Origin of the sequence: Desulfoscipio geothermicus DSM 3669 (assembly GCF_900115975.1) — a bacterium.
GTDB lineage: Bacteria > Bacillota > Desulfotomaculia > Desulfotomaculales > Desulfallaceae > Desulfoscipio > Desulfoscipio geothermicus.
Genome location: NZ_FOYM01000007.1, coordinates 1 through 57,671, shown reverse-complemented (window position 1 = coordinate 57,671; position 57,671 = coordinate 1). Strand labels below are relative to the sequence as shown.

57 protein-coding genes and 1 pseudogene (1 of these 58 running past the window's edge) are annotated in these 57,671 nt (G+C 50.8%); 4 read left to right on the top strand and 54 right to left on the bottom strand.

Features of this window, described 5'->3' with window-relative positions; translation table 11 throughout:
- From dut to BM299_RS05460, 51 genes are all read right to left on the bottom strand, one after another.
- Window positions 1–250, bottom strand: partial view of a dUTP diphosphatase gene (dut, locus tag BM299_RS05710; RefSeq protein ID WP_092482501.1) — the 5' portion only. It extends 209 nt beyond the left edge of the window; 250 of the gene's 459 nt are visible here — the first part of the coding sequence; it begins with the start codon at window positions 248–250; the stop codon falls past the left edge of the window.
- 9 nt (window positions 251–259) lie between these two features.
- Window positions 260–1,519 carry a M16 family metallopeptidase gene (locus BM299_RS05705; RefSeq protein WP_092482500.1) on the bottom strand — a complete coding sequence of 420 codons (1,260 nt, stop codon included), beginning with the start codon at window positions 1,517–1,519 and terminating at the stop codon, window positions 260–262.
- 463 nt (window positions 1,520–1,982) lie between these two features.
- Complete coding sequence (locus BM299_RS05700; RefSeq protein ID WP_245779665.1) at window positions 1,983–3,122, bottom strand: D-alanyl-D-alanine carboxypeptidase family protein; 1,140 nt, start codon at window positions 3,120–3,122, stop codon at window positions 1,983–1,985.
- A gap of 47 nt (window positions 3,123–3,169) precedes the next feature.
- A complete protein-coding gene (locus tag BM299_RS05695) occupies window positions 3,170–3,832 on the bottom strand; it encodes a polysaccharide deacetylase family protein (RefSeq protein WP_342741317.1) in 663 nt (220 codons plus the stop codon).
- A gap of 204 nt (window positions 3,833–4,036) precedes the next feature.
- A complete protein-coding gene (locus BM299_RS05690) occupies window positions 4,037–4,714 on the bottom strand; it encodes a class I SAM-dependent methyltransferase (RefSeq protein ID WP_092482499.1) in 678 nt (225 codons plus the stop codon).
- 54 nt (window positions 4,715–4,768) lie between these two features.
- Complete coding sequence (locus BM299_RS05685; RefSeq protein ID WP_245779663.1) at window positions 4,769–6,943, bottom strand: polyribonucleotide nucleotidyltransferase; 2,175 nt, start codon at window positions 6,941–6,943, stop codon at window positions 4,769–4,771.
- A gap of 291 nt (window positions 6,944–7,234) precedes the next feature.
- The gene (rpsO, locus tag BM299_RS05680; RefSeq protein ID WP_092482497.1) at window positions 7,235–7,504 is read right to left on the bottom strand and encodes a 30S ribosomal protein S15; all 270 of its coding nucleotides are present in this window, start codon (window positions 7,502–7,504) and stop codon (window positions 7,235–7,237) included.
- A 99-nt stretch (window positions 7,505–7,603) separates the two neighbouring features.
- Entirely contained in the window at window positions 7,604–7,825 is a 222-nt protein-coding gene (locus tag BM299_RS05675; protein WP_092482570.1) for a hypothetical protein, read from the bottom strand.
- Window positions 7,826–7,838: 13 nt separating this feature from the next.
- Window positions 7,839–8,066, bottom strand: coding sequence for a hypothetical protein (locus BM299_RS05670; protein WP_092482496.1), 228 nt, complete (start codon window positions 8,064–8,066; stop codon window positions 7,839–7,841).
- Window positions 8,067–8,355: 289 nt separating this feature from the next.
- Entirely contained in the window at window positions 8,356–9,294 is a 939-nt protein-coding gene (locus BM299_RS05665) for a bifunctional riboflavin kinase/FAD synthetase (protein ID WP_092482495.1), read from the bottom strand.
- A gap of 26 nt (window positions 9,295–9,320) precedes the next feature.
- Window positions 9,321–10,244 carry a tRNA pseudouridine(55) synthase TruB gene (gene truB, locus BM299_RS05660; RefSeq protein ID WP_092482494.1) on the bottom strand — a complete coding sequence of 308 codons (924 nt, stop codon included), beginning with the start codon at window positions 10,242–10,244 and terminating at the stop codon, window positions 9,321–9,323.
- Entirely contained in the window at window positions 10,241–11,227 is a 987-nt protein-coding gene (locus BM299_RS05655; RefSeq protein ID WP_092482493.1) for a DHH family phosphoesterase, read from the bottom strand. The genes truB and BM299_RS05655 overlap by 4 nt, the downstream gene beginning before the upstream one ends.
- The gene (gene rbfA, locus BM299_RS05650; RefSeq protein WP_092482492.1) at window positions 11,220–11,567 is read right to left on the bottom strand and encodes a 30S ribosome-binding factor RbfA; all 348 of its coding nucleotides are present in this window, start codon (window positions 11,565–11,567) and stop codon (window positions 11,220–11,222) included. The genes BM299_RS05655 and rbfA overlap by 8 nt, the downstream gene beginning before the upstream one ends.
- Before the next feature lie 33 nt (window positions 11,568–11,600).
- A complete protein-coding gene (gene infB, locus BM299_RS05645; RefSeq protein WP_092482491.1) occupies window positions 11,601–14,258 on the bottom strand; it encodes a translation initiation factor IF-2 in 2,658 nt (885 codons plus the stop codon).
- 18 nt (window positions 14,259–14,276) lie between these two features.
- Window positions 14,277–14,603: a L7Ae/L30e/S12e/Gadd45 family ribosomal protein gene (locus BM299_RS05640; protein WP_092482490.1), complete on the bottom strand. Its 327-nt coding sequence runs from the start codon at window positions 14,601–14,603 to the stop codon at window positions 14,277–14,279.
- Window positions 14,600–14,869 carry an RNase P modulator RnpM gene (rnpM, locus tag BM299_RS05635; RefSeq protein WP_092482489.1) on the bottom strand — a complete coding sequence of 90 codons (270 nt, stop codon included), beginning with the start codon at window positions 14,867–14,869 and terminating at the stop codon, window positions 14,600–14,602. Before rnpM ends, BM299_RS05640 begins: the two co-directional genes overlap by 4 nt.
- A gap of 11 nt (window positions 14,870–14,880) precedes the next feature.
- On the bottom strand, window positions 14,881–15,963 hold the full coding sequence (nusA, locus tag BM299_RS05630; protein ID WP_092482488.1) for a transcription termination factor NusA: 1,083 nt from the start codon (window positions 15,961–15,963) through the stop codon (window positions 14,881–14,883).
- Window positions 15,964–16,013: 50 nt separating this feature from the next.
- A complete protein-coding gene (gene rimP, locus BM299_RS05625) occupies window positions 16,014–16,475 on the bottom strand; it encodes a ribosome maturation factor RimP (protein ID WP_092482487.1) in 462 nt (153 codons plus the stop codon).
- A 260-nt stretch (window positions 16,476–16,735) separates the two neighbouring features.
- Complete coding sequence (locus tag BM299_RS05620) at window positions 16,736–18,454, bottom strand: proline--tRNA ligase (protein WP_092482486.1); 1,719 nt, start codon at window positions 18,452–18,454, stop codon at window positions 16,736–16,738.
- Between the two features lie 4 nt (window positions 18,455–18,458).
- Complete coding sequence (ispG, locus tag BM299_RS05615; RefSeq protein ID WP_092482485.1) at window positions 18,459–19,517, bottom strand: flavodoxin-dependent (E)-4-hydroxy-3-methylbut-2-enyl-diphosphate synthase; 1,059 nt, start codon at window positions 19,515–19,517, stop codon at window positions 18,459–18,461.
- A 218-nt stretch (window positions 19,518–19,735) separates the two neighbouring features.
- The gene (rseP, locus tag BM299_RS05610) at window positions 19,736–20,770 is read right to left on the bottom strand and encodes an RIP metalloprotease RseP (RefSeq protein WP_092482484.1); all 1,035 of its coding nucleotides are present in this window, start codon (window positions 20,768–20,770) and stop codon (window positions 19,736–19,738) included.
- Window positions 20,771–20,819: 49 nt separating this feature from the next.
- On the bottom strand, window positions 20,820–21,983 hold the full coding sequence (locus tag BM299_RS05605) for a 1-deoxy-D-xylulose-5-phosphate reductoisomerase (protein WP_092482483.1): 1,164 nt from the start codon (window positions 21,981–21,983) through the stop codon (window positions 20,820–20,822).
- Between the two features lie 32 nt (window positions 21,984–22,015).
- A complete protein-coding gene (gene ytvI, locus BM299_RS05600; protein WP_092482482.1) occupies window positions 22,016–23,098 on the bottom strand; it encodes a sporulation integral membrane protein YtvI in 1,083 nt (360 codons plus the stop codon).
- Window positions 23,099–23,108: 10 nt separating this feature from the next.
- Entirely contained in the window at window positions 23,109–23,897 is a 789-nt protein-coding gene (locus BM299_RS05595; protein WP_245779662.1) for a phosphatidate cytidylyltransferase, read from the bottom strand.
- A gap of 21 nt (window positions 23,898–23,918) precedes the next feature.
- A complete protein-coding gene (locus tag BM299_RS05590) occupies window positions 23,919–24,716 on the bottom strand; it encodes an undecaprenyl pyrophosphate synthase (RefSeq protein ID WP_425429470.1) in 798 nt (265 codons plus the stop codon).
- 57 nt (window positions 24,717–24,773) lie between these two features.
- Window positions 24,774–24,941: a 4Fe-4S ferredoxin gene (locus BM299_RS05585; protein WP_092482481.1), complete on the bottom strand. Its 168-nt coding sequence runs from the start codon at window positions 24,939–24,941 to the stop codon at window positions 24,774–24,776.
- A 4-nt stretch (window positions 24,942–24,945) separates the two neighbouring features.
- On the bottom strand, window positions 24,946–25,149 hold the full coding sequence (locus BM299_RS05580) for a hypothetical protein (RefSeq protein WP_092482480.1): 204 nt from the start codon (window positions 25,147–25,149) through the stop codon (window positions 24,946–24,948).
- Between the two features lie 2 nt (window positions 25,150–25,151).
- Window positions 25,152–25,673 carry a ribosome recycling factor gene (gene frr, locus BM299_RS05575; protein ID WP_425429472.1) on the bottom strand — a complete coding sequence of 174 codons (522 nt, stop codon included), beginning with the start codon at window positions 25,671–25,673 and terminating at the stop codon, window positions 25,152–25,154.
- Between the two features lie 13 nt (window positions 25,674–25,686).
- Complete coding sequence (gene pyrH, locus BM299_RS05570; protein WP_092482567.1) at window positions 25,687–26,430, bottom strand: UMP kinase; 744 nt, start codon at window positions 26,428–26,430, stop codon at window positions 25,687–25,689.
- Between the two features lie 97 nt (window positions 26,431–26,527).
- Window positions 26,528–27,184, bottom strand: a complete 657-nt coding sequence (tsf, locus tag BM299_RS05565) for a translation elongation factor Ts (RefSeq protein ID WP_092482478.1) — start codon at window positions 27,182–27,184, stop codon at window positions 26,528–26,530.
- Between the two features lie 117 nt (window positions 27,185–27,301).
- Window positions 27,302–28,000 carry a 30S ribosomal protein S2 gene (gene rpsB, locus BM299_RS05560; RefSeq protein ID WP_092482566.1) on the bottom strand — a complete coding sequence of 233 codons (699 nt, stop codon included), beginning with the start codon at window positions 27,998–28,000 and terminating at the stop codon, window positions 27,302–27,304.
- Between the two features lie 214 nt (window positions 28,001–28,214).
- Window positions 28,215–28,997 carry a GTP-sensing pleiotropic transcriptional regulator CodY gene (gene codY / locus BM299_RS05555; protein ID WP_092482477.1) on the bottom strand — a complete coding sequence of 261 codons (783 nt, stop codon included), beginning with the start codon at window positions 28,995–28,997 and terminating at the stop codon, window positions 28,215–28,217.
- Between the two features lie 160 nt (window positions 28,998–29,157).
- Window positions 29,158–30,558 (bottom strand): ATP-dependent protease ATPase subunit HslU, encoded by a 1,401-nt coding sequence (gene hslU / locus BM299_RS05550; RefSeq protein WP_092482565.1) that lies wholly within the window; start codon window positions 30,556–30,558, stop codon window positions 29,158–29,160.
- 20 nt (window positions 30,559–30,578) lie between these two features.
- Window positions 30,579–31,109: an ATP-dependent protease subunit HslV gene (gene hslV, locus BM299_RS05545; protein WP_092482476.1), complete on the bottom strand. Its 531-nt coding sequence runs from the start codon at window positions 31,107–31,109 to the stop codon at window positions 30,579–30,581.
- 28 nt (window positions 31,110–31,137) lie between these two features.
- On the bottom strand, window positions 31,138–32,046 hold the full coding sequence (xerC, locus tag BM299_RS05540; protein WP_092482475.1) for a tyrosine recombinase XerC: 909 nt from the start codon (window positions 32,044–32,046) through the stop codon (window positions 31,138–31,140).
- An 18-nt stretch (window positions 32,047–32,064) separates the two neighbouring features.
- Complete coding sequence (gene trmFO, locus BM299_RS05535; RefSeq protein WP_092482474.1) at window positions 32,065–33,375, bottom strand: methylenetetrahydrofolate--tRNA-(uracil(54)-C(5))-methyltransferase (FADH(2)-oxidizing) TrmFO; 1,311 nt, start codon at window positions 33,373–33,375, stop codon at window positions 32,065–32,067.
- A gap of 33 nt (window positions 33,376–33,408) precedes the next feature.
- Entirely contained in the window at window positions 33,409–35,547 is a 2,139-nt protein-coding gene (gene topA / locus BM299_RS05530; RefSeq protein ID WP_092482473.1) for a type I DNA topoisomerase, read from the bottom strand.
- Window positions 35,548–35,629: 82 nt separating this feature from the next.
- The gene (gene dprA / locus BM299_RS05525) at window positions 35,630–36,727 is read right to left on the bottom strand and encodes a DNA-processing protein DprA (protein ID WP_342741315.1); all 1,098 of its coding nucleotides are present in this window, start codon (window positions 36,725–36,727) and stop codon (window positions 35,630–35,632) included.
- 113 nt (window positions 36,728–36,840) lie between these two features.
- A complete protein-coding gene (ligD, locus tag BM299_RS05520) occupies window positions 36,841–37,791 on the bottom strand; it encodes a non-homologous end-joining DNA ligase (RefSeq protein WP_342741314.1) in 951 nt (316 codons plus the stop codon).
- 46 nt (window positions 37,792–37,837) lie between these two features.
- Window positions 37,838–38,830 carry a non-homologous end-joining DNA ligase gene (ligD, locus tag BM299_RS05515; protein WP_245779661.1) on the bottom strand — a complete coding sequence of 331 codons (993 nt, stop codon included), beginning with the start codon at window positions 38,828–38,830 and terminating at the stop codon, window positions 37,838–37,840.
- Between the two features lie 3 nt (window positions 38,831–38,833).
- Complete coding sequence (ku, locus tag BM299_RS05510) at window positions 38,834–39,670, bottom strand: non-homologous end joining protein Ku (RefSeq protein ID WP_092482471.1); 837 nt, start codon at window positions 39,668–39,670, stop codon at window positions 38,834–38,836.
- 190 nt (window positions 39,671–39,860) lie between these two features.
- Window positions 39,861–40,370 carry an NADH-quinone oxidoreductase subunit NuoE family protein gene (locus BM299_RS05505; protein WP_092482470.1) on the bottom strand — a complete coding sequence of 170 codons (510 nt, stop codon included), beginning with the start codon at window positions 40,368–40,370 and terminating at the stop codon, window positions 39,861–39,863.
- A 25-nt stretch (window positions 40,371–40,395) separates the two neighbouring features.
- Window positions 40,396–41,535, bottom strand: coding sequence for a SpoIIE family protein phosphatase (locus tag BM299_RS05500; RefSeq protein ID WP_092482469.1), 1,140 nt, complete (start codon window positions 41,533–41,535; stop codon window positions 40,396–40,398).
- A 23-nt stretch (window positions 41,536–41,558) separates the two neighbouring features.
- A complete protein-coding gene (locus BM299_RS05495) occupies window positions 41,559–43,289 on the bottom strand; it encodes a [Fe-Fe] hydrogenase large subunit C-terminal domain-containing protein (RefSeq protein WP_092482562.1) in 1,731 nt (576 codons plus the stop codon).
- Window positions 43,290–43,443: 154 nt separating this feature from the next.
- Window positions 43,444–45,468 (bottom strand): [FeFe] hydrogenase, group A, encoded by a 2,025-nt coding sequence (locus BM299_RS05490; protein WP_092482468.1) that lies wholly within the window; start codon window positions 45,466–45,468, stop codon window positions 43,444–43,446.
- A 42-nt stretch (window positions 45,469–45,510) separates the two neighbouring features.
- Window positions 45,511–47,394, bottom strand: a complete 1,884-nt coding sequence (gene nuoF / locus BM299_RS05485; protein WP_092482467.1) for an NADH-quinone oxidoreductase subunit NuoF — start codon at window positions 47,392–47,394, stop codon at window positions 45,511–45,513.
- Window positions 47,395–47,416: 22 nt separating this feature from the next.
- Complete coding sequence (locus BM299_RS05480) at window positions 47,417–47,914, bottom strand: NADH-quinone oxidoreductase subunit NuoE family protein (protein ID WP_092482466.1); 498 nt, start codon at window positions 47,912–47,914, stop codon at window positions 47,417–47,419.
- Window positions 47,915–47,989: 75 nt separating this feature from the next.
- Entirely contained in the window at window positions 47,990–48,541 is a 552-nt protein-coding gene (locus tag BM299_RS05475; RefSeq protein WP_092482465.1) for a helix-turn-helix domain-containing protein, read from the bottom strand.
- A gap of 301 nt (window positions 48,542–48,842) precedes the next feature.
- Entirely contained in the window at window positions 48,843–49,598 is a 756-nt protein-coding gene (locus BM299_RS05470) for an amino acid ABC transporter ATP-binding protein (protein ID WP_092482464.1), read from the bottom strand.
- Window positions 49,599–49,614: 16 nt separating this feature from the next.
- Window positions 49,615–50,286, bottom strand: a complete 672-nt coding sequence (locus BM299_RS05465; protein ID WP_092482463.1) for an amino acid ABC transporter permease — start codon at window positions 50,284–50,286, stop codon at window positions 49,615–49,617.
- A 61-nt stretch (window positions 50,287–50,347) separates the two neighbouring features.
- Window positions 50,348–51,205 (bottom strand): amino acid ABC transporter substrate-binding protein, encoded by an 858-nt coding sequence (locus BM299_RS05460; protein ID WP_092482462.1) that lies wholly within the window; start codon window positions 51,203–51,205, stop codon window positions 50,348–50,350.
- 184 nt (window positions 51,206–51,389) lie between these two features.
- On the opposite strand from BM299_RS05460, the gene BM299_RS05455 reads away from it, so the two are divergent.
- Window positions 51,390–51,962 carry a nitroreductase family protein gene (locus tag BM299_RS05455; protein ID WP_092482461.1) on the top strand — a complete coding sequence of 191 codons (573 nt, stop codon included), beginning with the start codon at window positions 51,390–51,392 and terminating at the stop codon, window positions 51,960–51,962.
- Window positions 51,963–52,178: 216 nt separating this feature from the next.
- Here the strand turns inward: BM299_RS05455 and BM299_RS05450 are convergent, their stop codons facing one another.
- The 3 genes and pseudogenes from BM299_RS05450 to BM299_RS05440 all read right to left on the bottom strand — a co-directional run bounded on the left by BM299_RS05450 (window position 52,179) and on the right by BM299_RS05440 (window position 56,273).
- The gene (locus BM299_RS05450) at window positions 52,179–53,696 is read right to left on the bottom strand and encodes a SpoVR family protein (protein ID WP_092482460.1); all 1,518 of its coding nucleotides are present in this window, start codon (window positions 53,694–53,696) and stop codon (window positions 52,179–52,181) included.
- Window positions 53,693–54,727: pseudogene (yhbH, locus tag BM299_RS05445) on the bottom strand (sporulation protein YhbH); the annotation flags it as partial. The gene BM299_RS05450 and the pseudogene yhbH, both read right to left, overlap by 4 nt.
- Window positions 54,720–56,273 carry a recombinase family protein gene (locus BM299_RS05440; RefSeq protein WP_165608201.1) on the bottom strand — a complete coding sequence of 518 codons (1,554 nt, stop codon included), beginning with the start codon at window positions 56,271–56,273 and terminating at the stop codon, window positions 54,720–54,722. The pseudogene yhbH and the gene BM299_RS05440, both read right to left, overlap by 8 nt.
- Window positions 56,274–56,565: 292 nt before the next feature.
- Here BM299_RS05440 and BM299_RS05435 point away from each other — a divergent pair, with 292 nt between their 5' ends.
- The 3 genes from BM299_RS05435 to BM299_RS05425 form a co-directional block, all read left to right on the top strand.
- Window positions 56,566–56,949: a HEPN domain-containing protein gene (locus BM299_RS05435; RefSeq protein WP_092482457.1), complete on the top strand. Its 384-nt coding sequence runs from the start codon at window positions 56,566–56,568 to the stop codon at window positions 56,947–56,949.
- The gene (locus tag BM299_RS05430; protein WP_092482456.1) at window positions 56,925–57,266 is read left to right on the top strand and encodes a nucleotidyltransferase domain-containing protein; all 342 of its coding nucleotides are present in this window, start codon (window positions 56,925–56,927) and stop codon (window positions 57,264–57,266) included. The genes BM299_RS05435 and BM299_RS05430 overlap by 25 nt, the downstream gene beginning before the upstream one ends.
- A gap of 116 nt (window positions 57,267–57,382) precedes the next feature.
- On the top strand, window positions 57,383–57,671 hold a 289-nt coding region (locus BM299_RS05425; RefSeq protein ID WP_207545131.1), incomplete at its 3' end, for a transposase.

Here is a 57,671-nt window from a genome sequence, read left to right as displayed (position 1 = left end):
CCAGGGTGATGCCATGTTTGGCCGCCAGGCCGCTGCGGGGGAAAATCAGACCCACCACGCCACGATCAGGAATATCCAGCGCCAGCCCGGTGGGTACCAGCGCCCTCTCTCGCGGGAGCACCACCAGCGGCTCTTGCAATGAAGCCGCCAGATCAATCCCGGCCGCGCCGGGGGTGGCGTAACCCGGTTCGGGTATTTTGAGGCCAATATCAGGGTTGATTTTCTTAAATTTAATAGCTACTTTCGTCATACCGGATCCCTACGCCTGGTTGAGTATTTCCCGCAAAATATCGCCGTCATCCCACGGGCCCACGCTGGCCAGGCAGAAGTTTTCAGGATTCAGCATGGTTCTAGCCAATTCCCTTATATCACTGTCCGACACAGCCATGATGCGGCGTACGATTTCATCCGGCGAAACAACTTTGCCCAAATAAAGTTGTGATTTACCCAAACGACTCATCCGGGTACTCACATTCTCCAGGCTGAGCAGCAAATTACCTTTCAACTGGTCTTTGGCCCGTTGCAATTCCCTGGCCTGAACCCCGTTGGTCCGGATGTCATAAATCTCTTTAATGACCAGTTCCAGGGCGGCGCGCACGTTTTGCTTGCTCAGCCCGGTATAAATGCAAAAAAGGCCGGAATCATGATAAGAACTATGATAGGAGAACACCGAATAAACCAGGCCACGCTGTTCCCTGATCTCCTGAAACAGCCTGGAACTCAATCCCCCGCCCAGGATGGTGTTTATGATTTGAAAAACATAAATCTTTTCATTATCCAGGGCCAAACCGGGCGTGCCAATACATAAATGAACCTGCTCGGTATCCTTATACCGGCAGACCACCTGGCGGGCCGGTTCAGGCGCGGTCAGCAACCGTTCATTTCCCTGACCGGTCAACTTGCCGAACGTTGCAGTCAATGCCTCCATAACCTGTTCCCGGTCAAAGCTACCGGCCACAGCGACCACTATATTGCCCGGGGTGTAATATTTATTGTAAAAGTCCAGTAAATCCTCCCGGGTCAGTTCCTGGACAGTTTTTTCATCACCGATTATCGGCCTGCCCAGCGGGTGGCCACTCCAGATGGTGCCGGCAAACACATCATGCACCAGCTCGTCCGGCGCGTCTTCATACATTTTTAACTCTTCTAAAATAACATTACGCTCCCGGTCTATATCCTTTTTATCAAAAAGGGAATTAAACAACATGTCGCTGAGTAAATCCACAGCCAGCCCAAAATGTTCGTCCAACACCTTGGCGTAGTAACAAGTATATTCCTTGGTGGTGAAAGCGTTCAAATGCCCGCCTACCGCGTCCAGTTCTTCGGCGATGTCTTTCGCGCTGCGCTTCTCGGTTCCTTTAAACATCAGGTGTTCAATAAAATGTGAAATACCGGCCAGGCGCTGGCTTTCATCCCGAGAGCCAACATTCACCCAAACCCCTACGGCAACTGAACGCACATGCGGAATGTGCTCGGTAAGTATTCTGACCCCGTTAGCCAGTTCGGCTACATTTATCACACATTTACCCCCTGTACCATTTATAATAAACAACCCGTAAAATGAATTTAAATGTTTTCCGTTGTATATATGTTCTTGCCAATAACCAAAATTCCTTGTTTTTGTGTCAAAGAACTAACGAACAACACATTTCTATTAACAACCGGTAACTATTCAGCAAGCCCGCTGTAGTATTGCTAGAGCGCTCACTCCAGTGCTCCGCGCGTGATGCGCACCACGCCTTGCTTCGGACCGAATTAGCGGCGCTGCAAAGGCGGCGCGATATGTTTTCTATTTCTGACACATCGACTTTAAAGCTCATCTGTTTAATCGCACACTGTTGGTGAGCCACTGGTTTCGCGCCGCTATCCGGTTACCTAAAAGCTTTTCCCGGGTGCTGATACCGGCGCTACGCAAGTCGTTCGCTTATGAGCAATACCACAGCAGTCAAATGTTTTGGCGAATAGTTATAACAATCGATTTACTACCTTATTACTGTATTTATGACTTTATTTGTCAGTTTGCGCACCGGACTCAAGTTGCCAACCGCGCTTTCCGCTACGATTAAGCTCGAATCCACTGCAGCACCGTTTACAATCACCGTTATTTTACCCAGTAATTGGCCTTCCCGTACCGGCGCCTGCACACTGCGCAGCATGGTTACTTTTTTTTCCACCTCATCTACCCCATCGCTATGTATATTGATTGTTATATCATTCGCTATCCTGGCCGGCACCGATTCACTTAAGCCATTTAAAACCTGAACACGCCCGTAAATTTCTCCCGCATAAGCCGCCCTTACCGCTTTGAATTCATTAAACCCGTAGTCCAGCAAGTTCTCAGCGTCCCTGAACCGGTCGGGGCCGTTTAATATTACGGCCAATAAACGCCTGTCATCAACGGTGGCCGAAGCTATCAAACATTTTCCCGCTTCCATGGTGGTTCCGGTCTTGACACCGTCAGCCCCCGGGTACTGCCAGAGTAATTTATTGGTATTTTTCAAGTAATGCGTTACCCCTCCCAACCCTTTAACAGTTTTAAAACGCGTTTTGACAATCCGACAGAACAACGGGTCGTGCAAGGCGTTACGCGCAATAAGCGCCAGGTCCTGGGCAGTTGAATAATGACCCGGCGCTGGTAGGCCGTTGGTATTGCAAAAATGGGTGCTGTCGGCACCGATCAGCGCAGCCTTTTCATTCATCAGTAAAACAAACGCTTCCTCCGACCCGGCCGCGTGTTCCGCTATGGCCACACAGGCATCGTTGCCGGAGCGTAAGAGCGCGCCGTACAAGACATGTTTCAGCGCAAGGGCTTCCCCCTCCCGTAGGTACATGGACGACTCACCCACCGCCGCAGCCCGGGGGCTTATCTTGATAATGCCGTCCGTATCCGCGGCCGCCAGGGCTATCAGCGCCGTCATGACCTTGGTGGTACTGGCCATGGGTCTTTGCTGCAGGTGGTTCTTGCTGTATAATATCTGACCGGTATCAACATCCATCAATACGGCGGATTCAGCGCTGATGACCGGCAGGAAAGCGCGGTTCCCCCACCCTGCCCGGGGCCCCAAAAACACAAGGGACAGGCAAAAAAATAAACCCCACGCGACGGCAGTTTTAAAACGCAATATTATCTCACCCCATACTATGATTGATGTTGTCTTTAGATTTACCCCTAACCTTCATTTTTATGAGGTGACTCTTTTAACAATTCTCCTACCGGCACCAGCCGGTACCCCCGCCCCTGCAAACCGGCAATGATGTCCGGTAGGGCGTGCGCCGTGGGAGCGGTGGGGTGCATGAGCACGATTGCGCCATTGTGGATTCTACCCATTACCCGGTCCCTGATTACTTCCGGGGCAGGTCGCTGCCAGTCAATGGTGTCGATACTCCACAGTATGGTGCGATAACCCATATCTCTAGCAGCCTGCAGCACTGCGGTTCCCCTTTCCCCGTAAGGCGGAGCGTATAAAACCGGTTTTTCGCCGGTGATATCCTGAATAACCTTCTCTGCCTTGGCAATGTCACGTTTATTGGCTTCGCGGGATATTTGGTCCGGGTGCGGGTGAGCATAACCATGGCTGCCAATCTCGTGGTCCCCGGCGTGAATCTTGCGCACCAAATCAGGAAACTTCTCTGCCCAGGTGCCCCCGATAAAAAAAGTCATCCGCACATTTTTTTCTTCCAAAATTTCCAGCATACGGCCGATATATTCTTCACCCCAGAACACATTACAGGTTAAAGCAACGGCCTTGACCTCTTCATTGCCCTGGTACACCGGCTCAGCGACCATAGCCGAAACTTTGCCCTGGCGAATGCAGGTCCACCCGAGCAGCACCGCCAAAAAGATCGCACCGACGATAATTAAATTTTTTAATAACCGAAAGCGATCAATTAAAATAAAAATTGTTTATTCCCCCCTTGAATAATGTTCGCTTTAAATTTATTCAACCCGACACCCGCCAATGCACAAAAAACAAAAACCCGTCTCACCAAAGACAGGTTTTCATCACAGATTGTTTTTAATTTTTTAAATCCCCATTCACTCTATCCGCTCGTATAGTATAATTTTGGAGTGCCTCCACCAGAGTTCCGGCTTGTCAAAATCCACTCCGTGGTCAAGTCTGCAGAGGGACCATTTATTTGGCCCCTTGAGAATTCTACTGCGCCAACCCGTAAATTCAAACCAAATATTTTTTTCTTCCTCACCGATTAATATATACGCCTTGACAGATTCGGCCTCCCTAAAATCCCGGGTCCAATCCTGCCCTTCGGGCATCCAGCTGCATAATACCAGACGGGGCTGGTATTGTTCCAGCGCTTCCCGGAAATCCATGTTTAACGGCCGGCAATCATTACTGCCCCCGGCGCCGGCCGAAAACTCTGAGTAATTATCCACGGCCGTCACTTCAATTCCCCGAGCGCGCAATGCAGCCGCCAGATCGCCGCGGCCGGCCCCGACCTCCAGCACCGGCGATAATGCCAGTTGTTTTATTTCCCACGCCAAAGCGTCATTAAATTCCTTATTCAGTATCTGGTAGATTCCAAACGTATCACAATACTGTTTTAACAACGATAGCCGGCAAATAACCGCGTTGTCCCGCCAGGCAGCCTCCGGGTGATACTGCACCGGACAATCGGCGAAATTATTCTTCATCCATTGTTTTTCCCGGTCAATCTTTTCGCGCACGCTTTTATATCCAAACAATTCCAGTGACATGCTTCCCGACCTCCAAAAAATAAACCCCTAATTTAGTTTAAGGGGTTATCAAACTTAGTTGCTCTTGTGGTGCTGGCGACGCTGGTTGCGGTGCGGCCGGCGTAGCTCCCGGGGCTTATCTTGATTCTCCTTGGCGCCTTCGGGGGCCGGGGTGACGTCCTTGCGGGACAGCTTTAACCGCCCCTGGTTATCGTAGCCGATTACTTTAACTTCAATCATATCTCCTTCTTTAACTACGTCCTCCACCTTGTTTACCCGTTCATGGGCCAATTGTGAAATATGCACCAGACCTTCTTTGCCCGGCAAACCGAGTACTCCGGGTATGATCTCGACAAAACAGCCGAAGTCGGTTACTTTTACCACTTTGCCCAGGTAAATCTGCCCGCTTTCTACTTCCTTGGTCAACTTTTCGATAATAGATAAAGCACTTTGACCGGCTGCGGGGTCAACTGCTGCAATGAATACCCTGCCGTCATCTTCAATGTCGATATCTACGCCGGTTTCCTCAATAATTTTTCTAATAATTTTCCCTCCGGGCCCGATAACGTCTCTGATTTTATCCGGATGGATGGAGGTCTGGATAATCCTGGGCGCATAAGGCGACATTTCCACCCTGGGCTTGGCTATTACCTCGGTCATTTTACCCAGAATGTGCATACGCCCTTCATGGGCCTGCCCCAGGGCCACCTGCAGAATGTTCCGGTTGATGCCGGCAATTTTGATGTCCATTTGCAGCGCCGTGACACCTTTTGCCGTACCGGCTACCTTGAAGTCCATATCCCCCAGATGGTCCTCCAGTCCCTGAATGTCCGTCAGCACGGCAAATTCATCGCCCTCTTTAATTAAACCCATGGCCACGCCGGCTACGGGAGCCTTGATGGGTACGCCGGCATCCATCAGGGCCAAGCAACTGGCACAAACGCTCCCCATGGAAGTGGAGCCGTTGCTTTCCACTACCTCCGAAACAATCCGAAGAGTATAGGGAAATTTTTCTTCCGGTGGAATCAGCGGCTCCAGGGCCCGCTCGGCCAGCGCGCCGTGACCGATTTCCCGCCTGCCCGGGGAACGCATCGGTTTAGTCTCTCCGGTACTGAAAGGCGGAAAATTATAATGGTGCATAAAGCGTTTTCTTTCTTCTATACCAAGACCGTCCAGGATTTGTTCATCGGATATGGCACCCAGCGTAACTATGGAAAGAACCTGGGTTTGTCCGCGGGTGAACAGGCCCGACCCGTGAGTACGCGGCAATAGTCCCACTTCCACGTTGATAGGCCTTATCTCATTAAGGGCCCGGCCATCCACGCGCACCCGGTCTACCAGTATATAGCGGCGTACTATTTTCTTTTCTACGTTTTCTATAACCTTGGCGATGGCTTGTTCCTGTTCCGGGTATTCTTCCAGCAATTCCGTCGCCAGTTTTTCTTTAACCTCGTCCAGTAAGGCCTCCCGTTCTTTCTTGGCTAGCTGTTTGACGATGCATTCTTGAACAGCCGACTTGATATCTTCGGTAATTCTGGCCGTAATGGCGTTTTCCATCTCTTCTTCAATTTCCACCAGAGCCGGTTCATATTTTTCCTTGGCCAGTCCCATTTCCAGCGCTTCCCGGCGGAAATCTTCGATAAACTGTACAATTTCCTTGATTTTTTCGTGGCCGTGTATGATGCCTTCCAACATCGTTTCTTCCGGCACTTCTTTGGCGCCGGCCTCTACCATCATCACCGCATCCCTGGTACCGGCTACAACCAGATGCATATCACTCTTTTCCATATCTTGCACATTTGGGTTGATGATAAAATTACCACCCACCCGCCCGACAATAACACCGCCGATGGGGCCGTTAAAGGGAATTTCGGAAATGTGCAGAGCCGCCGAAGCACCCACCATGGCTGCCATTTCCGGCGGGTTATCCTGGTCCACAGATAATACCAGGGCGATTACCTGCACTTCATTGCGCATATTTTTGGGGAACAGAGGGCGGATGGGCCTGTCGATCAGCCTTGACGTAAGGGTGGCCTTTTCACTGGGGCGCCCTTCCCTTTTAATAAACCCCCCCGGTATTTTACCCACTGCATAAAGGCGTTCCTCGTAATCAACGGTCAGCGGAAAAAAATCTATGCCTTCCCTGATCCGCCTGGCCATAGTGGCGGTGACGAGAACGACAGTATCTCCATAACGCACCAGTACGGCGCCCCCGGCCTGCTTGGCCACCCGGCCCGTTTCCACTGTCATTATCCTGCCACCAATTTCAATATCTTTACTTAATATTTGCTGCTGCATATTTTGCTTATATTTCGGCCTTACATTCGGTCATCTGTTGATTTTCCGAAAATAAAACCGAATAACCTCCTTTCTTCGTCCAATTAAGATTAAAAACTGGTTATAGTATTTTTTTACAATAAAATAAGATCATTCTACATATTCAGTATTATATCCTGCCTGGAATATAAAAAAACATCTGACATCAGTCCCCGACACAAAATTCCTGGCATAAAATGTAAAAAGCGGGGACTAGCCCGCTTTTTATTTGCGCAAACCCAATTTGTCGATTAACTCACGGTAACGATTAAAATCGCAGTCCTTAAGATAATTCAACAGGGCCCGGCGCTGACCGACCATTTTAAGCAGCCCGCGCCGTGAATGGTGATCCTTTTTATGAATCTTAAGATGCTCCGTCAGGTGGTTTATGCGTTTGGTCAATATCGCCACTTGCACCTCAGGGGACCCGGTATCGTTTTCATGCAGCTTGAAGCTGTCAATAACGGACTGTTTATCAGTCGTTGACAAAGCCACGGTGCTCACCTCCTTGCATTTTGTAATCGCTGCTAGCCAAGTAAAATCGCCGGAGATAAGCGTATCCCCTAGCTAACAGTTCATATATAAAAATTTGTATTACTTGCCTATAATAGTTATAACCAACCGGCCAACCTCAATATCCTTGGCTACAATATCAAACATACGCCCTGACTTAGCGAAGAACCCCCTGAACCGCGTCGCCGTAGGTATCCGGCCCGGTATGCTGTTGGCGGCCGTTATAATATCCGCGGTGGTAATTTTATCCTGCCGAAAATCACGCAACCGCTTGCGCGCATGTTCCGTTATAATCACTTTAATTTCCATGGTAAAATCAGTTTGCTCCCGTTTGGCAGGCAAGTTCATCTTCTTCTTGCGCCAAAAAAGCATAAAGGGCATCCTGAAAGGCTGCTACTTGTACGTTTTCTACATCTGACTGCATGTATATTTTTTCTAATTCTTTCTTCAAATCCTGAAAATCTTCGCTTAAACAAATAAGGGCAATGTGATTCAGCCATTTTTTGATTTCTTCTTCCGGCGAATCGAATTTGGGTACCCCCATTAACCTAACGTCTCCCTTCTTTCATTTCGGGACGTTATTATGAAAAAAAAGCACTATTTTTACCGGAAACCTAGTATATTTTAGCACATTACATCTTACAAGTAAACTTGTTCGTAATAGAATTCAGAAGTCAGAATAATAAAAATATATTCTTATACTGAATTCTGATTTCTGATTTCTTAGTTCTGTATTCTAAAATATACTACTAAATTCTGACTTCTGACTTCTGTATTCTGAAATAACCACTGCATAACCTTACTTAATAATATATATTACCTTTACAAACGCTTTATACTTGCCCGGCGGCATCCACCCGGGCTTCGTTGATATCCCTTTGAATTTGCTTTACCAGTTCTCCAACCGAGTGGAACCTTTTTTCTTCCCGCAAGCGGCGAATAAAATATACCCTCATTTTTCTTCCGTATAAATTACCGCAAAAGTCCAGTAAATGCACCTCGATGGTCCGTGCATACGCATTACCGTGAAACGTGGGTTTGATGCCGATATTGGTCACACCCCAGTAGATTTCCCGACCCACCCTGACTTTGACCGAGTAAACCCCGTTGGCCGGAACCAACAAGTTGCTTTCTACTTCCAAGTTGGCCGTGGGAAAACCAAGGGTATTGCCGCGTCTTTCACCGTAAACCACTTCGCCCTCAACAATCGGACAATAGCCAAGGTATTTTCTGGCCTGGGCAATTTCACCGTCAGCCAGCAGGCTCCTGATTAAAGTGCTGCTCACCGGCTTGCCGTCCACGGTAACGGGCTTGATCACTTCCACGGCAAAACCCAGTTCATCGCCGTATTGCTTTAACAGTTCCGGCGTACCCCGGCCCATGTGGCCAAATGTATAATTGTACCCCACGTATACGGCCCGAGCCGCCAAGTGCCGGTGCAATACCGTGGTAATAAAGTCTTCGGGGTACATACGGGCAAATTCGCGGGTGAACGGAATGACAACAAGCACTTCTACGCCCAGTCCGGCAAACATCTCCTGTTTCAGATCCTGTGGCAAAAGCATCGGCGGCGCGCCTTCGGGATTCAACACCGTCAAGGGGTGGGGAACAAAGGTGAAAACGGCCGGTGTCGCCCCGGCCGCCCGCGCCCTGGACACAAGATCACCAATCAGTTTCTGGTGTCCCAGGTGTATGCCATCAAAATTGCCCAGTCCAACAACCAAATTATCATGTTTTTTATGTAAGTTTATCCAGTTACTGTAAACTTGCACCGCTGAATAACCTCCACAATTTATGCTTACACTAACACCTTCACTGGTTGAAACAGATAATAGTCCGGCGCTTCGGGATCGTGCCGGGTAACAGCCAGGGCCAGTAAACCGTTCGGGTCTTCCAGGCGCACCAGCTGGTCTGCGGCAATCTTTTGCCCCACCGCAATTGTAGGTAATCTCAGGCGATTTCCGCAGCTGGCCGCTTGCACCGCCGCTCCCTGGATTTCAACGCGGGGCAGGTTTTCCAAGGCTTTATGCATGGGTACCAGGGCGGACGACCGCAGGGCCCCCTGCTCCTGCATACCGCGCAACTGCTCCAGGGTTATTGTATTATCCAGACTAAACAGCCCGGCCCGGGTGCGCAATAAAAATGACATGTAGGCGCCGCAACCCAGCCTCTCCCCCAGTTCATGGCATATAGTGCGGATATATGTCCCGGCGGAACAGTGAATATCCAGCACCGCCCGCGGCGTACCGGCGCCATCATGATAAAAGTCAACCAGTAATATGTCATATATATAAACAGAGCGGGATTTTCTTTCCACTTCCATGCCGGCCCTGGCCAGCTCATATAACTTTTTCCCTTGGTATTTGACGGCTGAGGTCATGGGCGGCACCTGTTCAATTTGGCCGGCAAAATGCACCAGGTGCCTTGCTACGTCGCCCGCCGCAAGCCCGTTCGCACCGGTGCGCCGAACAACGTCGCCAAATGCGTCCTGGGTGGTGGTGGACAGGCCGAAAGTTACCTCCACCCTGTATTTTTTATCATCGGGCAGGTACTGGATGATACGCGTGGCTTTGCCCACACATACGGGCAACACCCCGGCGGCCCCCGGGTCCAGTGTTCCGGTATGACCGGCCTTTTTTACGCTGATAGTATTCCTGACAAAATTCACCACATCGTGGCTGGTCATCCCCGGCGGCTTGAGGATATTTAAAATACCGTTCATGTGTGTTCATCCTTTAAAGCAGTAAGCGCCGCCTCCAACATACGCCGCTGGATTTCGGCCAGATCGCCCTCCATGATGCACCCGGCAGCGCGCTGATGACCGCCCCCCCCGAACTGCGCCGCCAGTTTATTGACGTCCAGAAAGTACTTGGAACGCAAGCTGACTTTATATTTATTTGCTTCTATTTCGCGATAAAACAGGGCCAGTTCCACACCCTTGATCGCCCGGGGGTAATTGATAACCCCATCCACGTGTTCATTACGGGCGTTCAACTCACGCAGCGTATCTTGTCTGACGGACATCCACGCCACCCTGCCGCAATCACTGATACGCAATGATTGCAGCACCCGACCGAGCACTTTCATGCTGACCAGGGATTTTTCCTCGTATAATAATTTATTGATCCGGGCAGCATCAATCCCCAACTTGATCAGTTCCGCCACCCTGATATGCGTTTGCGGCCCTGTATTGTCATAGCGAAAAGATCCCGTGTCGGTAATAATGGCCACGTAAAGGCACGCGGCCATCTCGGGGTCCAAGGAAACGGGCAGTAACCGCAGCAGTTCGTAAACCATCTCACCTGCCGCCGCGTAACCTGGCTCATTAAGGTAAATGTGCCCAAAAACGGTGGCGCCGGCATGATGGTCCAGGACAATTACCCGGCCCGCCCGTTCCAGAAAACTATGATGGCACCCCAACCGGTCGGGAACCGAGCAGTCCACGGAAACAAACACATCAACAGCCTTGTACCCGTTGCCGGTCACCGTGATTTCACTCGCCCCGGGCAAAAAGGCATACATCTCCGGCACCGGGTCGGGGCTCAACATCAATACCTCTTTCCCCATTATCTTGAGTGCCCGGCCAAGGGCAAGCACAGACCCCAGGCAATCGCCGTCGGGCATAACATGCCCGCACAATGCTATGTTCCTGGCCCGGCGCAGGGTTTCCGCCACAGTGAAATACAGCTTCGACCGTTCAGGCATCGTTACTACTTACCTCGTCCAATAATTTAAGCACCTTATCTCCGTGATCCAGAGATTCATCAAGTTTAAAGGATATTTCGGGTACATGCCGCAGCCTGATGCGACGACCCAGTTCGGTACGGATAAAGCCCGTCGCTTTTTTTAAGGCGGTCATTGCTTGCCCCCGCACGTCAGCATTGCCCAAAATACTGACATGGATTTTGGCATACTTTAAATCACTGGATACGTCTACCCCGGTAATGGTTGCAAAGCCAATGCGCGGATCTTTTATTTCATCTCTGAGCAAATCGGATACTTCCTGCTTGATTGCCTCGGCCAACCTTTCGGGCCGGTGGGACATATAAATCCCCCCTTTGACATTATTATACCAAAATCAAGCCAATTCACGCTTAACTGCCTCCACAGTATAAGCCTCGATCTGGTCTCCTTCCCTTATATCGTTAAACTTTTCCACGGTCATGCCGCATTCATAGCCCTGGGCCACTTCGCGCACGTCATCTTTAAAGCGTTTCAGGGAATCCAGTGTTCCTTCATGTATAACAATGCCGTCCCTGATGACCCGAACACCGGCATCCCTGGTTATCTTTCCTTCAGTTACATAGCTACCGGCAATGGTGCCCACCTTGGACACTTTGAAAGTTTTACGCACTTCGGCCCGGCCAATAACCACCTCTTTGTACTCGGGGTCCAAAAGACCGCTCATGGCCGCCTTAATATCTTCAATGGCATCGTAAATAACCCGGTATAACCGGATATCCACTTTTTCCGTTTCCACGGCCTTCCTGGCGTTAACATCCGGGCGCACGTTAAATCCTATGACTATGGCGTTGGATGCCGAAGCCAGCATGATGTCCGTTTCGGTAATCGCGCCGACGCCGCCGTGGATAACGTTTACCCGCACCTCTTCGGTACCGATTTGCTCCAGCGCCTGGCGCACGGCCTCTACCGAACCCTGCACATCAGCCTTGATAATTATGCTGAGTTCCTTGACCTGTCCATCCTGGATCTGGCTAAACAAATCGTCCAGCGAAACCCTGGGCGCAGTGGCCTTCAATTCCAGTTCACGCTTTTTATTGTGCCGTTCATCGATTATTTGCTTGCCCAGTTTCTCGTCCTCCACGGCGAAGAAAAGCTCACCCGCCGGTGGGACTTCCGAAAAACCAAGCACCTCCACCGGCATGGACGGCCCGGCCTTTTTCACCCTGCGTCCGGCATGGTCCATCATGGCCCGCACTTTTCCGTAAGCCACCCCGGCAATTATGAAATTTCCCACCCGAAGGGTGCCGTTTTGCACCAGTACTGTTGCCACCGGCCCCCGGCCCTTATCCAGCTCCGCCTCAATAACAGTGCCCCGGGCAGGCCGGTTGGGATTGGCCTTATATTCACCGATTTCCGCCACCAGCAAGATCATTTCCAGAAGTTCGGTAAGATTTTCCCTGTTTTTAGCGGAAACCTCGACAAATATGGTATCGCCGCCCCATTCCTCGGCGACGAGATTGTGTTCCGTCAACTCGCGCTTTACCTTTGCCGGGTCGGCTTCGGGTTTATCTATCTTATTAATGGCCACAATAATCGGGACCTCCGCCGCACGGGCGTGGTTGATCGCTTCCACGGTCTGGGGCATAACCCCGTCGTCGGCGGCCACCACCAGGATGGCGATATCGGTAACCTTGGCTCCCCGGGCCCGCATGGCCGTGAAAGCCGCGTGGCCGGGCGTATCCACAAAGGTAATCTTTTTCCCGTTGTGTTCCACCTGGTACGCGCCAATGTGCTGGGTAATGCCTCCCGCTTCTGACGCGGTGACGTTGGTATGCCGGATGGCGTCCAGCAGGGAGGTTTTACCGTGGTCCACATGCCCCATGATAGTGACCACGCACGGACGGGGCTCCAGGTCGGCCGGGGTGTCTTCATGGTCCTGCATCAGCAGAGCTTCCTTATCCTCCTCAACCTTGACATTGACTTCGTAACCCAGTTCGTTGGCCACTATCGTCGCCGTGTCAGAGTCGATTTCCTGATTTATCGTGGCCATGGTCCCCAGTTCCATCAGCTTTTTAATCACTTCGGCAGCATTAATGGCCATCTTTTCCGCCAGTGATTTTATAGTGATATTTTCTCCAATGGTAATCGGTTTTCGTTCGCGGACAAGCACCGGCTGGGTTTTCTTCTTGACCGGTTTGCCGCCCTTTTTGTTAAACACCATTTTTTCCGGGCGGTTACCCCGGTAGGTCTCTTTTTGGAACCTGTCTTTTTTATCCTTATCGCCTTTGCCCTTGAAGGCGTGCTTTTCAACCTGTTTGACCCGTTCCTGCGCCTTGGTTTTTTCCATGGCCTTAACTTGGTCGGGCTTGCCTTTTTGGGCAAATTTTAGCTTACTGTTATCATCTTTATGCAGTATCTGCCGGGCATCTTTTCCGCCGCGTGCCGCGGGCCTGGGGGGCCTTTGCTGCTTGTTGCCGCCGGTGTTGGATTTGGCAGGCTGATAACGGTCGGCCGGCCTGGTCTGTTGGCCGCGCTGGGCAGTGTAATCGATATTACCCGCCGGCCTGGCGGCAGGCTGTTTCTCCACCTGCTGGCCCTGGCGAGCGGGCGGCGCCGGCGTTTGCTGTCCCCGCCCGGCTGCCCTGGGCTGATCGTTCCGGTGCGGGGGATTTTGCTTTTTATGGCGCTGCGCGCCGCCCCGTCCCCCGCCGCCGGCACCGCGCAGCGGTTTTTCAGTAAACCGGCGATCGGGCGGCCTGTCGGGAACCCGGTCGACCAATCCCGGCCCGCGATCGTGATGATTATCCCTTTTGCGCTGGCCGGCACCCCGTTTGCCTGTTTCCTTCGCGCCGTGGGCAGCTCCGTTTTTTTCCGCCTGTTCGGCCCGGGTTTTGCGCCCCAGGTAATGCTCCCTGATGCGCACAATGTCTTTTTCATCCAGCGTGCTCATGTGGGATTTGACGTTGATGCCCATATTATGCAGCTTATTTACCATTTCCTTACTTTCTATGTTAAGCTCCTTGGCAAGTTCATGGACCCGTTTTTTCACCATACAATCACCTCCGAAAAATTAACGCGTAGACAAGTCGGCCTCTCCCCTTTCCATAGCTCCGGCGACACCCCGGGCCAGCTGTTCATCCGTTATCGCAGCCACGGTACGTGGCGCTTTTCCCAGCAAAATACCCAGTTCGTTCTTGGAAGCATAGTAGAAAACAGGGACATTCTTTTCCTTAGCCAAATGTACAAAGTCATCCTTGCTGCGCTCGCTTGCGTCTCGTGCCAGTATCAACAACTTAACTTCGTCTTTTAAAAAACCGTTGCGCACAGCGGTATCGCCGCTGATCACTTTCCCGGCGCGCCTGCACAACCCCAGCATCTGGGCAACCACACCGGTCATATTTGTTTCATCCTTTCCAGTAGCTCATCCTTGATTTCCCGGGCAATGGGCTGTTTTAACGCCTTTTCCAGCCTTTTGCCCTTGATGGCTTTTTCCAAACATGCCTCACTGGGGCAGATGTAGGCGCCGCGGCCCGAACGCTTGCCGGTGCTGTCTATTTCAATGTATTCCTCCGGTGTTCGCACCACCCTGATCAATTCTTTCTTGGCTTTCATTTCCTGACAGCCGATACACATGCGCTGTGGTATCTTTCTTACTCTGGGCAAGTCGATACCCCCTATTCAACAAACTCTTCGTCAAACAAGTCCTGATAATCCGGGTATAGTTCAGCCATCTGGCTTTCGCTCTTGATATCTATCTTCCAGCCCGTCAATTTGGCCGCCAAACGAGCGTTTTGTCCTTCCTTGCCGATAGCCAGCGAAAGCTGGTAATCGGGCACAATAACCCGGGCCACTTTTTCATCCTCCCATATCTCCACCGCCACAACTTTGGCCGGGCTGAGCGAACTGGCCACATATTTGGAAGAATCTGCATCCCATTTAATGATATCAATTTTTTCCCCACGCAGTTCGTTAACTATGGTTTGTACGCGCATGCCCTTCGGGCCCACACAGGCGCCTACGGGGTCGACATTTTCATCCCGTGAATAAACGGCGATTTTGGACCGGTACCCGGCCTCCCGGGCCACGGATTTAAGTTCCACCACGCCTTCCTGCAATTCCGGCACTTCCAGCTCAAAAAGCCTTTTTAACAAACCGGGGTGCGTTCTGGAAACAAAAATTTGCGGTCCTTTGGTGGTCTTTTTAACCTCGACTATATAAGCCTTGATCCGTTCCCCCTGGTGGTAAGTTTCCCCGGGCATCTGTTCCGACGGGGTAAGGATGGCCTCGGTTTTACCCAGTTCAATAAATACGTTTTTATTCTCTATCCGCTGCACTACCCCGTTGATAATATCTCCTTCCCGGTTGGCGAACTCTTCGTAAATAATATTGCGTTCGGCCTCGCGGATGCGTTGTACCACCACTTGCTTGGCGGTCTGGGCGGCAATCCGGCCGAAATTGCGCGGTGTGACCTCGGTTTCCACCACATCGCCTATTTCATAACGGGGATCGACGGCCTGGGCTTCCGCCAGAGATATTTCCAGGCGCGGGTCCTCCATAGTTTCAACAACGTTTCGCTGCGCATAAACCTTGCAATCACCAGTTTCCCGGTCTATGTGCACCTTGGCGTTTTGCAGCGACCCGAAATTCCTTTTATATGCCGAAAGCAGCGCGGCTTCTATCGCCTCCAGTAATACATCTACGGTAATTCCTTTTTCCTTTTCGAGGTCCCTCAGGGCCTCCAAAAATTCGGTATTCATTTACCGTGTCCCTCCACAAATCACTATTCCCTTGAACATATTTACCGGTGTCATAACTCGGCCGCCAGGCGGGCAAAAGCCACCTGTTCCATGGGGATGACGACGCTGTTCCCGTCCACGTCCAGCGTAACGGCATGATTGCTTGCCGCGATAAGCTTGCCCTTGAACTTGCGCCGGTTTTCCACCGGCACATAGGTGGTAAGGCTGATTTTCTCCCCGGTAAACCGTTCAAAGTCGGCCAACTTTTTTAGTGGTCTATTTAAACCCGGTGATGAAACCTCCAAGGTGTACGAGTGGGGAATCGGGTCCGTTGCGTCCAGCAACGGGTCAATGCTTTCCGATACGCGCTGGCAGTCCTCCAATCCGACACCGCCGGGCTTATCTATAAAAACCCTTAAAAACCATCTCCCTCCTTCTTTCACATACTCTATATCAACCAGTTCCATGCCCAATTCCGCTATCGGGGAAGCGACTATTTTTTCCACCGTGCTCACGACTTTTCCTTTGTTCATCAGGTCTTATCCTCCTGCATATTTAAAGCTTCATTGATATTTCCTTTAGTATAAGACGAAAGAGTGGGTATTACCCACTCCTTTAAAAACAGTTCGCAAATAGTCGCCGGCAATGGAGCCCTCGGCGAGCCGCCCTGCAGCGGCTGTAGGCAAAAGTCACGCCATCGCAATCGAGCACAAACGCAAATTAATAGTAACATAAAAGGCATCGTTTGACAAGGCGCAGCCCGCCGCCCGGGACATTTTACACTGCAATCCGTTTAATGCCCCATTACCTGCAACTTTGCTTTTACCGTCTCAACCACTTCGTCCAGCGGCACCATAATCGTTTCCCCTTGGCGCCGCAGGTAGAGTTCCACTTTCCCGGCGGCCAATCCCTTTGCTCCCACGGTAATGCGGATAGGATAACCCACCAGGTCGGCATCATTGAATTTTACCCCGGCGCGGTCCGGACGGTCGTCGACAACGGATTCCACTCCGGCCCGGTTCAGGGCATGATATATTTTTTCCGCCGTCTCCATCAGGTTCTGGTCCTTATGGCTTACCGGCACCACAATCACATGGAAAGGCGCTATCTGCACCGGCCAGATTATACCTCGTTCATCATGGTTCTGCTCAACTGCGGCGGCCATGGTCCTGGTCACGCCGATCCCGTAGCAACCCATGATGAAAGGCCGGGCCTTGCCGTTTTCATCCAGGAAGGTAGCCCCCAGCGCCTTGCTGTACTTGTCGCCCAGCTTGAATATCTGGCCCACTTCAATGCCCCGGGCCCCCTGCAAAGCAGTGCCGCAAACCGGACAAGGTTCACCGGCTTTGACCAGGCGAATGTCCGTGACTAGATCCGGTGTGAAATCCCTCCCGGGGTTGATATTGACCAGGTGGTGATCGTTTTCATTGGCTCCGCAAACGGCATTTGCCAGAGCCATCACCTCGGGGTCGGCCACCAGGCGTACGCCGGTCAAGTTAACCGGTCCGGCGTAACCGGCGGATGCGCCGGTTGCTTTGCGCACCGTTTCTTCGCCCGCCATCTCCAGCCTTATGCAGTCCAAAGCGTTATACAGTTTAATTTCATTAATCTCCCGGTCACCCCTGACCATGGCAGCCACGGTTTCTTTTTCGGTGGTATAAATAATGGTTTTAATCATCCTGGCGGGTGAAATCTTGAAAAATGTGGCCACTTCCGCCATGGTACGGCAGTCGGGCGTGTGCACCTTTTTCGGTTCCAGCGCGGCTGCGTCATCCTTTTCAGCGGGCGGTACCGCCTCGGCCCGCTCCTCATTGGCGGCGTAGCCGCACTGTTCATCGGTGCAATATACAATAGTAGCTTCACCCGATTCGGCCAGCACCATGAATTCGTGCGTGTCACTGCCGCCGATGGCCCCGGAGTCGGCCACCACGGGCCGGAACTGTAAACCGCAGCGTCGGAAAACATTGGTGTAGGCTTCAAACATTTTATTATAGCTTACGTCCAAACCCGCCTCATCGCGGTCAAAGGAATACAAGTCCTTCATGATAAATTCCCGGCCGCGCATCAAGCCAAACCGCGGGCGCCGCTCGTCCCGGTACTTGTTTTGAATCTGATATAGCAAGAGCGGCAACTGCTTGTATGAATTAACCTCTCCCCGAACCAGGGCGGTGATTATTTCCTCGTGCGTGGGTCCCAGACAAAAGTCCCGTCCGTGCCTGTCCTTGAGCCTGAACAACTCGGGCCCGTAAACATCCCAGCGCCCGGACTCCTGCCACAATTCGGCCGGTTGCATGATCGGCATCATGATCTCCTGCCCGCCCTGCCTGTCCAATTCTTCTCTGATAATGCGTTCAATTTTGAGAATCACCCGCCAGGCCAGGGGCAGCAGGGTATAAATACCGGCCGCCGCCTTGCGCATAAAGCCGGCCCGCAATAACAACCGGTGACTGATCACCTCTGCTTCCGCGGGCACCTCCCGCAATGTCGGCAGCAGTAGTTGCGAAACTCTCATTCAGCTAGTTCCCTCCATTGACCAAATTATCAATTTCTTTCATCAGTTCCTCCACCAGCAAATTCTCCGGTACTTTCCGGATAACCTGACCTTTGCGGAAGATCAAGCCCTCTCCCTTGCCCCCGGCAATACCGACATCGGCATGTCTGGCTTCCCCGGGGCCGTTGACCACACAGCCCATAACCGCCACTTTGAGCGGCCGGTCCAGTTCGGCTAGACGCTCCTCCACCTCGCCGGCAATTTTGATTAAGTCAATTTGCGTCCGGCCGCAAGTGGGGCAGGAGATCAATTCCGCGCCCCGCCGCCTGAGCCCCAACGTTTTCAATATTTCGTAGGCCACCCGTACCTCCTGGACGGGGTCGCCGGTCAGGGAGACCCGCACGGTATCCCCAATACCTTCCCAGAGCAGTATGCCGATACCCACCGCTGACTTAACGCTCCCGGCAAATGCCGTACCGGCTTCGGTAACGCCGATATGCAGGGGGTAGTCCACTTTGTCTGCCAGCATGCGGTAAGCGGCGGCCATCAACGGTACATCCGAGGCTTTAAGGGATATTTTAATGTCGAAAAAGCCCATCTCTTCCAGCATTGCCACGTGCCGCAGAGCGCTTTCCACCATGGCTTCCGGCGTTATGCCGTCCCGCAGCAAATCTTTCTCCAGGGAGCCGGCATTCACGCCGATACGGATCGGTACTCGTTTCTGCGCGGCCGCCTCGACCACCGCCGCCACCTTGTCCCGACCTCCGATGTTGCCGGGGTTGATGCGCAAGCCGTCCACACCGGCCTCAATGGCCGCCAGGGCCAGGCGGTAGTTGAAGTGGACATCCGCCACCAGTGGGACGGAGAGGCCTTTTTTAATTTCCGGCAGCGCGCGGGCAGCTTCCCAGTCCGGTACCGCCACCCGCACAATTTCGCATCCGGCCTTTACGAGCCGCTTAATTTGCGCCCTGGTGGCCGCAACATCCCTGGTGTCGGTATTGGTCATGGATTGAACCGAGACCGGGGCGCCGCCACCTACCGTGACGCTGCCCAAACGCACCGGCCTGCTTTTCCTGCGCTGCACAATTGTCGCCTCCAGTATAACCCGGTATTTTAATGATTGGCTCGAATAAAGCTAAATCAGGGTAATTATAACACTGTCATAAAAATTTTGCCAATCCTTTGGTGGGTAAGTGTTTATTTCAGGATCGGCAGTTCCCACTATAATTCCTTACCGGCGTGTCTGGTGCTTACCCGGTAAATCCAAAATTATACCCCGGCAAACTTTGCCGGGGCAAGTACCTATGGACTGCTTTGCGGGCTTTGCACAAACAGCTGCAATATATCGTTATAGGTGATAAACACTATCAGAAGCAGCAAAAACCCGAAGCCCACCAAATGAATCAAGTTTTCCTTGGTGGGATCCACCGGTCGTCCCCGGAAACCCTCGAAGCCCAGAAACATGATTCTGCTACCGTCCAGGGCCGGGATGGGGAACAGGTTGAACAACCCCAGGTTAATACTCAGGAAAGCTGCCAGCTGCAGCAGGTAAAAGAATCCCGTCTGCACGGCCTTGTCGATTTCCCAGATAACCCGCACCGGCCCGCCCAGGTCAGCCGGCGCCTGGCCGGCAACCATTTTACCGATGAACTGCAATATCAAAACCGTGACCCGGAAAGTATATTCAAAACCGCTTATCAGGGCCGCCAGCGGGTTGAGTTTTTTAACCCAGTAAATACCGATCATTCCCCGGCCGCCTTCCGCGGCTGCGGGCGTGATTTCAAACGCCATCTCACGACCGTCCCTGATCACCACCAGGGTGGTCGGTTGTCCCGTGCGGGCGCTTACCAGCCTGGTTATCTCTTCCTTACTGTCAACTTTCCGGCCGTCAATGGAATAAATGACGTCCCCAGGCTTTAACCCCGCCTTCTCCGCCGGCTGTCCCGGCACAATATCCCCAATGGTGGTGCCGGGCGTGGGCAGTCCCTGCAGCATGAATATCAAAGCCAGCAATAGCGCCGCCAGTAAAAAGTTCATCAAGGGCCCGGCCATAATTACGGCCACCCGCTGCAGGATTGTTTTATCACCAAACCCCTTGCCGGCCTCGACATCCTCTTCCTCGGGGTCCATGCCGGCCATGCGCACGAAACCGCCCAGGGGAAGCAGGCGCAGGTTATAGTTGGTTCCACCCCGGGACAAGCCCAACAATTTGGGTCCAAAGCCCATGCTGAATTCGTAGACCTTTATCCCCACCGCTTTAGCCACGGTAAAATGGCCAAGTTCGTGAAAGAATATCAATATGCCGAAAACGAATATCGATGCCCAAAATGTAGCCATAAACTCCATCCTTTTCGGATAATTAGAAAATTTCTTCGGCTGCGGCGTTTTACCTGGCACGCCACAAGTCCACCAACCCCGCCGCTTTCCGGCGCGCCCGGCTGTCCACGTCCAGTATTTCCTCCAGAGAACAGTATTGTTGCGGGCTGTGCCCGTGCATCACCGTCGCCACTATCTCCGGTATGGCGGTAAAGCATATTTTTCCCGCCAAAAAGGCCGCCACCGCCACTTCGTTGGCGGCGTTCATAACCGCCGGCATGGTGCCGCCGGCACGCCCCGCCTCATAAGCCAGGGCCAGAGACGGAAAACGTTCCCGGTCAGGTTCCTCAAAGGTTAAATCCCGGACGGGCCATTGCAACCCTGGCACGCTTCCGTCAACGCGCCGGGGATGCAAAAGCGCGTATTGAATAGGCAGCGCCATGTCGGGCACTCCCATCTGCGCCAGTACTGAACCGTCAACAAACTCCACCATGGAATGAATGATGCTCTGCGGGTGAATTACCACATCAATTTTATCATAATCCACATCAAACAACCACCTGGCCTCAATAACCTCAAGCCCTTTATTCATTAAAGTGGCCGAATCAACGGTAATTTTCGCGCCCATTTGCCAGTTGGGGTGCTTGAGCGCCATAGCCGGTGATATACCGGCCATCTGTCCAGGAGAAAAATTTCGAAAGGGTCCTCCCGAAGCAGTAAGGATAATGCGGGCCACGCTGGCGATGTCTTCCCCGTTGAGGCACTGCCAGACCGCCGAATGCTCGCTGTCGACGGGGATGATACTGACGCCGTATTGCCGCGCCAAGCCGGTAACCAATTCACCGGCCGCCACCAGGGTTTCCTTGTTGGCCAGGGCAATATGCTTCCCCGCCCGGATGGCGTTTATGGTGGGCTCCAGTCCCGCCGCGCCGGATATGGCGGTCAAAACAGTGTCCGTGCCGGGAAAAATGGCTACAGCCAGCAAACCCTCCCGACCGCTGAGGACCTCAACCTCCCGGTATTCGCCCAGCTTATCACGCAGCCAACGGGCATCTTCTTCCCGGTGGACGGAAATTAATCGCGGCTTATACCTTTTCACCTGCTCCAGCAGTAATTCCCTGTTCCGGCCGGCCGCCAGGGCCAGCACCTGTATCTCCGCCGGAAAATTGTCGGCGACTTGCAATGTTTTACGCCCAATAGAACCTGTACTGCCCAAAATAGCAATTTTTTTCATGATAATCCCTATAATACTATGGTTAAATTTAATTATTTATGTATGTAATTTCCAGATCTTATAGTGGCTTGAATAGCAATCACCAAAATGGGGCCGATAATCAGGCCCAACACGCCCAGCGTCTTGAGCCCCACATACATGGCAATCAATACCGCCAGGGGATGTAGCCCTAAATTGGCCGCCACTACCTTGGCCTCCAGCACCGCCCTGACCACCATGACCAGTAGATATAACGCCGTTAACTTTAATCCAAGCATAACATTGGAGGTGACAAAGGACCAGGCGGCCCAGGGAATATAAATAGTACCCGGACCCAAAACCGGTATCATATCAAAAAAGCCTATGATCAACCCCAGAGTCAGCGCATATTCCGTGCCGATAAAGTATAAACCGATAATGCTGATGGTAGTGGTAATGGTAATTAAAATAAATTGCGCACGTACGTAAGATTGAAAGGCACCGGCAACCTGCCTGCTGACCGCCAGCACCCGCTCTCCCCACGGCGGGGGGACCAGTCTCAACCACATTTCGATTATTTTTTCCCTGTCCTTGCTGAAAAAATAAGTGGCAATCAAACTAATAATAATGATCATAATGGCGCCCGGTATCCCACTCAGAACATACAGCAGGGAATTTACCAGGTCCCGGGCCCAGTGTTGAATATTAACGGTTACGCTGTATATGGCTTCATGCAGGTTGCTGGTCACACTCTTGGGTAAAGTGCCGTAAAACAGCACCCCTTTTTTTACCCAAATATCAATTAAATACTGGGCCTCCTCCACCTTTTGGGGTAGCATTGCTGAAAGATCGTTTAATTCCTTAACCAGTCTTAAAATAATCAAGGTTAAAGCAGTGCCGATCACGCCGAAAAACACAATCATGGCCGCGGGAACCGCTATGATTCTGGATATCTTGCCTTTATTGCTGAAAAGGATAACCACCGGTTCCATAAAAATGCTGAATATAGCGGCCAGCAGAAATGGAAACAATACAGCCAGCAAACTGCCCAGCCAGGAAAACGCTTCGGGCACCACGTATTTCATGGCCAGATAGATGGCCAGCAGCGTTACCGCTCCCGCCAGAACATACAAAATATTCTTTACCGCTTGCGGCACGGCATTCACCTCAGCTTATTTTAATCAAACCCACATAGTAGTATACCAGGGGAGCCGTAAACAGCATACTGTCGAACCGGTCAAGGATACCCCCATGCCCGGGGATCAGTCTGCCGGCATCTTTAATACAGGCCTGGCGTTTTATGGCCGATTCCACCAAATCGCCGACCTGCGCCGCCAAACCCGCCAGCGCGCCTAAAACCAGCAGATCCCCCACCGGCAGAGCGGGGTAAAACAACGTCACCAAAAATGCTGCCATAATACTGCCTGAAACCCCGCCAACCGCTCCCTCGACAGTTTTCCCCGGACTGACGGCCGGGGCCAGCCGCCGCCTGCCCCACTGCCGGCCGACCAGATAGGCCGCAGTATCATTGGCCCAGGTGCATACCAGCATCACTATGAGCCATATCCACCCGTTATCCAGCGTGCTGAGTAGAAAAAAATAAAGAAAAAGCCCCAGATACATGATACTCAGGAAAGTAACCGAAGCGTCCAGCGGCGTAAACCGCGGGTAATACAATATCACCGACAGGAAACAGGCGAATAATACAATAATCACGGCGGCGCCATGATATCCTTCTTTAAATAAATATGCCGTCAATAATAAAATAAAACAACCGGGAATAACCAGAAACAAAGGAACCTGCAAATTCAGCCGGGAAAAAATATGATTGATTTCCCGGGCCGCCAGCAGCATTAATGCCGCGGTAACGGCAAGCAACAGAACACCTCCGTACCGAACGGCAACAATTAGCAGGGGAATCCCGACCAACGCGCTCAAAAACCTATGCCAGAACACCTAATCACCAACCTGCGACAACTAATCATGCACCAACCCGCCAAAACGCCTTTCCCTGTGCTGAAAATCCAGCAGGGCTTTTAAAAAATTCTTTCGGCCAAAATCCGGCCACATGGTGTTGGTGAGCCAAAATTCCGTATAAGCCAACTGCCAGAGTAAAAAATTGCTTACCCGGTAATCGCCCGAAGGTCTAATCAACAAGTCAGGATCAGGCTGGCCTGCGGTAAATAAATGGTCTGCGATAACTTGTTCGGTGATTTGCTCCACCTCTAACTCGCCGCGCTCTATTTTACGCCCGATCAAATGCACCGCCCTGAGCAATTCCGCTCGGCCGCCGTAATTTAGCGCTATATTAAATACCAGGCCGGTATTGTTTTTGCTTCGGTCAATGGCCAGGGCCACCGCCTCCTGCGCCCTGGCCGGCAATTCGGATAACAAGCCCATCGGGTGTATTCTTACGTTATTGGCGCATAACTCATCTATTTCCTTATATATGTATTCTACCAGCAAATCCATCAGGGTATTGACTTCCTCGCGCGGCCTTTTCCAATTTTCCGTGGAAAAGGCGTATACCGTCAAATATTTTAACTTGATTTCTACGCCTAATTTGACTACTTCACGCAAAGCTTTTACGCCGGCCCTATGTCCAAGCGACCTAAGCGCTCCCCTTTGGGTCGCCCAGCGCCCGTTGCCGTCCATGATAATGGCCACATGCTGCGGCATCCTGGCAGGGTCCAACTGCTGCAGCATTTCCTGTTCACTCAACTCGTTACACCCGGAAACAGCATTACGGCGGTTACCCATCAGACGTTTAAACAAATTACGGCCCCCTTTCCTATAAAACAACCCCCTCCGGAAACGAGGGGGTTCAATCCATTATTCTTCGATAATGGCACCGGTGGGGCATTCCTCGATACATGTTCCACAATCTTCACATTTATCCGCGTCGATCTTGTAAATATCACCTTCGATAATTGCTTCGTTGGGGCAGGATTCAAGACAGGTTCCGCATGCCAGACATTCGTCAGTAATTTTAAAGGCCACTTGTTTACACCTCCTTCCCTGGAACTTCTCTTGCTACCGTTAGGACAAGCTTGTTATCAGCCAGCCGGCGGCAACGAATAACCCTTTGTTTGCCCTGTGCGGCATCGCGGGGCGGCGAGGTGTATTCCACTTCCGCTTTCCATCCCCTGGACCGGCACAAATCCAGCGCCGCATCCAGTTCTTTCACCAAAAGTTCATTTTTATGCATAATTATACGGTCATTATTTCCTTTTCTTTGGCCGCCAGTAAATTATCAATTTCCTTTATGTATTTATCCGTAAGTTTTTGCACTTCATCTTGCAGGCGCCGCTGTTCATCTTCGGAAATTTCACCGTTCTTTTGTTGAGTTTTCAAGGCGTCATTGGCATCGCGTCTTAAATTGCGTACCGCCACCCGGCCTTCTTCAGCTTTCTTTTTCACTACCTTTACCAGTTCAGCCCTTCTTTCCTGGGTCAGTTGCGGTATGGCCAACCTGATTACATTACCGTCACTGGCCGGGGTTATCCCCAAATCTGATTTCAAGATGGCCTTTTCAATTTCCGGCAGCACGGTCTTATCCCAGGGCTGAATGACCAAAAGCCTGGCTTCCGGGGCGCTGACATTGGCCAATTGGTTTATCGGAGTCGGTGTACCATAATACTGGACCATAATTTTATCCAGCAGGGAAGGAGTGGCTCTTCCGGCGCGCAAAGAGGCAAACTCCTTGTTGACCACTTCCACCGTCTTCTTCATGTTCTTTTCCGTCTCAGACAGAAGAGGGTTTGCCAATCAAATCACCTCCAACATATGTTCCCACACTTTCACCCTGAACAGCTCGCTTAATGTTGCCCGGTTCATTAAGCCCAAATACCAGTAAAGGGATACGGTTATCCATGCACAGGGAGGTAGCCGTGGAATCCATCACACCCAGCCCTTTGTTTAAAAGGTCGATATAACTCAGTTTACCAAATTTTTTCGCATCTTCATTTTTCAAGGGGTCGGAATCATAAACACCGTCCACCCGCTTGGCCATTAAAATGACTTCGGCCTCTATCTCAGCAGCCCGCAACGCAGCGGTGGTATCAGTGGAAAAGTAAGGATTGCCGGTACCCGCCGCAAAAATTACCACCCGGCCCTTTTCCAGGTGCCTGATAGCCCGCCGGCGAATATATGGCTCAGCCACTTCCCGCATTTCTATCGCCGTCTGCACCCTGGTATCAACATCGTGTTTGGCCAGGGCATCCTGCAGGGCCAAGGAATTTATTACCGTGGCCAACATGCCCATGTAATCAGCGGTGGCCCTGTCCATACCCTTGGTACTGCCGGCCACGCCGCGCCAAATATTGCCGCCGCCGACCACCACGGCCACTTCCACCCCAAGTTGCACCACTTCTTTTATTTGCACCGCAATGGAATAAACCACCTCGGGGTCAATGCCGTAACCTTTGGACCCGGCCAGAGCCTCCCCGCTGAGTTTTAATACGACCCTCTTATATTTGGGCATATCCATTTGGGGCATATAACCTCCCGTCAAACAAAGTAATTTCTACACAAGTCTGTTAATTCCTTTTTTTAGGTTGATTGCATATCAAATTTATTCCTAAAACCTACTTTTTCCCTGCCTGAGCCATAACCTCGGCGGCAAAGTCATCTTTTCTTTTCTCCAGACCTTCGCCTAATTCGTAACGTACGAACCTGCGAATGGAAATGTTCTCCCCTATTTTAGCGATCTTTTCCGTGACCAATTGTTTGACGGTTTTATCGGTATCCTTGATAAAAGGCTGTTCCAGCAAACAAATTTCTTTATAAAATTTCTCCAGGCGGCCTTCAACCATTTTCTGGATAATCTTTTCCGGTTTTCCTTCATTAGCCGCCTGGGCGGCCAAAATATCCCTTTCTTTAGCCACCACATGTTCCGGAACCTCTTCCCGGCTTACATATTCCGGGCGGGCGGCGGCGACCTGCATGGCAATATCTCTTACCAGTTCCTTAAATTCACCGGTTTTAGCCACAAAGTCGGTTTCACAGTTAACTTCTATCAGCACGCCGATTTTACCACCGGCATGGATGTAGGAATCCACCAGTCCCTCGGCGGTAACCCGACCCGCTTTTTTGGCTGCCGCCGACAACCCCTTTTCACGCAGGTAATCAACGGCTTTTTCCATATCCCCTTCGGTTTCCTTAAGCGCCTTTTTACAATCCATCATTCCGGCGCCGGTTTTTTCCCGCAGTTCTTTAACCATTGCTGCAGTTACTTCAGCCATAAGACATCCTCCTCATTTTTCCCTGGTAATTTAATATTATAACCGTTTTTAATATATCCAAAAACATAGAAAAAAGGCAGGGGTTACCCATATTCAGGTTAATCCCCCACCGGCATTTTATTCGGCAACTTGTTCTCCCTGTTTGCCTTCCAACACAGCATCAGCCATCTTACTGGTCAACAGCCTGACCGCTCTAATGGCGTCATCATTGCCCGGGATCACGTAATCCACTTCATCGGGATCGCAGTTGGTATCGACAATCGCGATAATAGGGATGCCCAACTTGCGCCCCTCGGCTACGGCGATCCTTTCTTTGCGCGGGTCAATGACAAACATTGCCTGCGGCAACCGGCGCATATCCTTAATGCCGCCCAGGAACTTATTCAGCCTTTCCTTTTCATGCAGCAGTTCGGCAACTTCCTTTTTGGGTAACATTGCCATGGTGCCGTCCTGTTCCATTCTTTCCAGTTCATGCAGCCTGTCAATGCGTTTGCGGATAGTCTGGAAGTTGGTCAACATTCCCCCCAGCCAACGCTGATTGACATAGAACATACCGCACCGTTCACATTCTTCGCGGACTGATTCCTGCGCCTGCTTCTTGGTGCCCACGAACAGGACGGAACCGCCTTCCTGGACAACGGACTTCACGAAATTATAGGCTTCTTCCACCTTTTTGACGGTTTTTTGCAGATCGATAATGTAAATGCCGTTACGATCGGTAAAAATGTAAGGAGCCATTTTCGGATTCCATCTCCGGGTCTGGTGACCGAAATGGACACCCGCCTCCAGTAATTGCTTCATGGAAATAACCGCCACTGGTTCCACCTCCTCCCTCGGTTTTTTCCCTCCGCCACCATCATCATTCCGCAGGACCCCCACAGGGGAACCACCTGCTGAAATCCGGCAACGTGTGTATTTCGCACCAGCAAGTATTCTAACATAAAGTTTAACCAGTGGCAAGGATAAATAAAATATACCTCACAAAAAAGCAGCCACTTTTAACTGTGGCTGCTTGGGGCCGGTTTTGTTTTTAATGCTGTCTGAGACGTTCCAATTCTTCCAGTAACCGGTCGTTCAAAACTTTAATGAAGGTGCCTTTCATGCCCAGGGATTTGGACTCGATAACCCCGGCGCTTTCAAATTTACGCAGAGCGTTAACAATGACGGACCTGGTGATACCCACCCGGTCGGCAATTTTGCTTGCCACCAACAGACCTTCATCGCCGTCAAGCTGCTTGAATATGTGATGCACCGCATCCAATTCCGAATAAGACAGAGTACCCAGGGCGATTTGCACAGCGGCCCGCTTACGGGCTTCTTCTTCCATCCGGTCTTGACGCGCCCGCAGTATTTCCATGCCCACCACGGTGGCGCCCAACTCGGCCAAAATCAAGTCTTCGTTCATAAAATTATTATCAAATTTGGCCAGCACCAGGGTACCCAACCTGGTCCCCGCACCCACTATAGGCACAACAGTAGTAATTTTGTTAAATTTGCAACGCTTTTCGTGATGGAAAGCGCAATCCTTAGCAGTTTGACATATATTGGCGTGGGTCTCATTGATCCGCAGCAGGTTTTCGTTATATTCTTCGGGGAAACCGGCCGGCGACTCCACTATGCCTTCCATAATTTCACAGACAAAGCCCCTCAAGTAGCTATATCCCAATACCTTTCCCCGGCGGTCCAAGATGTATACGCTGCATTCAATATTTTCACTTAAAATGGCGGCTATTTCTTTAAAATCAACCGGGTAGCCAGCGGATTTTTGCAGCACCTTGTTAATTGAACGCACCTTTTCCAGCAAATTACGCATGCTACATCGCCTCTTTCTTATACTAGTTCCATCAAAATTAATAAATGTAGAACAACTTTAATAAATATATATTTACATAATATTTTTAATTAAATCAACAACCAATTTATAGCTTTATATTGAAAATATTGATAAATTAACACATATACTGATAAAAACTTTATAAGATATACCTGCTCAAATCCTGGTTTTTAACTACTCCATCAAGCTTTTCCGCCACGTAATGTTCATCAATTTCATATGAAGCGCCGCTTAAATCGCTGGCTTCAAAAGAAATATCCTCCAAAAGTTTCTCCATAATGGTATGCAGTCTTCTGGCCCCGATGTTTTCTGTTTGCTCATTAACAGTATACGCTATTTCGGCAATTTTCTCAAGTGAGTTTTGTGAAAATTTGACCTTAAGCCCCTCTGTACGTAATAATTCGACGTATTGTCTGATTAAAGAATTTTTCGGTTCCGTTAATATTTGCAAAAAATCTTCCCGGTTTAGACTGGCCAGTTCGACCCTGATGGGAAAACGCCCCTGCAGCTCTGGTATCAGGTCTGAAGGTTTGGACATGTGGAAAGCTCCGGCGGCAATAAACAATATGTGATCCGTCTTGACCGGCCCGTATTTAGTCATCACGGTGGACCCTTCAACAACAGGCAGGATGTCTCTTTGCACCCCGCCCCGGGAAACATCAGGTCCGGAGCCGCCTTCCCGCACCGCGATTTTATCTATTTCATCCAAAAAGATAATGCCGTCATTTTCCGCCCGTTGCACCGCGGTGGCCGTGACTTCATCCATATCAATCAACTTTTGGGCTTCCTGTTGGGTTAAAATTTTACGCGCTTCGCCGACGGTAACCCGGCGTAGATGTTTTTTCTTGGGCAAAATATTACCCAGCATATCGCTGATATTTATACCCATCTCCTCGACGCCGGAACCGGTAAAAACCTCCATGACCGGGGGTTTATTGTCTTCCACTTCTATTTCCACGTACTCTTTCTCCAGTTCTCCCCGGGCCATTTTTTCCCGCAACGTCTCCCGTTCAAATTTAACCCGGCTGGCCATTTGCTGGTATTGCGTATTATCCGCCTGGTCCGCCTGACGGTTGGCGCCGAAAAGCATTTCCAGCGGGTTACGCGCCGCCTTATCTTCTTTGGGCATGGGCGCTAGTAATTCTATAATACGTTCTTCAGCCATTGTTTTGGCTTTTTCTTCCACCCGTGTAATTTTTTCCTGGCGCACCATCCTAATGGAGGTTTCCACCAGGTCACGCACCATGGACTCCACATCACGCCCCACGTAACCAACCTCGGTGAATTTAGTGGCTTCCACCTTGATAAAGGGGGCGTTCACCAGCCTGGCCAGGCGCCGGGCAATTTCCGTTTTACCCACGCCGGTAGGCCCGATCATCAAAATATTTTTCGGCATTACCTCGTCCCGCAAATCTTCGGGTAGTTTGCTTCTCCGGTACCGGTTGCGCAGGGCAACGGCCACCGCTTTTTTGGCCTGGGCCTGACCCACAACATATTTATCCAATTCAGCCACGATTTGTTTTGGCGTTAGGGAACTCACCCGATCCACCTCCGGCGATTTCATAATGTTTCCACGGTAATCTGGTTATTAGTATAAACACAAATGTCGGCAGCTATGGCCAAGGCTTCTCTGGCTATTTCGCCGGCGCTTAGAGGCGTATGTTTGAGCATTGCCCGGGCTGCCGCCAGAGCGTAAGGCCCTCCTGAACCTATGGCGGTTACGCCGTCGTCCGGTTCAATTACTTCCCCGCTGCCGCTGACCACCAGCAAGCACTCTTTATCAGCCACTACCAGCAGGGCTTCCAGGCGGCGTAAAAATTTGTCGGTCCGCCACTCCTTGGCCAGTTCAACCGCCGCCCGTTTCATGTTGCCCTGATAGGCATCCAGCTTGCCCTCAAATTTTTCAAACAGGGTGATGGCGTCGGCCACTGAACCGGCAAACCCGGCCAGTACGGCCCCTCCGTGCAGGTGCCGCAATTTGCGGGCGTTGTGTTTTAGCACGGTGTTCTGCCCGAAGGTGACCTGGCCGTCCCCGGCCATGGCCACTTCTTTGCCTTTTTTTACGGCAACGATGGTAGTTGCGTGAAACATAATCTTATTCTCCTTTGCCAAAATCCGATCAAGCCCGCGGGTGGGATTTGTCGTAAACCCGCTTCACCCGTTCCTTGCTCAAGTGCGTGTATATCTGAGTGGTGGACAGCCGCGCGTGGCCCAGCAGTTCCTGCACCGCCCGCAGGTCCGCCCCGTTGTCCAGCATATGCGTGGCGTATGAATGGCGGAATGTATGCGGACACGTTTGCGCGTTTAAGCCCAACATTTTGGTATACCGCTTTACCAGCCAGCGCACGCCCCGGTCTGTTAGACGCCCGCCCCGGTTATTGAGGAACAGGGCGTCGATGCGCCCCGGTTTCTTTTCCATTAACTGCGGTCTAATTCGGTGCATATAAAAACGCAGCGCCTCAACAGCGTAATCACCCAGGGGCAGAATACGCTCCCGGTTTCCTTTGGCCGTAACCTTTATCAATGCCCGGTTCAGGTCGACATCTGTGATATCCAGCCCCACCAGTTCGCTAACCCGGATACCGGCGCCGTACAGCGTTTCCAGCACGGCCCGGTCCCGGGCGCCCAGAATTTTTTTCCGGTCGGGATGCTTGATTACGGCCTCCATTTCCTGCAGCGTTAAAAAACGGGGTAATTTCCTGTCCCGTTTCGGAATGCCGACTCTTAAAAGGGGATTGACCTCCACCACCCCTTCCCGGCATAAAAACCGGTAAAAAGACCGCCAGGCGGACATGCGCCTGGATATGGTGGCGCCTGATTTTTTCCGTTGCCTGAGAAAGGCCAGATAGCTTCTAAAAAGAGCGGCGTTTGCTTCAACGGGATGCAAGGCAAAGTCTTGCTTGCCCAGTTCCCGGGCAAAATAAGCAAGGCCGTCAAATAAATCATTGCTATAATTCTTTATAGTATGTTGGGATGCATTTTTTTCTGTTTGTAAATAAACAATGAAACTGTCAATGTAACCGTACATAAACTACCTCGTATTCTGTTAGACCAGGGACATCTGCCACCGGTCCAGTTTTTCCAGGGCCCTCTGAGCGTACATGGCATTCCGCCTTTTTTTGTCCCGTATTTTTTCCGGCAGCGGCGGAAACAGCCCGAAGGTCACGTTCATGGGCTGGAAATTGCGGGGATCCGCCGCAGTGATGTAATGGGCCAGGGCGCCATGGGCGGTTTCCGGCGGCGGCACTTTGGGCTCGTGCCCCTGTACCAGCAATGCGGCGTTTATGCCCGCCACCAAGCCCGAGGCGGCGGATTCCACATAACCTTCCACCCCGGTTATTTGACCGGCGAAGAAAAGATTCTGACTGATTTTGCACTGGTATGTAGGTCGTAAAAGAACCGGGGAGTTAATATATGTATTCCGGTGCATAACCCCGTAACGCACAAATTCAGCCCGCTCCAAACCAGGAATCATTTGGAAAACCCGCTTCTGCTCGCTCCATTTCAGGTGCGTTTGAAAACCCACCATGTTAAACAGCGTGCCGGCGGCGTTATCCCGGCGCAATTGCACCACGGCGTAAGGTCTTTTACCCGTACGCGGGTCAATCAAGCCCACCGGCTTTAACGGCCCGAAACGCATGGTGTCCCGCCCCCGGCGGGCCAGTATTTCTATGGGCATGCACCCCTCAAAATTCTTCTCTTGCTCAAATTTTTTGCGCGGCGCCCGCTCGGCCCCGGTCAGGGCCTGCCAGAAAGCTTCATATTCCACCTCATTCATGGGGCAATTTAAATAATCGTCCTCACCCTTACCGTAGCGGGAAGACCAAAAAACTTTTTGCATATTAATGGATTCCAGGGTTACTATCGGAGCCACGGCATCGTAAAAATACATATATTCCCGGCCGGTAAATTCCTTTATTTTTTCTGCCAACCGGTCCGAAGTCAACGGCCCCGAGGCTATTATAATAAAACCATCGCCTATATCAGTATATTCACGCCGGCACACTTCAATCAATGGATGGCGCTCCAGGAGATCGGTAACGGCTCCGGCAAACCCTTCCCGGTCCACGGCCAGCGCGCCGCCGGCCGGTACGCTGTATTCATCCGCGCAGCGCATGATGATGGAATTCAGCCTGCGCATCTCTTCCTTCAAAAGCCCTACAGCGTTTTCCAGAGCCCTGGCCCGCAATGAATTGCTACAAACCAGTTCGGCAAAAAAGCTCGTTTGGTGGGCGGGAGTGCTTTTTTCCGGTCGCATTTCATAAAGCCGCACCGACACCCCTCTGCGGGCCGCCTGCCAGGCCGCCTCGGAACCGGCCAGCCCCGCGCCTATGATGGTCAGTGTATGTTCAGTCAATATCTCCACCCCTGTACAAAAGGCAGTCAATGGTTAATAAGCACCCAGGGTGCTGCTTTCACCGTCAGCGGTCCTGTCGTTTTCTTCCACGTGATCCGACGCGGTGATCTTACCGCCGCAATTCTTGTTGCTGCAGCGGTAAACCTTGCCACTCTTGTTTTCTTTTAGTACCATCATGCTGTCACATTGGGGACACTTCTGTTTGGTGGGCTTATCCCAAACCACAAATTCACAATCCGGGTAATTGCTGCAGCCGTAAAATTTTCTGCCCTTTTTGCTGCGCCGCAGAACCAGTTCCCCGTCGCACTCGGGGCAGGGTACGCCGGTAGGTTCCAGCAGCGGCCGGGTGTTTCTACATTCCGGAAACCCGGGGCAGGCCAAAAACTTACCGTACTTGCCCATTTTAGTTACCAGGTTTCGGCCGCAGTGCTCACAAACTTCATCGGTAACTTCATCCTCCACCTTGACCCGCTCAATTTCCTGCTCGGCCACGGAAAGCAGTTGGCGAAAGGGGTTATAGAAATCTTCCAAAATTTCCACCCAGTTGATATCCCCTTCTTCAATACTGTCCAGCTTCTGTTCCATGTCCGCTGTAAACTCCACATCAATGATGTTGGGAAAATACCTTTTCAGCAAATCAACTACTACAAAACCCAGTTCCGTGGGGTAAAAGTTTTTATTCTCCCTGACTACATAGCCCCGTTTGAGGATGGTGTCCACAATGGGCGCGTAGGTACTGGGCCGCCCAACCCCTTTTTCTTCCAGCGTCTTGATCAGGGTGGCGTCGGTATACCGCGGCGGCGGCTGCGTGAAGTGCTGCTTGGGTACTATGGAACGTAGCTTCAAAACGTCACCCTTATTTAATTCGGGTAATGTTTTGGCATCGTTATTCTCTTCTTCGTCGTCGCGCCCCTCAATGTAAACTTGCATAAAGCCTGGGAATTTAATAATTGAGCCTGTAGCCCGGAAAATATATTTACCAGCCTTGATATCTACGCTGGTGGTATCGATAACTGCCGGACTCATCTGGCTGGCTACGAATCTTTCCCAGATTAACTTGTATAACCGGTATTGGTCCCGGGTCAAGAAATTCTTGATGCTGTCCGGTTCCCGGCCTACAGACGTGGGCCTGATGGCCTCATGGGCGTCCTGGGCCCGCCCTTTGGGCGCCACCCGGCGTTTTTCCGCCGAAACATAATCGGCCCCAAAGCGTTCTCTGATAAACTCCGCCGCCTCTTTTTCCGCGGTTTCCGCAATCCGGGTTGAATCCGTGCGGATATAAGTAACCAGACCCACCGGGCCTTCCTTGCCCAGATCCAGACCTTCGTAAAGCTGCTGAGCTACCATCATGGTCTTGCGGGCCGTAAAATTCAATTTGCGGTAGGCTTCCTGCTGCATGCTGCTGGTGGTAAAAGGCGCCGAGGGCTGCCTTTTCTTTTCACGCCTGGTAACACCGGCGACCTCAAAAGTTTCTCCAGCCAAATCATTTAATATTTGCTTGGCCTGGGCTTCATCCGGGACATGAGCTTTTTTACCGGCTATTTTATGCAGTTTGGCCTCAAAGTTGCCTTTGCCTTTAACCAGTTTGGCCAGTATGGACCAGTATTCCTCGGGCACAAAAGCCTGAATCTCTTCCTCCCGGTCGCAAATCAGCCGCATGGCCACCGATTGCACCCGCCCGGCACTGAGACCTTTTTTAACTTTGCGCCACAATAACGGACTTAAATTATAGCCCACCAACCTGTCCAGAATCCGCCTGGCCTGCTGGGCGTCGACCTTGCGCAAGTCCACGCGGCGCGGGTGCTTGACGGCTTGCTGGACTGCCTGCTTGGTAATTTCGTTGAATTCGATGCGACAAGGGGTATCTTCATTGATATCCAGGATATTGGCCAGGTGCCAGGCAATGGCCTCCCCTTCCCGGTCGGGGTCGGAAGCCAGCAGCACCCTGTCCGCCTTTTTGGTGGCCGCCTTTAATTCCTTGATGATATCTCCTTTGCCCCTGATGGTAATATACTTGGGTTTGAACCCTTCTTCCACAGCAACGCCAAACTGGCTCTTGGGCAAATCCCTGATATGCCCCATGGAAGCCTTGACGGCATACTTTTTACCGAGAAATTTTCCAAGACTTTTAGCTTTAGCCGGTGACTCTACAATTACCAGAGTTTTCGCCACTATAGTTCACCTCAGTTTAAGGTAACGAAGTCGGTTAAACAAAATTACAGGTGCTGCGCCCCCGCAGCATGTGGGTCGGCTATTACCGAGCCCGGGCGTACAGCCGGCCGGGCATTTGCCTTACGAGCCCCTTCATCTCCAAGAACATCAAGGCCGACATTACCTGCCCGGCGGGTAAACCGGACCGCTGCACCATCGCCTCCAATGAAACGGGGTCGTAATCCAACAACTTGAGCAATAGTTTTTCATCATCACCTAATTTTAAACCTCCGGCGGGGTCAGTGGATTGAGGCGCAAACAATACGCCTACGCCCATTTCTTCCAGGATGTCCGCAGCGTCAAGCACCGGGGCCGCCCCCTGCTTGATTAAATTGTTGGGTCCTTTACTCAACTTGCCGGTAATGTTGCCCGGAACCGCCATGACATCCCGCCCCTGTTCCAACGCCACATGGGCTGTTATCAAAGCGCCGCTGCGTTCCGCCGCCTCCACTACCACCACCACCTTGCTGAGCCCGCTGATAATGCGGTTGCGCACCGGGAAATGCCAGGGTTCCGGTGGTGAACCCGGCGGAAATTCGCTCACCACCGCACCCTGCTGCATAATGCTGCGCATAATCCTACCGTTTTCCCTGGGGTAAATAACATCAACGCCGCAACCCAGCACGGCCATGGTTTTACCGCCGGCGTCCAAGGCCCCACGGTGGGCGGCGGTATCTATCCCACGGGCCATGCCGCTGATCACGTTGATGCCGGCGCCGGCCAGGTCATAACCCAGCCTTTCCGCTACACTCAAACCGTAAGGGGTAGCGCGCCTGGAGCCAACTATAGCCACAGCATTGCCTTGCAAGCAAGCAGCCTTGCCCCTGAGAAATAAAACCGGCGGCGGGTCATAGATGTTTTTCAATGGTTCGGGGTAGCCGGAATCATTAAATAATAACGTGATTATTTCTCCATCCTTTAAATAGTTAGCCACTTTTGATAAATCTGTATGCCTGCGCCTGGCTAACAATTCGCCTAAATTAAAGGAACGCTGGCCGGCCAGGAAATTAAATTCTTTGTCCGGCGCACGCCACGCCTCTTCCGGCGTGCCGAAATGATCCATTATTACCCAGAACTTGCGGGCCTGCCCGGCCAAAATCAGATGCCATGCAAGCCAGTAAACCTCGCTTTTCAATATCATCACCAACCCGGGTCTTGTTTACCGGCATATTTTCTCATTATTTATGCTCATGTTCAAGAAAAAAATGTCTTTTCCTGCTTGTTCCCAAAAATTTCAATTGTGTTTTAATTATTTTATGGCCCACCGGGCCGGACTGTTACCCGGTCTTTGACGACAGATTGGTTCCGAATAACCCGGTTTAGACTGTTTTTTTCATTAAAGAGACCGGCATATAAATCACCAACATTTTTTACCCTGGCGAGAATATTTCGCATATTAAAGTCCGCAGGGGAAAATCGTCTTTCCGCCACCTCACCCCAGGTTAAAGGGGCTGATGCGGGCGCACCGGGCAGCGGCCTCAGACTATAGGGAAAGGCCATGGTTTTACCCCGGCCATTTTGCAAATAATCAAGATATACTTTACCCCGGCGTTTGGAAATGCTTCGTTCAGTAGTTACCCCCCGGGGGTAAGCTCTCACGATTATTTCCGCCAGAAATTTCATGGCTGCAGTAACCTCTGGAAATGTATACTTTGTTTCCAGCGGAATAAAAATATGCAATCCGCTGGCCCCCGAAGTTTTGGGAAAGCCCTTGATGCCATAGGCCTGCAGCACCTCACGCACCAGCAGCGCCACCTGCAGCACTTCATTAAAATCAACCCCCTCGGCCGGGTCCAGATCAAAGACAGCCAGATCGGGGTAGTCAATGTCCTCCACCCGGCTGAGCCAAGCGTGGATTTCCAGGCAGCCCTGCCCCGCCAGCCAGACCAGGGTGGCGGCATCGTTACATACAATATAATTGGTTACCTTGCGGCTGTGTTTTACCGGGTGGGTTGCCACCCAGTCCGGTGCATAGGCGGGACATTCCTTCTGATAAAAATATTCACCGGTAATGCCGTCCGGATACCTTTTCATCACCAGCGGCCTATTGTTAATATATGGCAATAAAACAGGGGCTATGTCCAGATAATATTTTATTAAATGGGACTTGGTCAGTTGCTGCTCCGGCCAAAAAGTCTTATCCAGATTGGTCAGGGTTAACACACGCCCTGCAATCTCGACCATTTCCTTGTCTGATGCGTTCAAGGGAGACACCTCGCTTTGCCGGTTAATCTACAAGGTTATCAAAAATTTATTCATCCTTAAATTTTTCCGCAGTATTTTGCATCTTTGCCGGCGCACACTCCTCAGGCGCCTTATCCGCCCGCAGCCCTTGATATACCGGATGTCGCAAAATACCATCCCTGGTGATGGTCAAATATTCCACCCGGCAAACCAGCCGCGGCAGCACCCAGGTAATGGCGCCGGGCAACGCGTCATTTTCCAGCAAGGGTCTGTCAATCCGCCAGGCGGCCAACTTTTGCAGCAGCTCTTGCTCCTCATCCCGGCTCAGACCGCTACCCACCATACCCTGGTATACATACCTCGCCCCGTCCCAGGCAGCCAGCACCAGCGAACCCAGGAGCCTTTTTCCCCGGCCTGCCCTGTAGCCGCAGATAACCAGGTCCGCCTCCCGGGTATGGCGTATTTTCTTCCATAAAGCGGACCGGGCACCAGGCCGGTATTTGCTGTCCATTTTTTTGGCCATGGCGCCTTCAAGACCTTTTTCTACGCACGCCCGGTAAAATAGCACCCCGTGCTCCTGCACCTGTTCAGAAATTAAAAAGTTGTGTCCGGCGCGGACCACTTCCTGCAACCTGGCGCGGCGCTCATACAGGGGTCGGTCCAGCAGCGGCCGGCCTGCACAATATAAAATATCAAAAGCCATATATATGGCCGGCAGGCTAAGCGCCGCCCGCCTGACGCGGTCCTTGTCCTCCAGCCCGGCCCGGGATTGCAGGGCGTCAAAGGATGGCTTGCCCTGTTGCAGCACGATTATTTCCCCGTCCAGCACGGCGGGCGCCTTGGCGGCGCGTCTGTACAAATCTTCCAGGTCGGGGAAAGCGGCGGTAATGTTTTTGGCGTTTCTGGAGATCAGTTTTATGCTTTGCTGTTCAATATAGGCCAGGCACCGGTAGCCGTCCCACTTCACCTCAAAAAAGTAATCCGGGTGGTCAAAGGGATCAGCCGGGACCGCCAGCATGGGCTTCCACAGGGGAGGGGCATGAAACCGCTGTTCTTGCACCGGCTACTTTTCGGCCACTTTCCGTTTACGTGTTTTGGCCTTGCTGGCGCGCTGCTTTTTCCCCCGCTGTTCCTGGGTCATTTCAATGCTGGCCTTAAGCGCCGACATGAGATCAACCACGTTTTCGGCGGCCGGTGCGGCCGGCTTCTCCACCACGGCTTCACCGGCAATTTTGGCCCGGATCATTTCGTGCAGTTTTTCCCGGTAAGCACTGGTGTACTTGGCCGGGTCAAAATCAGTGGACAGGTTGTTCACCAGGTTTACCGCCATCTTCAGTTCGTTGTCGTGCAGCTTCACCTCACCGCCGATTTCATCGATTTTATCCACCGCGCGCACTTCATCGGCGTAAAACATGGTTTCCATGATCAGCGCCTTGCCGGTGGGCCGGATAATCGCCAGAGACTCCCTGCTCCTGATGGTAATGAGGGCGACGGCTGCCCGGCCGGTCTCCTGCATGGCCCGCCGCAGCAGTTCATAAACCTTGTTGCCGCCTTCCCCCGGGGCCAGATAATAGGAGCGGTCATAATAAACCGGGTCGATTTGCTGCATATCAACAAAATCAATAATGTCCACGCTGCGATTCTTTTCCCCGGCTATACTGTCCAGGTCATCCTCCGTGATGGTGATATATTTGCCCTTTTCATATTCATAGCCGCGTATTATTTCCTCATTCTTAACTTCCTCGTCACAATAGGGACAGTAACGGGTATAACGAATGGGAGTATTGCATTTATCATGCAGGTAGTTGAACCTGACATCCTTTTTTTCCGTGGCGGCATACATTTTTACGGGAACGTAAATCAGGCCAAACGTGACGGCGCCTTTCCACATGGCCCGCATAGATTTCACCGTCCTTTACAGCAAAGCGCGTAGGATATGCTCCACCGGCGCGTAAATATTGAAAACATAGCCGAGAGCAACCGGCCCGGGGAAACGACAATAATGTTCAAATTTTATTATTCTTACGTGTCTAAAAAAATAACCCCGCGGACGCGGGGTAAATTATGCCTCTAACACCAAAGACAGTCATTTATGGTTTTTCACAACTAATCAATATGTCCGGAATCTTTTGGGGTTCCACCTGAGGATATACCACTTCATTAATCATGATCACCGGGCTCAGGGCGCAAGCCCCCAGGCAACGAACCGCTTCCAGGGAAAACTTGCCGTCCGGGGTGGTATCGCCCGGCTCTATGTTCAGTACCTGGCACAGACGCTCCAGTATTCGGGAAGAGCCCCGCAAGTAACAATTGGTGCCCAGGCATACGGAAATCTTATACTTCCCCGGGGGCGCGGTTTTAAAGGACGGATAATAAGTAAGCATGCCGAAAACATCCGCCGGGGGAATGTCCAGTCCTTCGGCTATCTGAAAAACAATGTTCTCGGGGATATAATCAATCAATGAATGCATCTCCAAAAGCACTTGTAACAAAGCGTCGGGCTTGCCCCGGTGTTTTTGCAGTATCTTATCTACAGCTTGCTCATCTAATTTTTTTGCCCCTGCCAGACTGCAATTGCACTGGTAGTGTTTTTCATTCATTTTTACCTCTCCCCAGTACGGTTCTCTAGTAGTATTCCTCAGTCACATGTTTCCCGGATTCCTTCAACAGCCGAATCAAATCACGGATTATATACTGCTTGTATATATAAATGCTGGGCATGCCCTCCCCGTGCTGGGCCTGATTGGCCGCCATGCCAACAATAAAGTGCACGCTATCGGCAGCCAGCAACGCGGCGGCCAGCCGGCTCGCCCCATCTCTTCCGGCAAGTTCGCCTTGCTCTTTTAAATGTTCCAGGGCGTCCACCAGTGTAATAGCGCCCTCGGTGACCAGGTCAATGCCGGGAATTATGCCCACGGGCGGAATCCTTTCCGTGCGGGACGACAGATCCACACGCACATTCCTGCCCAAAACGCGGCCCACCATGTTGCCTGTGGTGCCGCCGCATACTATTTTAATGCCGTCCGCCCGCATTAATTTATCTACCACCAGGGCGTCATCGGCCTTGTTGCGGGGAGGCCCGATCAACACCGTCACAAGCCGCGGCCTGCGCACTTTGACCACCGCCACGCTGGCATCGTCTCCCGGCTTGCCGCCGTAAATATTGTTGCATAACCTGACGATTTCGGCCGACCACTGGGCAGCGCTCTTATCCGGCGCATAGGACCGGGCCAGGTATTCGCCCACGCGGTCCCGGCCCCACCCCATGTTCCAGGTCTTTCCGGTACCGGCATACAACACGCCGTCAGTAATGATGACCAACCAGTCATTTTCCTGCAGGGATAAATAACTTTCCCTGATAGTTTTATCACCAATAACTCTCTCCGTTGTGTGCAAACTGTGCAAATTATGCCGGTTGCCCCAAAAAGACGGCGGGTTTTCATATTCTAAAAGGTAGGCCTGCCCGTCCCTTTTAACCTGTAAAATGGTGAAGGTGCTATAAGCAAGTTTACGCACTTTACAAATGGGCAGCGTATGTGCCAGGGTTTCCATCACATCATCAATCCGACCACCCATTTTTAGCATGGTACCGGCTGTTTTAATGGTCAGGCGGGAAAGGATATTGGCTTTTACCCCGCTGCCGAGGCCGTCCGCAACCACCACGATATGGTCGCTGGCGGTGCTAACGACCTCCACGCTGTCGCCGCACAGTTCTTCACCCTCTTTATTCAACTGCGCCAGGCCGATGTCCACGCAATATTCCATATTTTTCGCGGGTCTCCTTTCCTCTAAAAAGGCTCCTGCCGCATTAATTCAATTAACTTGCTTAATAAAACCTTGGTCTCCGCGGTGGTTTCCCCCAGCAGGCCGGCAATTTCCTGAGCTACCTGCATTTGTTTGGTGATTACTTCCTGTGCCCGGGCTATGGTCTGCCCCTTGACTAGTTCAAACTGCTCGCGCTGTCTTTTTTCCGCCGTAATATCCACCAGGATACCCACAATAACACGGCCGTTTTCCAGCGGAAAAATAATTTCCCTGGTTATCATATCCATTTCAGGATACGTGTTGATGCTGTTCAACATCTCCCCGCTCTCCATGACCTTTATAAAATTGGCGGGGTTCATAAATTGGTCCAGCTTTTTGCCGGTAATTTCCCCGGCCGCACATTTGAACATGCGCTCAGCCGCCGGATTGACTTCCTTGACCACCAAATTGCCGTTGACGATAATCACGGCGTTGGGCATGGCGGTCAGCACCTGGTTGGACATGGACTCCGCCCGTTTACGCATGTAGGGAATGCACATTTGCACTTCTGCGTTACCCCGGTAAACTGCCACGGCTTTGTCCCGGCAGGTTTCATAACCGCAGGCTCCGCAGTTCAGCTCATCCTCGGGCCGGTATTTGCCGGTGCGGGCCAGAATATGTTTGATGGCGTCATCATCGGGTATGGGCATCGTGATTTGACGGCTGGTAAACTGCCGCTGCATGAGAGCAACAGGCAATTCCTCAACATTGACGTTACCGGTATCTTCTGCCTGCCGGGCCGTTTCTTTATAATAGTTGATAACCCGGCGACGGCGTGCAAAAATGTCGTCCTCCCGGCATAAAGCCAATGGGCCGTCTATGCACCCGCCCCGACAGGCCAGAAGTTCCATCAACCCCGGGACGGAAGCTTTATCCCGGGAAAGGTGTTTTAAAAAGTCAATGCAGTTTTGCAGGCCGGTAACGGTAATATGCTCTTTTTTCGCCGACCCGCCGGCATATATGGTCTTGAACAATCCCCCCTCGATGGGGAAAAGCCGGGCCGGCCCGGGCCGGGGACCATCAAATGCCGTCTCGGCAAGTCCGTCACAGTCCAGGCCTTCATCCTGCACCCATTCCCAGAATTCGTCAAACCCGAGTACAAAATCAACGGCATCTTCTATTCCGGATGTCCGGGCCTCTTCCTTTTTGGCCGCACACGGGCCGATAAAAACCGTCCGGTGGCCCGGGTACATTTTTTTCATATAGCGACCGTGGGCAACCATCGGCGAAACCACCGGCGCCAACAAAGGCAACAGCTCCGGGTAATGTCGCTCAATTAAATTGACCACTACCGGGCAGGCGCTGCTGATCACCGGTTCGGATAAACCCATCCGCCGGTGCGCCATCGCTACCAGTTCCGCGCCCAGGGCTGTTTCTTGCACCCTGCTGAACCCGAGACGCCGGAGCAGGGCGGGCATTTGCCCCGGCTTATGCAGGGGCAGCCCCGCCACAAAGGACGGGGCCACCCCGGCGGCCATGGGTACGCCTTGTTTTAATTGCTGCTTTACCTGCTTCAGGTCCGAAGCCACCTTTTTGGCCTTTTGCGGGCAGGCCAGCACACAGCGGGCATCCTGCACGCACAATTCCGCCATCACCTGGGCATACAGATTGTCTGCACCATCGCCGGTACGAATGCGTATGGCCTTGACGGGGCATGCCCGCAAGCAGCGGTAACAGTCCCGGCACCTGGCTTCATTGGTGGTAATCAAACCCATAACCATACCCCTTTTCCCTGCCCGCAATTAGATGCTTATTAAACTTTGGCCCTTTTGTTTGTTTTCAAAGAATAAATATGTTTTTCGAATTCGACAAAATGTCCCGGTTCCCTTTATATTATATTTTTCTTGATTTGGCAAAAGTATATTATTGTCACACTTGCACTGTTGTTCCGCACCGGACGGCAATTTTGTTTCTAAATACTTCTTCCGCATTCTCCGGTGTTACCCCGGTGATGATCTCATCGTTCACCCGCACCGAAACACCCTGGTCACAGTGTTCCAGGCAAAAAGTGCCGTTCAGCCGTACATACCCTTCCAGCCCGCACACCCGTACCAGGTCGGTAAACCGGGTCAGCACCTCGTAAGAACCGCGCAAGTAACACCCCGTGCCGATGCACACCGAAACATCCACCTGACCGTTCCCAGCATCGCCCGTTATCTCCATCGGTTTGCCAGTAATCCGGCGCCGGTGCACATACCCAGTATGCAAGTCGTGGTGTGCCGCGTGGGAGCCGGGGCCTTGCAGCCACTCGTTGATGATCTTGTTCACGTACACATTGTCCTGGGCCTTGTGCACCTGCTCCACGGCATCCAACCGGTAGATGGATTTTAGCCGCTGCACCCGGGCCGCAGTATCGTTTGCGTCGGGCTGACCGCCGCCACCCACGCAGCCGCCGGGGCAGGCCATAACTTCCACCAAGTGATAATCGGCCTCGCCGTTTTTGATGCGCTGCAGCAGATTTTCGGCGTTGGCCAGGCCGTTGACTACAGCCACTTTGAGCGTCTTATCCTTAACCGTCACTGCGGCTTCCTTGATACCCTCAATCCCCCGCGCGGGATGGTAGTCTACCCGGCCCACCTCGGGGCCACCCAGGTAACCGGACACAAAGCGCACCACCGATTCCATCACACCCCCGGAGGCACCGAAGATCAGGGCGCCGCCCGAGCCCATGCCCAATGGGTTGTCAAAGCCCGCAGGTTCCAGGTCGTCGAATACCAGGCCCGCTTCCTTGATCATCTGGGCCAACTCCACCGTGGTAAGCACGATATCCACGTCGTATACCCCGTCGGTGGTAAATTCCGGCCTTTGGGCCTCAAATTTTTTGGCCGTACAGGGCATCACCGAAATACAGACCACCTCACCGGAAGTTTTACCGATCTTTTTGGCATAATGTTTTTTGACCAACGAGCCAAACATCTGTTGGGGGGAGCGGCAGCTGGAAAGGTTCTCCAGAAGTTCGCCGTGCATTTGCTCACAGTACTTGATCCAGCCTGGACAGCAGGAGGTAAACAACGGCAACTTGCCGCCGTTTTCCATGCGGCTCATAAATTCCATGGATTCTTCAATTGTGGTGAGGTCGGCGGCGATAAGGGTGTCGAATACCCGGTCCACCCCCATTTTCTTCAAGGCAGCCACGATCTTGCCGGTGACGGCCGAGCCCGCCGCCAGACCGAATTCTTCGCCCAGGGCTACACGCACCGCCGGGGCGATCTGCACCACCACGGTTTTCGCCGGGTCGTGGATGGCCGACCAAGCCCGGTCGATTTCCGATTTTACGGTCAGTGCGCCGGTAGGACAGACAGCCACGCACTGGCCGCAGTTGACGCAGGCCACATCAGCCAGGTCTTTGCCAAAGGCGGTGGTGACCTGTGTTTTGCTGCCCCGGTGGGCAAAGTCCCAAATACCCAGCCCCTGCACTTCTCTGCACATGCGCACACAATCACCGCAAAGAATGCATTTGTTGGGATCCTTGACAATACTGCTGCCGGAGGCGTCTATGGGTAGTTTTTCATCCCGGTTACCGAAGCGGATAGTATTCACCCCGTACTGCCGGGCCAGTTTCTGCAGCTTGCAGCCAGTGTTCTTGGCGCAGGTGGGACATTCCCGGTCATGGTTGGCTAAAAGCAACTCCAGAATCATCCGGCGCAGGCGCCGGGTTCGCCGGGTATTGGTATGTATTATCATACCATCGGCGGGCGGAGTGGAGCAGGAGGCCACGAGACCCATGCTTTCCACTTCCACCATGCAGAGGCGGCAGGCGCCGTATACGCTTAATTCAGAATGATAGCAGAAGGTGGGCAGTTCGATGCCGGCCTTTCTGACCACTTCCAGTATGTTTTGAGCGTCGCCCACGGGCACCGCCTGTCCGTCTATATATACCTGGCCTGTTTGCATTTTTCACACACCCCTCGTTTTTTGTTTGTGGTTGGTTTATGGTTAGGCCGTATAGATAGCGTTAAATTTGCACTTTTCGATGCAGGTGCCGCACTTTAAGCACCTGGCGGTGTCGATGGCGTGCGGTTCTTTTTTGGCCCCGGCGATGGCTTCGGCGGGGCATACTTTGGCGCACAGGCCGCAGCCCTTGCATTTTTCCTGGTTGATATAATAATCCTGTAGGGCTTTGCAAACCCCGGCCGGGCATTTTTTATCCCGAACGTGGGCTTCGTATTCGTGCCGGAAGTAACGCAAGGTGGTAAGCACGGGGTTGGGCGCGGTTTTGCCCAGCCCGCATAATGAACCGTCCTGGACAACCAAAGCCAGTTCTTCCAAAAGCGCCAGGTCTTCTTCCCCGGCCTGCCCCCGGGTGATTTTAGTCAACAGTTCGAGCATGCGCCTGGTACCTTCCCGGCAGGGAACACATTTGCCGCAGGATTCGTTTTGGACAAAGCCCATGAAGAATTTAGCCACTTCCACCATGCAGGTGTCCTGGCCCATGACGACCAGACCCCCGGAGCCAATCATGGCCCCGACTTGTTTCAGGGCTTCGTAGTCGAGGGGCAGGTCGAGGTGCGCTTCGGTGAGGCAGCCGCCGGAGGGGCCGCCGATCTGTACGGCTTTGAATTGTTTGCCGTCCCTTAATCCCCCGCCGATTTCGAAGACCATTTCCCGCAGGCTCATGCCCATGGGAATTTCGACGAGACCGGTATGCGCCACCTGGCCGGCCAGGGCAAAGGTTTTGGTGCCCGGGCTGCCGGCGGTGCCGAAACCCCGGAACCACTGGCCGCCGTTAATGATGATGGGGGGCAGGTTGGCCAGAGTTTCAACATTGTTAATGATGGTGGGGCAGCCCCACAAGCCTTTATTGGCCGGGAAAGGCGGCCGCGGCCGGGGCATACCGCGCTGGCCTTCGATGGAAGCTATCAGGGCGGTTTCTTCGCCACAGACAAAGGCCCCCGCGCCTTCTTTGATGTTGATTTTAAAAGAGAAGCCAGTACCAAGGATGTTATAGCCCAAAAGGCCCATCTCTTCTGCTGCGACGACGGCGCGCTTAAGACGCTTTACAGCCAGGGGGTATTCGGCGCGGACGTAGATGTAGCCTTCGTCGGCGCCGATGGCGTAACCGGCAATCATCATGCCTTCCAGGACCCGGTGCGGGTCGCCTTCCATGACGCTGCGATCCATGAAGGCTCCGGGGTCGCCTTCGTCGCCGTTGCAGATAATATATTTTTTGTCGCTTGTGGCAGCCCGGGCAAATTGCCATTTTTTCCCGGTGGGAAAGCCGCCTCCGCCCCGACCGCGCAGACCGGAGGCCAAGACTTCGTCAATGATTTGTTCGGGGGTCTTTTCAAATAATATTTCAGTTATGGCTTTATAGCCCCCATGTGCGATGTAATCGTTGATGTCGTCGGGGTTGATGCGCCCGCAGTGTTCCAGAGCTACCCGGGTTTGTTTCTGGTAAAATGGGATTTGGTCCTGGGTTGTTACAGCCTGGCCGGTGGCCGGGTGATGATATAATAATCTTTCAACCAACTGGTTGTTTAATATGTGTTTTTCAATTATTTCATCAACGTCGCCGGGCTTGACATGGTGATAGAATACGCCGCTCGGCTCGATGCGCACCAGCGGCCCCATCTGGCAGAAACCGTGGCACCCGCTGATATTGACTGCGTATGGTTCGTGTCCGCCCGCTTCTTCCAGCAGCTGTGCTTTAACGGGAAGGCCCTTGGCTTTTATTTTTTGTTCAAATGCCTCGTACACTGTTAAAGAGCCGTTGGCGACGCAGCCTGTGCCTGCACAAACCAGAACGCGCATTTTTTCCCGGGCCAGTTCGGCCTTCAGTTTGGTCTGGTAGGTGGTATATTCTTGTCTTGTTTTAATCATGTCCTCTTATCCTCCTTACCCGTTAAGCTTGTTCAGCCGGTTGCTGTTCCCGGGCCTGCAGTTTTGCGAGCACTGCGAGGACCCCTTCCGGAGTCATCTGGCCGTGTACTTCCTGGTCGTTGATGGTTACTACCGGGGCCAGACCGCAGGCGCCCAGGCAGGATACTGTTTCAACGGTGAACTGCAGGTCGTCGGTGGTTTGTTGCTGGTCGGGCAGGGCCAGTTCTTTGCGCAGGGCGAAGTTAATGGGTGCCGCGCCGCGCACATGGCAGGCAGTGCCGTCGCAAACCCGGATAATGTATTTGCCCTTGGGCACCAGGGAGAATTGGGCGTAAAAGGTGGCTACGCCGTAGACAGTGGCCGGGGAAACGCCCATGGCGGTGGCCACGTAAGTAAGCACTTCTTCGGGCAGGTAACGGTATTCCGCCTGCACTTCCTGCAGGATGGCAATCAGGTGCGATACTTTCCCTTCATGCTTGTTGATGATTTCTTGCAATTTTTCAAATTTTCTAGGTTGCATTTCCCTGTAAACCCCCTGTTTATCGATGATTGATTATATATGTCGGTAACATATTGCTAAAAAAATAACTTATTCTCAAACCCCAGGCGGACAAATCAGCCACAGACCCTCAACCATATCCTGTCCCACGTTGATAACTGTAACCGGTTTGTCAAACATAAAATATGCCGCATCACCCGCCTTCAGTTTGTATTTTGCGTTATCGGTACGGATCTCCAACTCACCCTGTATAATGTATACAAATTCTTCATGTTCCCCGGGAAAAGAGGGCATTTGCACCTGTTTATCACCGGGCTCCACTGTAAACACCAGCGGTTGCATTTTTTTGTTCCTGGCGCCGAGAAAGGTTAACAATTGTACGTTCAATGCCACATCTTCAGCCGCTACTTTCTTGCGCTTTTCTTTGCGCACGATGACCCATTCTTCCGGCAGTTCGTCCTCAACCAGCAAAGTCATACTGGTATTTAAAGCACTGGCAATGCTTTTTAAAGTGGAAAAAGAAGGAGATACTTTGTTTTGTTCCAGCTGATAGATAAAACTGGCGGTAACTCCTACTTTTTTGGCCAGTTGTCTGACACTGAGATTATTATTTTGACGTAACTGCTTAACCCGGCTACCCAAATCCATGGCTATCCTCCATATTAAGCCCGTCCTACTTAAAAAATTTTAAAAATATGTGAAATTTATATTATTTAAGTAAACCAACTTGTTTGACAATTTTATTGTATTTTTTCACTTTACACTTGTCAAGTAATAATTAAAATTGATAATTGTTAGTTAACTATCAGTAATAATTAGGTTAAAAAAAACCAGCGTCGACAAAATTTATACACAATTCTCTCGTTCCCGCATTCAGGTCTGCAGCAACCGGGCATCCAGCGTTTCAGTAATAAAAAATACCCCTCGCAAGGGGCATCAAGATATCAATCTATAATATTTTACTTAAGAATTCTCTGGTCCGGGGATGCCCGGGCCTGGTGAAAATATTCTGCGGCGTGGTATCTTCCAGAATGCTTCCTTCATCCATAAATACTACCCGGTCAGCCACCTCCCGGGCAAAACCCATTTCATGAGTCACCACCACCATGGTCATCCCATCCCTGGCCAAATCCTTAATGACCTCCAGCACTTCACCCACCAGTTCCGGGTCCAGGGCGCTGGTGGGTTCATCAAACAACATCACCTTGGGCTGCATGGCTAGCGCCCTGGCAATGGCCACCCGTTGCTGTTGGCCGCCGGACAATTGGACCGGGTATGCTTGGGCTTTATCCGCCAAACCCACCTTGGCCAGCAGCGCCTCGGCCCGGGCCTTTGCCTCTGATACCGGAATCCTGGATACTGTTATGGGGCCTTCCATGACATTTTGCAGAGCCGTTTGGTGAGGAAAAAGGTTAAACCTTTGAAACACCATGCCGATCCGGCTTCTCAGGCGGTATAAATTTTTTCTGCTATCATCCACCAGGCGCCCATTCGGCAACCTCCTTTTACCAACCGGCTGGCCGTCCACGGTAATATATCCATTGTCAATGGGTTCCAAATAATTCAGACAGCGTAAAAAAGTACTTTTACCGGACCCGCTGGGCCCGATGATTACCACCACTTCCCCCTGTTGAACGGTGAGGCTGACGTCTTTTAATACATGTAACTTGCCAAAGCTTTTATTAACTTTTTCCGCCACAATCATCAACATTTCACTCCCGTTATTCGCCGTCTGATATGGCCAGACGTTTTTCCAAAAGACTGATTAAATAGATAAAAAATGTTGTCATAATCAAGTAAACTACACCAACAGTTATGTATATTTCCATTGGGCGGAAATAAGTGGTGTTCAGCAGTATCCCGCTACGCATCAATTCCACCATAGTGATTACCGAAACCAGTGAGGTGTCCTTCATTAAGGCAATGAATTCATTACCCATGGGCGGCAACAGACGCCGGTACGCCTGGGGCAATATAACTCGCCGCATGGCCTGGGCGTAAGACATGCCCAGGGAAAGAGCGGCTTCCATTTGCCCTTTTTCAATAGACTGAATACCTGCCCTGATTATTTCCGCTATATACGCGCCGCCGCAAATACTCAACCCCATTACTGCTGCTGCTTTAGGGCTTAATTGTATGCCAATATGCGGTAAACCGTAATAAAGAATAAAGAGCTGTACCAGAAGGGGAATGCCGCGAATCACCCAGGTATAAAAACCCCCCAGTATTGATAATACCTTAAAGCGGGATATTTTCATCAGAGCGACAAATAACCCGATAAATGTCCCAAAAACTATAGCCTGTACAGTTAATTCAATGGTAATCAGGGCGCCTTTAAAAAGAAACGGCAGAATGCCCAGGATGAATTCTACATCGATTGGACCGAAGCGCATTGTTCAACACCCCACAAAACAGCGCAAAGTTTTTGAGGGCGCGAACAATCGCGCCCTGTTATTATTCTGGTTTGGCAGTCATATCCTTGCCGTCAAACCATCTTTTGGAAATTTCAACCAGCGTTCCGTCTTCCATCATTTCTCTTAATGTTTTGTCCAGCACTTCTTTCAGGTCCTTATCTTCTTTCCGCAGGCCAATGGCATAAAAGTCTTCCACTAACGGTTCTTCAACAACTTTATAAGTATCAGGCCTTTTGTTGACAAAATCTTGCGCCGTAGTTACGTCAACCACCACTACGTCAACACGACCAAATGCCAGGTCCTGGAATGCTTCTGGATACTGGTTGTACTGCTTGAGGTTTGTCTCGTCTATGATACCATCTTCCACCAGTTTTTTGCAGGCTTCGTATCCGGAACTGCCGGCCTGAGTAGCCACTGTTTTCCCTTTCAAATCGTCCCTTGTCTTAATATCATTGTTATCTTTTTGCACCGCCATACCAATACTGGCATTAACGTACGGTATGGAAAAGTCAATCACTTTTTTCCGCTCTTCGGTGATACTCATGCCATTAATTACCACGTCAAATTTCTTGGAATTCAAAGCGCCCGTCACACCGCTCCAGTCGGTGGGAATCCATTCCATTTTAACGCCCAGGCGCTTTTCAAATTCTTTACCCATATCAATGTCAAAACCTACGAGTTGACCGTTTTCATCACGAAAGCCCATCGGTCTGAATGTGTCATCCAATCCGATTGTCATAACGCCTTTTTCCTGAATCAATTCCCAGGTGGTTTTTTCCGCATCGGCGCTCACAGCTTCGCCTTCGGGCTTGTCCGACGGCTGGTTACCGCCGCAACCCGTGACAGTGAAGGTCAACCCCAGCACAAGCACCACGAGCCATATAAACTTTTTAACCAATACCCCTCATCTCCTCCACCAAAAAAAAATTAGTTTATTAATATGTTCCTCTAACAGTTTAGCTAACTAAAGAATTGAAGTCAATAGTATTTTATTTAAGCATAAATTACGTCTATTGTTAATATTAAACAGCCACTTATGTTATAATATTAAAATAATTTCCATCTATCATGGGGGAGATAAAATGCTATATGAATTAATAACCAAAAACAGAAGCTACCGCCGTTTTTACCAGGATAAAGCAATTAGCGAAAGTACGCTGAAGAATTTGGTTAATCTGGCCAGGTTGTCTGCTTCGGCGGCCAACAAGCAACCGTTGAAATTTATTTTATCCTCTGAACCGGAAAAGAATGCCCGTATATTTGATAATTTAGCGTGGGCTGCGTATCTTAAAGATTGGCCCGGACCGGAGGAAGGCGAAAGACCGGCGGCTTATATTATTATTCTTAATGATACCGGCATAAGCAGCCCTTATCCACAGGTGGACCTGGGCATCGCCTGCCAGAGCATACTGCTCGGCGCGGTGGAAAAAGGTCTGGGAGGATGTATCTTGGCCGGTTTAAAACGGAAAAAGTTAAGGGAATTGTTGAACATTCCGGAGCAACATGAAATAATGGCTGTTATTGCCCTCGGCCACCCCAAGGAAACCGTAGTTATTGAAACGGCCGACAAAGATATAAAATACTGGCGTGACACGGAGGGAGTACACCATGTGCCCAAACGCCCCCTTGAGGAGATTATTTTTAAATTTGATTAGCATATTTCCCAATTTTATACGGTTACCTTTTGGATTGTATCGAAAACTCGATTCCTCATTTTCCACAAGTAATGCTTAGCCTGCGGGAAGGCAGGCGACCCTGACCCGCACCCGCCTTCCCGCAAACCGGGTTAGTTTGCTGCAATACAAAATGTTTAGCAAAAAAACTCGCCTGAAACAGCGAGTTGAATAACACATAATGTATGTTTTTTTACGTTAAATAAATTTCTTACTCACTTTTTCCCCGTTATAGGAAAACAACACCCTTCTACCGTCCACTATAGTTTCCAGATGCGTCGTCCTGCCCCAGACTGCATAAACATGGGGTAGGGTTCTTTCCAGGTAGTAGATATCCAGGTCGGTTCCTTCATGCATATGTTTTAAATATAATTCATCCCTTTTGCCAAAGTCGCCGCTCTCAACCACGATATATGGCAATCCGCAATTATACAGGCTTGCCACCAGACCATCCCGTACTTTTTCCCAGTCCTTGTCGGTAACTTTCCAATCGTAGCCCACTTTTTTAAACAGATACAAATCCAATTCTTCCACCAGTTCCTTGGTTAAATAATTGCGGATAAAGGATATATCATTTTCCGTCTCCCGTACATCAAAAATTTTACGTTTTCCTTCCCCACTCCGGCGACCGAATTTCTGCTTTTCCTCCTCGGTGGGATTATCCCATCTTTTTTCAATGTCCTCAAATATTTTCAGCCCTAGATAGTAAGAGTTGATACGGTATTTTGAAGCCTGAATGACCCCGGAATGGGTTTTGGCGAACTCCAACGCTTCATCTTCTGTTAAATCCATTTCCCGCATAATCCGCATGTGCCAGTATGTCGCCCAACCCTCATTCATTATCTTGGTCTGCATCTGCGGCCAAAAATACAACATTTCTTCCCTGATAACGGATATGATGTCCCGCTGCCAATTCTCAAGGTCCCGGGCGTGATGCATCATAAAAAGCAACAAGTCTTTCTCGGGCTTTTCAGGAAAATTTTTACTATGATTTTCTTCTTTGCCGCATTTCCCGCTGCATTCGTGTTTATCCAGGTCCCACAGATCGTCATACGGGGTGGACTGCCCGGAATGACCGGCATGATTATGGCATCCGCCCTGACAGCATTTACCGCCTTCAGAACAGGTATGGCCCTGGCAAGAATGTTCGCGGGTAGCATTTATGGGGCCATTACCGGCGTCACCGATAATATGTTTTTGCGGGTCAATGTTTTCCTGCAGCGAAATCACGGAATCCAAAAACTTTTCCACTTTATCGCGGCCATACTTAAACTCGTAACCTCTGATCCGCTCAGCCGCCGCCGCCATGCTTTCCACCATTTTCCTGGATGTTCTTTTAAAGTAATAGTTATTTTTAAAAAAATCACAATGCCCCAGAACATGGGCGATAACCATTTTATTTTGTACCAGGGAGTTACCTTCCAGCAAAAAGGCGTAACAGGGATCGGAATTGATCACCATTTCATAAATCCGGCTTAGATTGTAATCATATTGGGTTTTCATTTTATGATAGGCCTTGCCGAAAGTCCAATGCGAAAATCTGGTGGGCATGCCGTAAGCGCCAAAGGAATAAATAACGTCGGCCGGGCATATTTCAAAATACATATCATAAAAATCCAGGTTAAATCCTTTAGCAATGGCGGTTATTTCCTCAATGGCCTTCTCCAGCAGTCTTGTTTCTTCCTGTGGATGCAAGCGAGCACCTCCCCCCGTCATGTCCTGGTTTGGGGATGGGGATTGAAAAATGCTTTCAGGGCTGGATACACATCAGTTTTACCCTTGATACCCACGCTGGTGAATTTGGGGTCCTTAATTTTTTTAAACGCATTGCGTAATGTACTGGTATAGTAATAAGGTCCTTCAATTTCCCCGTAACCGACTAAATTGCACACTTTAAGCAATTCATTGACCAACTTGACACATTTTTCATTATCCGAGGTCAAGTTATCCCCATCGGAAAAATGAAAGGCATAAATATTATAGTCTTCAGGACTATAACGTTTCTGAATTATATCGAGCCCCAACTGGTAAACCGACGAGCAGCGGGTGCCCCCGCTGGCGCCTTTAGTAAAGAACTCTTCTTCGGTGGTCTCCTTGGCCTCCACGTGGTGGGCCAGAAAGACAATATGCACGTTTTGATACTTGGTACGTAAAAACCGCACCATCCAAAAGAAAAAACTACGGGCAATATACTTTTCATAAGGGCCCATCGAGCCGGACGTATCCATCATGGCCATTACTACCGCATTACTCTCGTACTTATAAGTGATATCCCAGGTTTTGTAGCGCAAGTCATCCCGGGTAATGTTTTGAAAACCTTTTCTACCTTTCAAGGCATTGCGCTTTATGGCCTCCATGATAGTCCGCTTGCGGTCGATGTTGCTGGAAATGCCTTTTTTCCGTACATCCTTAAATTCCAAGGCTTCGGAGGCCAGTTCAGGTTTTTTCTTTTGCTGCAGGTTGGGCAGGCCCAGGTCTTCAAAGATCAATTGCGCCAGTTCGTCTATGGTAACCTCGGCCTCGTAATAGTCCACGCCCGGTTCCTCTCCGGCGCCCTTGCCCTTGCCCGGGCCGGCCTGTTTTTTATCGCTGCCCAGCACATCCCCTTCCTTGGTGCCCCCCTGGCCCTGCCCGGCATGTTTTTGTTTGCCGGTGTCAAAGCGAAAATGATATTCTTCCAGGGAACGGATGGGCACTTTTACCACTTTGCGGCCGTCCGACAATATAATGCTCTCATGACTACTTACAAATATCTGTAGCGATTTTACTAATCATTTCCACGGAAGGTATACTGGCTGAAATATTTATAGTAATGTCTTTATCACGCCCATAAACCGTGATTTCACTTATAAAAGCCCTTATTATAGCTCTTTTTTCCTGGATTGTTAGTCGATCTAAATAATTACTTAACATTTTACCGGCATAAGCTATGCTCTTAATATCCTCATGTGACACCTGCCGGTATTTCTCCATTTGAAGCATCTTAATATGACGCCTGATGTTCTGTTCTCTATCAGTTAGCTCTTTTAACACTTGCTTTATTTTGTCATCAAGATTGGTCGTGCCGGAGGCCAGCACATCCAAGATATTTTTTCGCCCTTTTTCAACAGTTTGTAATTCTTTAACTAAGTGATCAATGCGTTCGTCCAATGGTACAGTATTGTTGTGAATATCTTTTATGTGTTCAAGTATCTTATCCGGCTTGTTTATCCAGCCAACAACATACTCCCAAACAGTACGTTCCAAAGGTGCTCCTTTTATGTATCGGTTTGGTTTGCAGCACCTTCCACCTTTCTCCCGCCGGCAAGAATACACAATGCTATCAGGATGATGGGGCCTTCGATAATTAGTACGCATACCGATCATTGTGTTACCGCATTTACCACATCGCAGTAATCCGGATAACAGATAAACATATTTCGGGTCACCAGACCAAAGCCGTCTGCACCGGGCCAGTTTTTCCTGGGCCTGGCCGAATGTCTCAGGATCTATTATCTCAGGGTAAGGTATTTCAATCCATTCTGATTCCGGTCGAAATATCCGCCGAGCCTTCTCTTTAGCATATTTGTTGTTTTTTATTCCACTGTCATTTCTTTTATTGAAAATATGTTTTCCCATATATGTTGAGTTAGATAAAATATAGCGTACCGTTTGTTTATACCAGCGTTTTTGACCGCCAGGCGCGGGGATGCCCAAATCCTCCAAACGATAAGCCAAAGCCGTCAAACTAATATCTTCGCTGATAAACCAACGAAATATATCTCTGACTATGCCCGCCTCCCGCTCTTCCAAGAAGGCTTGTCCTGTTTCATTATACCGATAGCCGAAAATATTGATCCGGTTAGGCTCCAACCCACTCCTTGCTTTTTGCATTTTACCGCGTTTCATCCGCTCTCGAATCTTTTCTCGTTCATACTGGCTTACCGCGCCACGGATAGCAAAGAACAATTGCCCTTCCGGCGTTTTCTGCCAATCCCAACCGGTAAATATTAATTCCGTCCCGTTCTTTTCACACTCGTCAGCAATAATAAGCTGGTGGGCAAGATTCCGGGCAAGCCGGTCTGGATCGCGGCATATTAGTACATCTACTTCTCTTCTGGAAATAGCATCCCTTAATTTAGTCATGCCAGGCCGCTCCAACAAGCTACCGGTAATGCCCTCATCAGAATATATAACGACATGGTCTGCACCCAACTCTTGAGCCTTTTCCTTGCACGCCTGCTCCTGCTCCGCCAGGGAATAACCTTTAACTTGTTCTTCGCTACTGACTCTTGTATAAATAGCTGCAAGCAATTTCCCTCTCCCCTTCCGCAACCTCTTTTACCTGCCTGGCTTTCTCATCCTGGATACGCTTTAATATTATATTTGCAACAGTTTTATAGGCAGAATCAAGGTTTTTAAGGCCCTGCTCGTCATTCCGAAATTGCACCATTACTTTCACCCCACCTTCTCAACTCCTTTCGTTATATTCTACGCAAGCCCTAGATTGTCCTACAACTGGTATTAATTTCAAGAAATCACGATATAATACATTGATTTTAATTCCACCACATGCTAAAATAGCAACAGGGGTGGAAAAAACTGTATGAAACCAGAAACCGTTGAATGGCTTGACCAAGTTGATTACGATCTGGATACAGCTGAAAGCATGCTCACAACCGGCAGGTACGTCTACACTATTTTTATGTGTCACCTGGCTATTGAAAAAACACTTAAAGCTCTGATGGTCGAAAAAACCGGCAAAATGCCGCCCAAAATACACAATCTTATTCGCCTTATCAAACTGGGAAACGCTAAATTAAGCTCTCACCAACTAAAATTCGTAAGCCGTTTAAGTCTGGCTGGCGTTGTCACGCGTTATCCCGAAAATCTCAGGAAAGCAATCAGTGATTATCCTCAACCTGTTGCTCGTGAGTACCTGAAAAATACAAAGGAAGTGATAAAATGCCTGAAACAACAAATCAAGTAAGCCAAATAATAAAATCCTATCTTACTGTTCTGGCTGGAAAAGGTGTTCCGGTGCAAAAAGCATATTTATTCGGTTCTCAGGCTAAAGGTACAGCCGGCCCTAATAGTGATATAGACCTTATTGTTGTATCACCCGCTTTTGCTGGCATGCCCCTTTGGCAACGATTCGAAAAACTCGGTGACGCCCTCGCGGAAGTAATGGAACCGATTGAGGTACGCGGCTATACACCGGAAGAAATAAACGAAGCTACAAAACAAAAAGCCAGCTTCCTTTATGAAGTGCTAAATGAATCACAGACTTTAGAATACCAGCTTTAACTAACGTAAAACCCCCGAAAATCGGGGGTGATTTTTTAGCTCCATTGTGTCATAAGAGAGAATATATTAAATCACGTGTAAATGGTTAATACTACCACTAAAGGAGTTGACCATTTATGCAAGCCATGCAAGACAAAACAATCAAGGAATTAGCCAAGGATTGCCGCAGTGTAGAAGACGTACATGAGATGCTCAAGAATCTATTCAAGGACACTTTGCAACAGATATTCGAGACTGAAATTGAAGAGCACCTCGGGTATAAAAAACACAGCATCGAAGGCAATAATACTGGAAACAGTCGTAACGGTTACAACAAAAAAACTATCCAAACCAAGTTCGGCAAGACAGAAATAGAGATTCCCCGCGACCGTAACGGAGAATTTGAACCGAGGATTATCGGCAAAT

Bases quoted from the DNA above. Each gene is read 5' to 3' on its own strand.
- BM299_RS05450 (WP_092482460.1), bottom strand. From the start codon at position 53,696: ATGACGGGGGGAGGTGCTCGCTTGCATCCACAGGAAGAAACAAGACTG.
- codY (WP_092482477.1), bottom strand. From the start codon at position 28,997: ATGCGTAATTTGCTGGAAAAGGTGCGTTCAATTAACAAGGTGCTGCAA.
- BM299_RS05475 (WP_092482465.1), bottom strand. From the start codon at position 48,541: ATGGATTTGGGTAGCCGGGTTAAGCAGTTACGTCAAAATAATAATCTC.
- BM299_RS05580 (WP_092482480.1), bottom strand. From the start codon at position 25,149: ATGCATAAAAATGAACTTTTGGTGAAAGAACTGGATGCGGCGCTGGAT.
- frr (WP_425429472.1), bottom strand. From the start codon at position 25,673: ATGAAGAAGACGGTGGAAGTGGTCAACAAGGAGTTTGCCTCTTTGCGC.
- pyrH (WP_092482567.1), bottom strand. From the start codon at position 26,430: ATGGATATGCCCAAATATAAGAGGGTCGTATTAAAACTCAGCGGGGAG.
- BM299_RS05500 (WP_092482469.1), bottom strand. From the start codon at position 41,535: ATGGAATATTGCGTGGACATCGGCCTGGCGCAGTTGAATAAAGAGGGT.
- BM299_RS05465 (WP_092482463.1), bottom strand. From the start codon at position 50,286: ATGCGCTTCGGTCCAATCGATGTAGAATTCATCCTGGGCATTCTGCCG.
- BM299_RS05490 (WP_092482468.1), bottom strand. From the start codon at position 45,468: ATGCAAACAGGCCAGGTATATATAGACGGACAGGCGGTGCCCGTGGGC.
- BM299_RS05655 (WP_092482493.1), bottom strand. From the start codon at position 11,227: ATGCCTGAACGGTCGAAGCTGTATTTCACTGTGGCGGAAACCCTGCGC.
- dprA (WP_342741315.1), bottom strand. From the start codon at position 36,727: ATGATATTGAAAAGCGAGGTTTACTGGCTTGCATGGCATCTGATTTTG.
- infB (WP_092482491.1), bottom strand. From the start codon at position 14,258: ATGGTGAAAAAACGGGTCCATGAACTTGCCAAGGAGCTTAACATAGAA.
- BM299_RS05455 (WP_092482461.1), top strand. From the start codon at position 51,390: ATGCTATATGAATTAATAACCAAAAACAGAAGCTACCGCCGTTTTTAC.
- BM299_RS05495 (WP_092482562.1), bottom strand. From the start codon at position 43,289: ATGGGTTTGATTACCACCAATGAAGCCAGGTGCCGGGACTGTTACCGC.
- BM299_RS05605 (WP_092482483.1), bottom strand. From the start codon at position 21,983: ATGAAAAAAATTGCTATTTTGGGCAGTACAGGTTCTATTGGGCGTAAA.
- nuoF (WP_092482467.1), bottom strand. From the start codon at position 47,394: ATGATTAAAACAAGACAAGAATATACCACCTACCAGACCAAACTGAAG.
- truB (WP_092482494.1), bottom strand. From the start codon at position 10,244: ATGAACGGTATTTTAAATATCCTCAAGCCGCCGGGGATGACCAGCCAC.
- BM299_RS05640 (WP_092482490.1), bottom strand. From the start codon at position 14,603: ATGACCGGTGTGGTTGCCCAGATGCTGGGGTTGTGCAGGCGCGCCGGG.
- BM299_RS05685 (WP_245779663.1), bottom strand. From the start codon at position 6,943: ATGACAGTGGAAACGGGCCGGGTGGCCAAGCAGGCCGGGGGCGCCGTA.
- xerC (WP_092482475.1), bottom strand. From the start codon at position 32,046: ATGTACGGTTACATTGACAGTTTCATTGTTTATTTACAAACAGAAAAA.
- ku (WP_092482471.1), bottom strand. From the start codon at position 39,670: ATGCGGGCCATGTGGAAAGGCGCCGTCACGTTTGGCCTGATTTACGTT.
- hslV (WP_092482476.1), bottom strand. From the start codon at position 31,109: ATGTTTCACGCAACTACCATCGTTGCCGTAAAAAAAGGCAAAGAAGTG.
- rbfA (WP_092482492.1), bottom strand. From the start codon at position 11,567: ATGTCCCACCGGCCCGAAAGGTTGGCCGAGGCAATCAAGCAGGAAGTA.
- BM299_RS05470 (WP_092482464.1), bottom strand. From the start codon at position 49,598: ATGATTGTGGCGGAAAAAGTTAATAAAAGCTTTGGCAAGTTACATGTA.
- rseP (WP_092482484.1), bottom strand. From the start codon at position 20,770: ATGGCTACATTTTGGGCATCGATATTCGTTTTCGGCATATTGATATTC.
- BM299_RS05435 (WP_092482457.1), top strand. From the start codon at position 56,566: ATGAAACCAGAAACCGTTGAATGGCTTGACCAAGTTGATTACGATCTG.
- tsf (WP_092482478.1), bottom strand. From the start codon at position 27,184: ATGGCTGAAGTAACTGCAGCAATGGTTAAAGAACTGCGGGAAAAAACC.
- rimP (WP_092482487.1), bottom strand. From the start codon at position 16,475: ATGAACAAAGGAAAAGTCGTGAGCACGGTGGAAAAAATAGTCGCTTCC.
- BM299_RS05670 (WP_092482496.1), bottom strand. From the start codon at position 8,066: ATGGGGGTACCCAAATTCGATTCGCCGGAAGAAGAAATCAAAAAATGG.
- BM299_RS05690 (WP_092482499.1), bottom strand. From the start codon at position 4,714: ATGTCACTGGAATTGTTTGGATATAAAAGCGTGCGCGAAAAGATTGAC.
- BM299_RS05480 (WP_092482466.1), bottom strand. From the start codon at position 47,914: ATGCAACCTAGAAAATTTGAAAAATTGCAAGAAATCATCAACAAGCAT.
- nusA (WP_092482488.1), bottom strand. From the start codon at position 15,963: ATGAATACCGAATTTTTGGAGGCCCTGAGGGACCTCGAAAAGGAAAAA.
- BM299_RS05430 (WP_092482456.1), top strand. From the start codon at position 56,925: ATGCCTGAAACAACAAATCAAGTAAGCCAAATAATAAAATCCTATCTT.
- BM299_RS05505 (WP_092482470.1), bottom strand. From the start codon at position 40,370: ATGAATGAAAAACACTACCAGTGCAATTGCAGTCTGGCAGGGGCAAAA.
- BM299_RS05620 (WP_092482486.1), bottom strand. From the start codon at position 18,454: ATGAGAGTTTCGCAACTACTGCTGCCGACATTGCGGGAGGTGCCCGCG.